This window comes from Mesorhizobium sp. B1-1-1, from assembly GCF_006442955.1.
Lineage (GTDB): Bacteria > Pseudomonadota > Alphaproteobacteria > Rhizobiales > Rhizobiaceae > Mesorhizobium.
Window position 1 is genome coordinate 343,050 of the sequence record NZ_VFWW01000007.1, and the last position, 55,097, is coordinate 398,146.

Consider the following 55,097-nt stretch of genomic DNA (forward strand, 5'->3'; position numbering starts at 1 on the left):
GGTGTCGAAATAGACGATCGGGATGTCTTTGCCCATCCGTTCGAAGACGCCCGGCTCGGAGACCGATCCCAGCGGGGCCACGATGGCGCCGGCCACCTTGAGCGAGGTGAGCGTCTTGACCGATTCCGACTCAAGCCTGGGCGAACCGTGCGAGGAGATGACGATCGGCCAAAAACCCTCGTCGCGGCAGCGCAGTTCAATGCGGCTGACCATCTCGGCATAGAACGGATCGGTAATCGCCGGCACGACGATGCCGACATTGCGGGTGCGCTTGCGGTTGAGATTGCGGGCGAAGAGGTTCGGCTGATAATCCGAGGAGCGAAGCGCGGCCTCGATGCGGGCGCGCGTCGCCGGCTTGACGCTCGTCGGATCATCGAAATATTTCGACAGGGTCGGCCGTGACACGCCGCACGCCCGGGCGAAGTCATCCATCGTGCGGTGCGTCTTTTCCGCCATCGATATTCAGGGTCCCTTGCCCTCGCCCGCCGCCCCGGCCGACACCAGTCACGCGGCCGTTGCCTGGAAGCAGCAATGCTCGACCGAACTTGTCCAGTCAAGTTTTAACGGTTCCCAATAGATCGCAGAGTCATTACGCGCGTCAAATTATTTATTTACGCTTTCAAAGCAACACTGGAGCTTCGGAAGGAAGCCAAGGGGATAGGCCCGGGTCTTGCATCGACGATGATAAGTTCGCATTGGGCGCATCCATGGGCGGGAGGCGTCCGCGACGCCTCCCGCCCCCGAACATCATTCGCCCCGCATCGTCGCCTGGAAGGCCGGCAGGTGCTTTTTCTGCGCTTCCAGCATGCGTTCGCGGTAGACGCCGTAGATGACATCGGTGTCGTGCAGGGTCACGCCCGCGATCGTCGGCGAGGCGAAGACCGGCAGTTCGATGCCGCGCTTGGCGAGCTGCTCGGCGGTACGCGCGACCAGCTCATGCGCCAGGATCATGGCGAGCACGGTCGACGAGCCCGACACCGGACGGCTCCAGCCCTCGACCGGCACGATCGCATCCTCGATCGGAGAGCAGGTGTCGATGACGAGATCGGCCGCGTCGGCCAGTCGCTTGCCGGAGGAGTGCGTCGCGGGCTTGTCGAGATTGTTCTTGCTGGTGACCGCAACGACGAAGATGCCGCGCTTCCTGGCATAGAGCGCCGTATCGATGCCGGAAGAGTTGCGGCCGCTGTGGCCGAAGATGATGATGGAGTCACCCTTGTTGAGCGGCTGATGATCCAGGAATTTTTCGGCGTATTTCTCGGTGCGCTCCAGCCACAGCAGCTCACGCACGCCGCCGGCGCCGAGCACATTGTGCCACATCACGCGCGGGTCCGTCAGCGGGTTGAAACCGACATAGCTGCCGTAACGCGGAAACACTTCCTGCACCGGCAGCACCGAATGGCCTGAACCGTAGAGATGGATCAGACCGCCGCCTTCAAGCGAGTCGGCAAAGCGGCTGGCTGCCTGGCCAAAGGCCGCTTCATTGGTTTTCGCTGCCTGGTCGATGAGGGCGGCGAGACGGTGAATGTAGAGGTCGGACACGTGGGTACTCCTGTTAAGTGTCTGCTTGGGTGATGATGGATCAGCTTCGCGGATTTGACGGGACGCGCCCGGCGCGCAGCGTCGAGCGTATCTCGTAGCGGTCGCCGCGCATGATGGAGACGGTGAACTCGAACGGACCGCGCTCGTCGGTGGCGATACGCTCGACCACGAAAGCCGGACTGCCGACCGGCAGATCGAGCAGCTCGGCATCCGCCGCGCCAACCGCGCCGACGCGATAATTCTCGCGCGCCGCCACCGGCACGATGCCGTAGTGGCGCTCCAGCGCCTCGTACAGCGATCCCTGCAGCAGGCCGGCGTCGAGGAAGCCCGGCACACGTGCGGCTGAGAGCTGCGCCGTCTGGATGCCGATCGGTTCGTTGTTGCCGAGCCGCAGCCGCCGGATGCGCACCACCGGGTCACCCTCCTCAATCTCCAGCGCGCCGGCCGCCGCCGCATTGGCGATGGTGAGGCTGCAATCGAGCAGGCGCGAGCCGGCAACGACGCCGATATTGCCCATCTCCTGGGTGAAGCTCGTCAGTTCGCGGGTGCCGGCGACGAGCGTGGTGGAGCGCACGAAGGTGCCGCGTCCGTGTTCGCGGCGCAGCAATCCGCTTTCCTCCAGATTGCGCAAAGCGTGGCGCAGCGTGATGCGGCTGACCCCGAAAAGCGCGCCCAGCCGGTCTTCGGCCGGGATCTGGTCGCCCGTCGCCCATTCGCCGCTCTTGACGATGGCGCGGATGGCCTCCTCGACCTGATACCAGAGCGGCTCGGGCCTTCTGCGATCCGGCTGCTGAAAACTGGCTTCACTCATCGGATCTGTCTCCACCCGCTTCCGGCCTGTCCGGCCACTGCCGCACCGACCAGGCCGGCGCCGGGGCCGAACGCGCCAGCCTTGAGAGAAATGCCGCGGAGATGCGGCGGCAGTTGGCGCCGCAGCGCGGCAAGCAGCGGCGGTCCGATGACGTCAAGCGCATCGGCAAGGCCGCCGGAAACCAGGATCACCTGGGGGTCGAGCAGCGCGACGGCGCCGGCAAGCGCGGTGCCCAGCCGGCGCGCCGGCAACTCGAGCAGGGTCTGTGCCGCGAGTTCGCCCGCCTGGGCAGCCGCGATCAGCTGGCGGCCGCTGGCAAGGCCGACCTGGCCGGCAAGCGCATCAAGCGCGCGGCCCGATGCAACGCGCTCCAGCCAGCCGCTGCGCTCCTCGCCATGGTCCTTGATGTCGGCGCAGGCCCAGCCGAACGAGCAGGCGCCGCCATGCGTGCCGGCGACGATGCGGTGGTTGGCGAGCACCGCCGAGCCTATGCCCGTGCCGATTGCCAGCAGGATCGCATCCGACATGCCTTTCGCGCTGCCTTCAACGGCTTCCGCCAGCAGGGCGATCTGCGCGTCGTTGCCAACGGCGACGCGCAACCGCGGGAACAGCGCCGCGATGTCGACACCGTCGAGCCAAGGGAGATTCGGGATCCAGCGGCAGACTGACCCCTCGACGAGACCTGGCACCGCCAGGCCCAACGCCTTGACCGCGCCAGCCTCGGCGCAAAGCGCCGTGATACGGGCGACGAAGGCATCAAGGCTTGCCGGCGCCGGTTCGCGGCTCGGCCTCTCCAGCGCGCTGACATTGCCGGACTGGACGGCGGCGCGCAGATTGGTGCCGCCGAGATCGATGGCCAGAACCCGCGTCATCGGCGCCCTCCGGCAGCCGGTGGCGCGAACAGACCGCTGCCGGCGTTCCAGGAATGCGAGGCCGCCGCGAAGGCCTGCGCATGGCGCGTGCCGCGCAGGCAGCCGCGCAGACGGTAGAGCGCGCTGTAGTAATCGACATAGGGGAAGCTGCTCAGGCCCCGCGCCAGCTCGTATTCATGCACCGCCTCGCTCCACGCCTCGAAGCCGTCGCTGACGTCGACCAGGTGCTCGGGGCGGAAACCGTCATCGTCCTCCCAGTTCTCGCCGAACAGCAGCAAGCCCGGCGTAAAGGCGGCATGGTCGCGCGCAACAGTCGGAAGGGCGGCGAAGAAGATGCCGGTCTGCGTCAGCTTGGCTGCGGCGCGATGGTCCTTGTGCCAGCTGCCGTGCCAATGGGTTATGACCACTTCCGGCTTCAGCTCGCGAATGACATCGCACAGTTTCAGCGCCGTCTCGTCGTCGGAAGGCAGGAAGGCGTCATGCAGGCCAAGATTGCGTATGGCGACGCCGAGGCGAGCGGCGGCCCTGCCCGCTTCCTCTTCCTTCTGGGCGCAATAATGCTCGGGGATCAGGCACGGATGGCCCTGCTCGCCCATGCTCAGGTGCAGGAACGTCACCGTGGCGCCCCTCATTACGGCGGCCGCCGCCAGCGGTCCGGCGATCACCTCGGCATCGAAGGCATGCGCACCGACGACGAGGATGGATTTGGCGTCATAGATCCTGTCCTCGATCATTTCATGCCTCCCCCGGCGCCTACGCCCTCTCGAATCTGGCGGGCGAGCAGACAATACATGATCAGGATCGGCGCCATGGAGATCGCCAGCGAGGCGAACACCAGGCCCCAATCGGTGCGGTACTGGCCGACGAAGACGCTGATGGCCAGCGGCACGGTCTTGTAGCGGTCGTCGAAGATGAAGATCAGCGGGAAGAAGAAGTCGTTCCACACGGCGATCGCCGTGAAGATGGCGACGATCGACACCGCCGGCTTCACCATCGGCAGGATGATCTGGAACAGGATGCGGACCTCGCCGGCGCCGTCCATGCGTGCCGCCTCGTCGAGTTCGGAGGGCAGGACGCGCATGAAATTGGCGAAGATGAAGACGGCGAAGGGAATGCGGATCGCCGAATAGACGAGGATCAGTCCGGTCAGGGAATCCAGCAGGCCGAGATTGCGCATCAGCGTGAACAGCTCGACCGAGGCGAGCCTTATCGGCAGCATGATGCCGGACAGGAACAGGCCGAGCATGATGGCGTTCCAGCTCAGCCGGTAACGGCTGAGCGGATAGGCGGCCATGGCCGAGACGACGATGGTGAGGATGACCGCCCCGGCGGTGACGATCAGGCTGTTGATGAAATTGTGGCCGAGGTCGGCACGTGTCCACGCGTTGACGAAATTGTCGAAGGCCCAGCTTGTCGGCAGGCCGAGCCGGTTGTCGTAGATTTCGGCCGTCGACTTGAAGCAGGAGACGACGAGGATGTAGAGCGGCAGCAGCACGGCCGCCGTCCATACGGCAAGCACCGTCCAACCGGGCAGCCGCGAAAGCCGGCGCGAGATCAGGGGACTGCCTGAGATGGCCAGCGTGCTCATAGCTGCACCGTGCGGCGGTCGAAGAAGCGCAGCATCAACAGCGTGCCGACGCTGAGGATGAGGAACAGCATGGTGCCCAACGCCAAAGCAAGCCCGATATCGGTGATGCCGACGGCGCCCTCCGCGCCGAACGCCAGCCTGTAGAAATAGGTCACCAGCGTGTCGGTCGAATAGCTCGGATTGCCCTGTACGCCTTGCATCACATAGACGATGTCGAACTGGTTGAAGGTGTTGATGAAGGACAAAGTCGTCAGCGTGCCCAGCGCCGGCATCAGCAAGGGCAGCGCGACGGAGAACAGCATGCGCGCATTGCCGGCGCCGTCGAGTTTCGCCGCCTCAAAGATCTGGCCCGAAATCTGCCGCAGGCCCGCCGTGTAGATCAGCACCGGCAGGCCCATCCAGTTCCAGGCGTCGACGGCGACCAGCATGGCCAGCGCGGTGTGGCTGTTGCCAAGCACGGTCAGGCTGCCCTGGTGCAGGCCAAGCCCGTTCAGCGCCCATTCGACCACGCCGCCCGGCGCCAGGAGCAGGCGCCACAGCGCACCGACGATGACCGGGCTCAGCACCGCGGGGAAGAAAAAAACCGACTGGAAGAAGGCCGCACCTCGATCACGCAGGAACAGCAGCCAGGCGAACAGCAGTCCGATGCCGTTCTGGAAGACCATGATGCCGAAGAACCAGGCGGTGTTGTGCCAGAGCGCGCCGTAGAGCCTGGCGCTACTGGGGAAAACGAACAGGCGCGAAAAATTCGACAGGCCGGCGAACTCGGTGATGCGCAGCCCCTTCCAGATGAAGAAGCTGCCCCACAGCGACATCGCCAAGGGATAGAGGACGAACAGGGCGTAGACGGCCAGCGCCGGCAGGATGAAAAGCACGGCCATGCGCTGCTGCGTTCGCTTCAGGCTGCTTTTGCGGCGACGATCGATCATGCGTGGCTTGCCCGGTGGGAGGCCGGCCGCATTGCGGCCGGCCCGGCTCCTTACTGCTTCGGCTTGAACCAGGTGGCGACGGCGGCCTGCATGTCGGCCGCCAGCTTCTCCGGTGCGATGTTGCCTTCGACCATATCGATGATCTCCGCTTGCAGGACGGAAGAGGCGGTCGGCGACTGCCAGCGGAACCCGACCAGCGTCAGGTAAGGCGTCGAGTTCTTCGACATCTCCATCATTTCGGCCAATACCGGGTCCTTCACCGTGACATCCGTGCGGGCCGGCGGCCAGCCGAGTTCGTCGGCGAACATCTGCGCGAATTCGGCCGAAGCCATGAAGTCCAGCACCTTGATCGCGGCTTCCTTGTTGGCGCTTTCGGAGACCAGGCCGTAGGAGCCGTCCGAGAAGGCCGAGGTGTAGAGCTTTGCTCCCGCATCGTCAGCGGGGAACGGGAAGATCGAGAATTTCAGCTTCGGGTTCTGCGATTTGAAGCTGCCATTCTCGAACGAACCGCCAAGGAACATCGCGGCCTTGCCACCAATGAACTGCTGGGTGGCGGTGGTGTAGTCGATCCCGGCGAAGCCGTCGGGGAAATAAGGCTTCAGCTCGGCGAAGCGCTTCAGCGCCGCGACATAGCGCGGATCCTCGAAGGTCGCCTTGCCGGTCATCATCTCGTCGTAAAAGCCGGGGCCGTAGACGGTCGGGCCGATGACGCCGACGCCGATCTCCAGTTCCCACGCCGAGCCGTTGGCGCCGCCGGTGGCGATCGGCGTGATGCCGGCCGCCTTCAGCTTGTCGCAGGCGGCGACGAAATCCTTGTAGGTCTTGGGGACCTCGATGCCCTGCGCGGCAAAGATATCCTTGTTGTAGAAGACGCCCATCATCGGCACCGAATAGGGCACGCCGTAGAGCTTGCCGTCGGAGCGCCCACGCGCGCCGCCAAGGGCTGCGTCCGGCATGCTCTTCAGTTCCGGCACGCTCTCGTCGAGCGCGTCGAGATAGCCCGCCTCGACGAAAGGCTGCAATTCGCCATAGGCCTTGAGCTGGGCGATGTCGGGCCCGCGCCCGCCACGCAACGCCGTGCTCAGGCGGTTCTGGTAGTCGGCATCCGGCGTGAACTGGATGTTGACCTTGATGCCTGGGTTCTTGGCCTCGAAGGCATCGAAGATGCGGCGCATCGCGGCTTCGTCCTCGGTGCGCCAGCTCCACAGCGTCACCGTGCTGTCGGCCCGCGCCGGCAGGCTGGTGAACAGGCCAGCGCAGGCGGCAAGGCCGCCGATCAGGCCAAGGGCTGCGCGTCGGTGAATTGAAAGCATGCTCATTGCCAGTCTCCCATTTTTATCTGTCCTTGGCGTCCCGCGGCCCTATCGACGCCGCGGAGAGTCATTCCTCAGGAAAGTCATTATAACGACATAGCAGCCTCCGCAAGAGGTCTGACACTCCCTCCGGGAACGGCTGGGCTAAGCCAATCAACCATGATTCCTTCACAGCTAACTGTATTTCCACCGTAAATTTCGTATGTGAACGGACAGCAGAGAAATCAGGGACAGCGCCATGCGCAGCTTTTTCGCAATCGGGCCCTTGCGCCAATGCTTCATGTTGTCATAACGTCATCGTGATCGCTAGCCTGAGGGAGGATGAGGATGTCTCTTGCCTGGACTTCGAAACTGGCTCTGGCCGCGAGCCTGGCCATCCTGCCCGCCAGCGGCTGGGCGCAGTCGGTCAACATCTCCTATCTCACCCATTGGTCGCCGGAGACGGTCGCATTGCTGGAAGCGGCGGCCAAGGACTATGCGAAGACAAATCCAGATGTCAGCGTCACCGTGCGCGCCGTTCCCTTCGGCGATCTCCTGACCACGCTGCGCTCCCAGGGCGGCGGCGCGGACGGTCCCACGATCGGCGGCATCTACGATCTCTGGTTGCCTGAGTTCGCCCGCGACAAGCTCGTCGCGCCCGCCCCCGACCCTGTCGCCGAAGAGGTCAAGGGAGCATGGCCCGCTGGCGTGGTGAGCGCCGCGTCGGTCGGCGGCAAGCTCTACGGCATTCCCAACGAGATCGACGTCTACGCGCTGAACTACAACAAGGCACTGTTCAAGCAGGCCGGCATTACTGCTGCGCCGAAGACCTGGGACGCGTTCAAGGATGCGGCGAAGAAGCTGACCAACAAGGATGCCGGCCAGCAGGGTTTCGGCATGATCAATTCCTGGGCGGCGGGCGTCGTCCACCCCTTCGCCTCGCTGCTGGTCTCCAATGGCGGCGACCTGGTCAAGGACGGCAAGCCGGCGCTGGACACTCCGCAGGCCGCGCAGACCTTCCAGCTCTATGAGGAGCTCATCAAATCGGGCGCCAGCGTGCCGGCCATGGCGACGGCAGACGCCAACACCACCGGCCCCTTCCTCGACAATTTCGTCTCCGGCAAGACCGGCATGATCATCATGGCCAATTGGTGGGAAAGCGCGCTGAAGGCAGGCATGGGCGACAGGTTCGCGGATATCGCCACCGCACCAATCCCCGTCGGCCCGAGCGGCGACAAGCCGCATTCGATCTCCTATTCCTGGATGACGGTGGTCAACGGCAATGCCGGCCAGGCCGAGCAGAAGGCCGCATGGGAATTCCTGGCCTGGCTCAACAATCCGAAATCCGGCAAGAACGGCGCCTCGGCGATGTCCGACATATTGATGTCGATGGGCATCCTGCCCTCGCGCAGCTCCGATATCGAGGCCCACAAGGACAAGCTCGGCTCGGAATTCCTGTCGGGCTATGTCAGCGTGCTGGCCGACGCCAAGCCCTTCCCGGTCGTGCCGGGCGGACAGGAGTTCTCGGAATCTCTGCAGCAGACGCTGGAGGCGTTGCAGTATGGCCAGGTCTCGGCCAAGGATGCGCAGGCGACGGCGCAAGCGGACGCCGCCTCGATCCTGGAGCGCGCCGCCAAGTAGACTGAACCATGATCAACAGGTACCGTGCCTCGGCGGGCATCATGCTGGCGCCCGCCGTGACGCTGATCGGCATCTTCATCCTGTTGCCGATGCTGCTCACGCTCTGGCTGTCCTTCCAGGACTGGTCGACGCAGACGCCCTTTTCCAGCGCCAGCTTCATCGGCCTCGACAATTTTCGCGAGATTTTCGGGCCGACCTCGGTCGGACGCGACTTCAAGGGCGCGTTGATCAACACCTCCATCTACACCGCGCTTTCCGTCATCCTCATCCTGCCGCTCTCGGTCGCCTTCGGGCTGATGGTCCACCAGCACGATGTTGGCGGCGGCACGGCGCTGCGGACCGTGCTGTTTTCCACCTATATGGTACCGATGATCGCGGTGGCGCTGGTGTGGTCGAAACTCTATTCGCCTGGTGAAGGGCCGCTGAATCAGATGCTCGGCCTGATCGGCGTCGGCCCGCAGCCCTTTCTGTCGTCCCCGCGCTCGGCGCTGATCTCGATCGTCCTGCTCAATGTGTGGCAGCAGGTCGGCTATTTCACGGTGCTGGCGATTGCGGGGCTGACCCAGATTTCCGGCAGCCTCTACGAGGCGGCAAAACTCGACGGCGCCAACCGGTTCGAGCAGTTCCGCTTCATCACCTTGCCGTTGCTGCGGCGCACACTCCTGTTCAGCGCGGTGATCGCCATCATCAACGCCGTGCAGGTGTTCGAGCCGGTGGCGCTGATCACGCAGGGCGGGCCGGTCGGCTCGACCAATGTCTTGACCTATCACATACGCCGCGTCGGCATCGAGCGCGCGCAGGGCGGACTGGGTTCGGCCATGGCCGTCATGCTGATGCTGTCGCTGATCGTCGTGGTCTGCGCTCTGTTCGCCTTTGCCAACCGGAAGGATCAGGAATGAGCGCGGGATCGTCGAGCCGGTTGCCGCGCAGACGCCCCGCCGGCCGCAAGGCGCTGCTGGCCACGCTCATGCTGCTCGTGGCCGTGGCGTCGGCCTTTCCGCTGGTTTGGATGGTTCTGTCCAGTCTCAAGACTCCGGCCGAGAGCATGCAGGTGCCGCCGGTGTGGATCCCGCACACGCCGAGCCTCGACGCCTACGGGAAAGTTTCGGGCGTGGTCAATGTCGGCCGTTCTATGTGGAATTCCCTGGTCATCGCCTCGATCACCACAGCCGGTATCCTCATCACCAGCATGATGGCCGGCTACGCCTTCGCCAAATACCACTTCCCCGGCCGCTCGCTTTTGTTCTCGGTGCTGATCGCGACCATGTTCCTGCCGCCGATCGTGACGCTGATCCCGCTCTATCGCCTCGTCGGCTCGATCGGCCTTAATGCCAGCCTCGCCGGCATCATCGTGCCCAACCTCGCCAATGCCTTCGGTATCTTCCTGATGCGCCAGTTCATTGCAAGCGTGCCTGACGATCTGATCGACGCTGCGCGCATGGACGGCGCCTCCGAACTGCTGATCCTGTTCAAGATCGTGGCGCCCAGCGTGGCGCCGGCGATCGCGGCATTGGCGCTGTTTGCCTTCGTCTATCACTGGAACAGCTATCTGTGGCCGCTGACCGTGCTGCAAGGCAACGCCGACGCCTATCCGATCGTCATCAGCCTCAGCCGGCTGTTGAGTTACAACAGAGGCGCCGTCAACACCGGGTTGGTGATGGCCGGCGCGACGCTTGCCGTGCTGCCGCCGCTCATCCTCTTCGTCCTGCTGCAGCGCTTTTTCGTCGATTCCATCGTCGGCTCGGCGATCAAGGGGTAGCCGCGCTCAAAGGTTTCTGCCCCGGAGGAGGCGACGCGACAAAATCGCGGATCAGCGCGACCACCGCCTCCGGCTGTTCGATGCAGGGAATATGGCCGGCATTAGGAATGATTTCAAAGCGGGCGCCGGGGATCAGCGCTGCCAGCGAGCGGACGAGATCGGGCGGTGTCGAGCCGTCCTGGTCGCCGACCATGCAAAGTGTCGGCACCGCGATACGCCGCGCGGCCTCGGTGAGGTCGGCGTCGCGGACCGCCATGCATGTCCCGATGTAACCCGGCAGCGCCTGCCTGGTCAGCATATTGCGGCAACCGGCAAGGTCGGCCGCACGCGCGGCATGGAAGCCGGGCGTGAACCATGCTTCCATCACACCGTCGGCTATCGCCTCGATCCCGTCGCGCTCGACGGTGGCGATACGCTTATTCCAGCTCTCGTCCGTGCCGATCTTGTGCGCCGTGTCGGACAGGATCAGAGCCTCAACGCAGCTGGGATGACGGGTATAGAGCCGCTGCGCGATCAAGCCACCGACCGACAGGCCGAACAGCACGACCCTGCCGAGATCGAAATGATCGATGAGGCCCAGGAGATCGTCGACATGATCATCGATCGACCGGATGCCGCTGCCGATATCGGAAAGTCCGTGGCCGCGCTTGTCGTAGACCAGCAGAGGCATGTCACCGCTTAATTGCGAGATGACATCGTCCCAGATGCGCAAATCGGTACCCAGCGAATTGATGAAGATCACCGGCCGCGCGGTGCCGGTCGCCTCGACATAGCGGTGGTGCAGCGCAAGGCCGCCAATGGTGACGAACGGCACGATTTCGACCCTCCCGGCTCCCACAGTGCATGAGGCATCTGGTTGGGTAAAATGATATTTTGAGGCATCGTTGTAGGACATCGGCCGTTCTGGCACACCGGTCTTGCGCGAACCACAATGACGGACGACCAATGACAGACCGCCGCAACGTCCTTTTCATCATGTGCGACCAGCTGCGCTTCGACTATTTGAGCTGCGCCGGACACCAGACCCTGCACACGCCGAATATCGACCGGCTGGCCAGCCGCGGCGTGCGCTTCACCAACGCCTATGTGCAATCGACCGTGTGCGGGCCCTCGCGCATGAGTGCCTATACAGGCCGCTATGTCCGCTCGCACGGATCGACGCTTAACGGCGTGCCGCTCAGGGTCGGCGAGCCTACGCTCGGCGAGCATCTGCGCGAGATCGGCGTGCGCTGCGCGCTGATCGGCAAGACGCATATGAGGGCCGACGAGGAAGGCATGGAGCGCCTCGGCATCGACAAGACGTCCATCATAGGCGTGCGCGTCGCCGAATGCGGCTTCGAACCGTTCGAGCGCGACGACGGGTTGCATCCGTCGTCCGCCTACGATCCCGACCCGGCCTACGACCAATATCTGCGCGAGCACGGCTTCGACGCCGCCAATCCGTGGGAGCACTGGGCCAATTCCGGTGAAGGCGAGAACGGCGAGAATTTCAACGGCTGGCTGCTCGTCCATGCCGACAAGCCGGCGCGCATTCCCGAGGAGTATTCGGAAACGCCCTACATGACGCGCCGCGCCATGCGCTTCATCGAGGAGGCCGAGGCAAAGGGCGAAGGCTGGTGCGCGCATCTCTCCTACATCAAGCCGCACTGGCCCTACATCGTGCCGGCGCCCTATCACGACATGTACGGCAAGGCCGACATAAAGCCGGTCGTGCGCAGCGAAGCAGAACGCGTCTCGCCCCACCCGATCTTCGAAGCCTTCCAGCAGGAGCGCTATTCCAGGAACTTCTCCCGCGACGAGGTCCGCGAAACGGTCGTTCCCTGCTATATGGGTTTGATCAGACAGATCGACGATCAGTTGGGCGGATTGTTCGGGTTCATGGAACAGCGCGGCCTGTTCGACAACACGATGATCGTGTTCACCTCCGACCACGGCGACTATCTCGGCGACCATTGGCTGGGCGAAAAATACCTGTTCCACGACGTCGCGGCCAAGGTGCCGATGATCGTCTGCGATCCGCGCCGGCAGGCCGACGCGACGCGCGGCACGACGTCGGAGGCGCTGGTGGAGATGATCGACCTCGCGCCCACCTTCCTCGACTTCTTCGGCGGCAAGGCGAAGCCGCACGTTCTCGAGGGCCGGTCGCTGGCGCCGCTGCTGGCCGGCCAGGACGTGAACTGGCGGCGCCACGCGGTGAGCGAGTACGACTATGGCGGCGATGCCGCGCGGCTGAAGCTCGTTATGCCGGTCGCCGACTGCAAGCTCTACATGATCACCGACGGCCGCTTCAAACTGGTCCATGGCGAGGGCCTGGCGCCGATGTTCTTCGATCTGAACGGCGATCCGGACGAACTGCGCGATCTCGGCACCGAAGCATCGGCGGCGGCCGACATCGAACGACTACGGCAGGCGCTGTTCCGCTGGCTGGCGCTGCCCAACAACCGCATCACCGCCGCCGAGGAATGGCTGACGGGAAACGACGACAAGCTGCGGCACTTCGATCCGTTGATCGAGCCCGGCGTGCTGATCGGCTACTGGGACGAGGCCGAGCTCGCCGAACAGCGCGAAAGACGCAGGCGCTGGCTGTCACGCGGGTCGGGAGAATGAAGCCCGCAGCCCTTGTTGTGGACGACATGAATTTCAGAGCGCAAGGCCAAGGCAGGTTGCGAGCAGTCCGGCATCGAGCGATCGGTGCCGGACTGCCTGATGTGGCGGCCTATTGGAGCTTCGCCTGCAGGGCGTTGACGTCGTCCGTGGTCATTTCACCGTCGGTCGTTACCTTGCCGTCGACGATCTTCCATAAGCGGAACGGACCGGTGATGTCGCCATATTTGTCGAAGGCGACCGGGCCGATTACACCTTCGTAGCGGATCGGCTTGCCGTCCTTGATCAATCCGAGCGCCTTGGCGAATTCTTCCTTGCCAGCAAAGATGGGCGCGCCGGCCGGATCGACCGCCTTGTACATGGCGTCCTTGATCTTGGCCGGATCCTCTGAGCCGGCGATGGCGATTGCCAGGCCGACGATGGCGCCGGCATCATAGGAACGGTCGGCCGCGGGATTGGACGGTTCGATGCCCGAAAACGCCTTGTAGTTCTTGGTGAAGTAGTCGGTGGAGGCGGTCGGGCTGGTGCCGGACGAGGTGCCATAGGCCTCCTTGAGATAGTCGGCGCCGACGGACTCGATGAAGTCCGGGCTGTTCATGCCGTCATTGAGCAGGAATTTCTGCACGCCCCCTTGCGAAATCCAGGTGCGGGCGACGGTGGCGCCGTCAACCGGCGTGCTGACGAGATAAAGCCCGTCAGGCTCGCCGGCCATGGCCGCCGTGACTTCCGAGGCATAGCTCGACTGCTTCTCATTGTAGGGCGTGTCGGAGACGACGGTGCCGCCGAGCGCTTTGTAGGCGCGGGAGAATTCGGCCACCATGTTGACCCCGAAATCATTGTTGACATGGATGATCGACAGCTTCTTGAAGCCCTTGTCGATGGCGTATTTCGCGGCGGCCACGCCTTGCAGCGCATCGGAGGTGATGGTGCGGAAGAAGATGCCGTTGGTCTTGCCGTCGCGCCCGAGTGCGGTCAGCGTCGGCGAGGACGAAGCCGGCGAGACCTGCACGATCTTGGCCGGGGCGGTGACCGAGGTCAGGATCGGGATCGACACCGAGGAGATGATGCCGCCGATGATCACCGGCACCTTCTTGACCTGAACCAACTGGGTCGCCGCATCGACGGCGATATTGCCCTGGCTCTGACTATCACGCGTGTCGGTCACCAGATCGCAGCCGCGAACGCCGCCGGCGTCGTTGATGTCGCGGAAGGCCATCTCGACCGATTTCGCGCCGGCCTGGCCGTATTCACCGGCCGGTCCGGTCAATTCCATGACGAGGCCGACCGTGATCTTGCAGTCGGCGGCATGGGCCGCGCTGGCAATCATCACGAGAGCGAGCGCGGTGGTGAGTTGGAGTATCGTCTTTCTCATTGTTGTTCCCCTTGAGCTACACGAATCGAGTTACACGAACCAAATTTCACGCCTGGAGCCTGTTCAGCTTTCCGGCATCTGCAGCCAGGTTTCATGCAGATGTCGCCATTCGACGCCGTTGGGCGCCGATGGATTGGTGGTGAAGAGCGCACTCGACTGACGGCGGCTATGCTTGCCGCCTCGCAACTGCGCCTCGACATAGAGCACGACGATCGCGCCGCCGGTTTGCCAGCCCGGCCGGATGTCCTCGATCGAGATGGCGAAGGCTTCGTCGCAGGAAGCGCAGCTTGCGCGGACATGGTCGACCACCGCATCGCGATCGAGGACCGTGCCGTCAGGCGTGACCATGGCCAGGCCTTCGCCCATGACGCGTTCGAAGCGGCTGAAATCGGCCTTGCCGGCGCGCGATGCGACGAACCAGTCGACGAAGAAGCGATGCAACTCGACGATTTCGGTGCTGGCCCGCGAAAACAGGCTTTCGGTGGTGGCGCTCATGGCCGGGCCGCGTTGAGATTGTAGTGCATGATCGAGCCGTGGCGGCCGTGACGGTCGCGCTCCAGCGTGTAGACGTCGCCGAGGGGACCCCGGCTCTGGGCGATCACGGCGCCGATCTCCGCCCGGTCCTCGGCCCCGAGCGCGACATCCATGATCTTCGCATTGGCCAGCGCATGCGCCTGGTTGCGGGCGCCGACGATGACGGCCGCCACTTGCGGCTGCTCGAGCACCCAGGCGCTGGCGACAGTGGCGATGTCGACGCCGTGGCGGTCGCCGATCCGCTTCAGCACCCTGAGCAGGGCCTGGAAGAGCTCCCAGCCGCCGAAATCGTCTATGATCAGCTTGTATTTGACCAGCGAGCGGTTTTCGAGCGGCATGTCCGGCTCGGCGACGCCGAGCCATCTGTCGCCGAGAAAGCCGCCGGCCACCGAACCGTAGCAGAGAAAGCTGACGCCGTTGCGTGCCGCGAGCGCGGCGAGGCTCGCCGCCGGACGCTGGTCGAGGACGGAGTATTGCAGTTGCTGGCTGACGACTGGCACGCCGGCCGACAGGATCTCGCCAAGGCGCTGCGTATCGAAATTGGTGGTGCCGACATTGCGCACCTTGCCTTCCAGCCGTAGCTCGTCGAGCCAACCCATCGCGTCGACATAGCGAGGCACTGAATAGTCCCACCAGTGGAACTGCACGAGGTCGAGCCGTTCGGTCTTCAGCCGGCGCAGAGACTGGTCGACGATGCCTCTGATGTAGTCGCGGCTGATGCCGGCGAGCCGCTCGAGGTCCGGCACCAGCTTGGTGTGCACCCTCATCCTGGCGGCGGCATCGAGACCACGTTCGTTGGCCAGACGCAGCCGCGCCGCTCCGATCAGTTCCTCGACGCCGGTGTAGATATCGGCGCAGTCATAGGTCCAGATGCCGGCGTTGAACGTGGCGATCAGGTCAGATACTGCCTGCTGACGGTCGACCGCGCCGTGGCCGCCGGCCAACTGCCAGCCACCGCGAATGACGCGCGAGATTGTGTAGCCGGGGCTGAGTTCGAAAGTCTTGGCGGTCATCTCTGCTCACTCTCCTTCGGCAGCGGCACCGCCGTGGTCTCGGCGTGGCTGAACCGCCGTTTGCCGGTCCTGACGATCCTGAGCCTGCTGGCGCAATTGGGATCGGGACAGGCGATCTCGGCATCCGAGGTCATCCAGTCATTGGCATGGGTGGGGCGCTGCTTCGCCGCCAGCAGCGGCAGCACGGCCGCTATGGAATAGATCGAAAATCCCTGGCCCACCGGCATCGACAGCATCTCGCCTTTCAGCTCGAAATAGTCGCCGGGCCTGGCGCCGCAATACACCGGCTTGCCCTCGGGGACGACAGCCTCGACGCGGAGGTCGAAGAGTTCGAAGCTGTCGTCGCGTTCAGCCATTTCAGCTCTCCAGCCGCGTGAAGGTGACATCGCAGGCGCCGTTGCGGCGAATGATGCCGCAGGCAGAAGCGAACTGATCGCGTTGCTCGGGCAGCACCTGCGCAACGACGCTTCCCGCCAGCCAGCCGATCGGAAACAGCAGGCGCGCGCCTTGCCCGTAGAACAGGCCGATGTCGAAGATCGCATGCGGGTTGCCGCCCCACATGCGCGGCGGCACATAGGAAAGCACGATGTCGCCGGGCTGCGGCGTCAGCGTCGCGTTCTCCGCCGGCAAGGCCTGGGCAAAGGCCTCGCCGTCCAGATGCGCCGCGGGGATCGGACAGGAGATTTCCGGGCCGGTCCACATGGCATGAATGCCCGCGACGACGCGCGGCTCGGCCAGGTAAGACCACAGGAACGTTGCGTTCTCTGGCGCTTTTTCCGGCAGCAACTGCGCCGTCACCGACAGCTCGGAATGCGGCTCGGTGATCCTGATGATGCGTCTGCTCATATCAGGCATTCACTCCGCCTTTGCCGTCAACTTCAGCTTGTCGCGCAGGAAAGCGAAAGGGCGGCTGATGTCGGCCACCAGCGCCTCGCGTGCGGCCTGGGCATCCTGCGCCGCAAGCGCGGCGACGATGCTGCGATGATAATGGGCGGTGTCGACCTCGCCGGCCTCGGAAAAGGCATAGATTGCAACGCGGATGCATGGTCCCGACTGCAGCCAGAGGCTCTCGATCATCGGGATCAGCACGGCGGAACCGCAGGCGCGATAGATTTCGAAATGAAAGCTCTGATTGAGCGTCACCTCGCGGTCGACATCCTTCTTGTGCTTCAGCGCCCGCATCTCATCCCATTCACCGAGAATGGTTTCGATGGTGGCGATCTGACGCGGATCCATGCGCGCGGCGGCAAGCGCGATTGCCTCGCCTTCGATCAGGGCACGGGCGCGCAGGAGGTCGTCGATGCGTTCCAGCGTGATCGGCGGCACCCGCACCGAGCGGTTTGGAAGCGCTTCCAGCGCCTTTTCCGTGATCAGCCGCCCAAGCGCCTCGCGCACCGGCATGGTGGACGTGACCAGCGCATCGGCAAGGCCGCGTATGGTCAGAACCTGGCTCGGCTCGAAGAGACCGCCAATCAGCGCCCGGCGCAATTCGGAATAGACGCGGTCCTGCACCGTCTCGCGGCCGACCGGCGCGAGTTGCGCGGCGATGACCTCGTTGGTGCGCTCGACAGCAGCCCTTTGCATGGCGTTCCCGATCTTGGCCTTTTCGACGGCCTGGCCTGTTTTCGGCTTGCGGAGAAAATTAAAGCTGATTAGCGTGATCAAAGCAAGTGTGATCACAAATCAAAAAATCAGAAAGCGGCAAAGATCGCTTCGGCCAGAGGGCTTGATGAACGACACGGCGAAACGGCATGGGACGGAGACCCAGGCGCCGGTTCTGGCAGCAAAGAACGTCGTGCGGCGTTTCGGCGGCCTTGTCGCCGTCAACGATGTTTCGTTCGAGGTCCGCCCGGGCGAGATCCTCGGCCTGATCGGCCCCAACGGCGCCGGCAAGACGACGATGTTCGACCTGCTCGCCGGCAGCATCCTGCCTACAAGCGGCGAGATACGTCTCAACGGGGCGCTCGTCTCCGGCGAAGCAGCGCACCTGCGCATTGGCCGCGGTCTTGGGCGCACCTTTCAGATTCCCCGGCCCTTGCCCAATCTCACGCTGATCGAAAACGTCATGCTCGCCGCGCAACGTCAGGCAGGGGAGCGGCTGCTCGCCAATTTCCTGATTCCGTGGCGGGTCGCCGCCGAAGAGAAGGCAGCCGCCGAGAAGGCTGCCGAACTGCTTGAACTCGTCTCGCTCACCCGGCTGGCGCACGAACCGGCGCGGGTGCTTTCGGGCGGCCAGCGCAAACTGCTCGAACTTGCCCGTGTGATGATGGCCGACCCGGCGATCATCCTGCTCGACGAGCCCGCGGCCGGCGTCAACGCCACGCTGCTCGAAGTCATCATCGACCGCATCCGCGACATCAACAGAAGCGGCATCACCTTTCTTCTGATCGAGCACAACATCGACATGGTGACGCGGCTTTGCCATCGCGTCCTGGTGATGGCGGGCGGCGAGCTTCTGTGCGAAGGCACGGCCGACGAGGTGGCGCGCGATCCGCGCGTGATAGAGGCTTATCTCGGGGGCGCGGCGTGACCGGCACCGTGCTTGACGTCCGCAACCTCGAAGCCGGCTACGAACCCGGCGTGCCGATCGTGCGCGGTGCCTCGATCACGGTGAGGAAGGGCGAAATCGTCGTCGTTCTCGGCCCCAACGGTGCCGGCAAGTCGAGCCTGATCAAGGCAATTGCCGGTCTCGTCCCGGTCACCGGCGGCACCGTTCTCCTCGACGGCAAGGATATCACCACCGCACCGGCCCACACCATGGTGCGGCTTGGGCTCGCCTTCGTGCCTCAGACCGAGAACGTGTTTCCACTGATGTCGGTCGACGACAATCTCAGGGTTGCCTGCGGCATCATCGAGCGCCGCGGGGTTCCCGCCCGCATCGACGAGATGTACGCGACCTTCCCCGACCTGGCGCGCCAGCGCCGCATCGCCGCCGGCAATCTGTCGGGCGGGCAACGCCAGATGCTGGCCGTGGCGCGGGCGCTGATCGTCCACCCCAAGGTGCTGGTGCTGGACGAGCCGTCGGCCGGCCTGTCGCCGAAATTCGTCTCGATGGTGTTCGAGATGCTGGCCGGCATCCGCAAGTCCGGCGTCACCATCCTTCTCGTCGAACAGAACGCCAAGGCGGCGCTCGCCATCGGCGACCGCGCCTATGTGCTGGTCGAAGGCAAGGACCGGCACGAGGGCATCGCCGCTGAATTGTGGAGCGATCCGGTGGTCGCCGAGCTCTATCTTGGCCAGCGCCCGGACAGTGCCGGCAAGGCCGCGCCTTCAGGCAAGGGAAGTGCGGCATGAACCTGCAATTCATCGTCGACGGATTGCTGACCGGCTCGATGATAGGCCTCGGCGCCATCGGCGTGACGCTGACCTATTCGATCCTGCGCTTCTCGAACTTCGCCCATGGCGACTTCATGGCCTGGGGCACCTATGCGACGCTGGCCGTCGTAGGCGCCATCGGCGCCACGATCGGCAAGGTGGCGCCGATCGCCCCGCTTTCCTTCGGCTGGCCGCTCATCGTCGCATTGGTCATTGGCATGGCATTCACCGCCCTGCTGGCGCTGCTGCTCGACAAGGTGCTGTTCGCGCGGCTGCGCTCCCAGGGCCAGGCCATCATCGTGGTGATGGCAAGCTTCGGCGCCTCGATGGCGCTGCGAAGCCTGCTCGAGTTCACCTTCACCTCACGCCCGACCTATTTCAGCCGCGCCATCCAGATCGCCATGCCGGTCGGCTTCGGCATCCGCATCACGCCCGACCAGATCGCGCTTTTGCTGCTGACGGCGATTCTGGTGTTGGGCGTACACCTGTTGATGACGCGCACGCAGACCGGCCGGTCCATGCAGGCCCTGAGCCAGAATGCGGCCCTTGCCCGCGTCGTCGGCATCGACGTCGCCAAGGTGGTGCGTGTCACCTGGATCCTCGGCGCAGCGCTTGCCTGCGTCGCCGGCGTGATGATCGGCATCCTGGTGCAGATCCGCCCATTCATGGGCTTCGACATGCTGCTGCCGATGTTCGCGGCCGCCATTCTGGGCGGCATCGGCAGCATCCCGGGCGCCGTGCTCGGCGGGTTGATCATCGGGCTCGCCGAAGCGGGCGCCGTGCAACTGATCGGCGCCGAATGGCGCGCCGCGGTCTCCTTCATCATCTTGATGGCGGTGCTGTTCGTGCGGCCGATCGGCCTTTTTGGTGTGAAGGAACGCTGATGGACCTGCTCGGCTATGGCGCTTTCTTCCTGACCACGGCGCTGATCTTTTCGTTGGTCACGCTGGGGCTCAATCTGCAATGGGGGCTGACTGGGCTCTTCAATGTCGGGCTCGCCGGCTTCGTCGCCATCGGCGCCTATACATCGGCGCTGCTGACGACGCCGGACGATGCCGCGCGTCTGGGCGGTTTTGGGCTACCGATCCTGGCCGGCTGGGTCGGCGCCATGGTCGTCGGCGGCATCGCCGCGGCCCTGACGGGCATCGCCACGTTGCGGCTCAGATCCGACTACCTTGCCATCACCACCTTCGGCGTCGCCGTGGTCGTGCAACTGGTCGCGCTTAATGCGCAGAAACTGACCGGCGGTCCGTTCGGCATCGGCTTCATCCCGCGCCCCTTCGGCAGCCTCGCCGAGACGCCGCTGCTGTTCAACCTGTCGAACCTTGCCGTCGTCTCGGCGGTCACGTTGGTTGCCTATCTGGCGCTGGAGCACCTGTCTCGCAGCCCGTGGGGCCGGGTGCTGAAGGCGCTGCGGGAGGACGAGCGGGCGGCGATCTCGCTCGGCAAGAGCGCGCGCTTCTACCGTGTCCAGGCCTTCGCGGTCGGCGGTGCCATCATGGCCCTAGCGGGCGCCTTGCAGGCGCATTTCACCGGCTTCATTGCGCCGGACAATTACCTGCCGATCCTGACCTTCCAGGTCTGGGTGATGCTGATCGTCGGCGGCTCGGGCAGCAATGCCGGTGCCGTCATCGGCAGCATCCTGGTCTGGGGGATATGGGCCGGGTCGGGCACGCTCACCAGCGCGCTGTTCCCGCCGGAGCAACAGGCCCGCGCCGCATCCCTGCAGATCGTGGCAATCGGCGTCATGCTGTGCATCATCCTCCTGGTCCGCCCCAACGGACTGTTCGGGGAACGGCCGCGGCGGGCACGGCTCGGCAAGCGGGCGAAGGTGGCCGCCAGCGAGAGCGGCTCGTGACCGCAATGGCCCGGCAGGAAGCGCTTTCGCTTTGGCACGCGGTCAGCCGTGAGACCCGCCTCCGCCCGGCGCTGGAAGGCGAGCTCGATGTCGACCTTGCCATCGTCGGCGGCGGCTTCACCGGCCTTTCGACGGCCTTGCATGCCGCGGCCAGAGGTCTTTCGGTCGCCGTTCTCGAGGCCGAAACCATCGCCTGGGGCGCTACCGGCAGGAATGCCGGCTTCATCGTACCGAACTTCGCCAAAATGGATCCGGATGCGATAAAGGCCCATCTAGGCCCCGCGCGCGGCGAGAGGCTGATCGACTTCGCCGCTGGCAGCGCCGACCTGGTCTTTGGCCTGATCAGGCGGCACGACATCAAGTGCGACGCGGTGCAGAACGGTTGGATCCAGCCGGCACATTCCCCTGTCGCGCTCGAAAAGGTCAAATCACGCGCGGGGCAATGGGCGGAGCGCGGCCGACCGGCCGTCGTGTTGGACCGGCAAGAAATCGAGGCGCTGACCGGCGCCCGCGGTTATGTCGGCGGTTGGATGGATCGTTCCGGAGGCGTACTCAATCCGGTCGCCTATGCGCGCGGCCTGGCCGACGTGGCGGAAAAAACCGGCGCGCGCCTGTTCGAGCACACGCGCGTCGTCGCAATCGACCCCATCGCGGACGGCTGGTCGCTGAAGACGCAAACGGGTTCGGTGCGCACCGGAAAGGTGCTGATCGCCACCAATGCCTATGGCGGACAGCTCAATCCGGGGCTTCGGAAAAGCTTTTTCCCGCTGAAAATCTTCCAGATCGCGACGGCGCCGCTGCCGCGCAAGGTGCGCAGCCGCCTGTTGCCCGGCGGGCAAGGCGTCGGCGACACGAGACGCAATCTCTTCACCTACCGCTTCGATGCCGAAAACCGGCTGATCAGCGGCGGCATGCATGTCTTCGGCGCGGGTGCGGACCGACGCCTGCCGCAGACGATCCGGCGGCGGCTGGCCCGGCATCTCGAACTCCCGGACCTGCCGCCGCTCGCCTATGGCTGGTCGGGCATGGCTGCGGTCGAACCCGATTTCCTGCCCCACCTCATCGATCTCGGACCGGGGCTGATCGCGGGTCGCGCCTGCAACGGCCGCGGCATCGCCATGACCACGGCCATGGGCAAGGTGCTTGCGGACTGGGCTAGCGGAACCGACGCCCGCGATCTGCCGCTGCCCTTTGCGCCGCCGTCGCGGATGCCGTTCCACAGCCTGCTGCGCTTCGCGCCGAACGCGCTGCTGCCGTGGAGCATGCTTCGCGACCGGCTGGACAAGACCGGATAGGCCGATCGCCAGGGCGCGACGGCATCGGATCGTCATTCGGCCGCGCGAAGGTTCCCCGCCAGCACCGCCGCCGCCATGGCGATGTCCTGTTCTATGAAGGTCCTGACGTCGGCGCCGTTGCGCTGCGCCAATGCCGCGACGATCTTGCGATGCGCCTCGTTCGACTGGGGTTTGTAGCGATCGGCCTGCATCAGGAGCTTGAGATAGGGCCCAACCCGCCCCCAGAGATCACGGATCATGTTGAGGAGGATCGGGGCCCCGGCATGCCGGTAGATGGCGAAGTGGAAGGCCTCGTTGAGCGCGAGATAGGCCCCGGCGTCGCCCGCCTCAATCGCGCGCTGCATGCCCGCCAGCGTGGCCTGTATGTCGACCAGCCCGTCTTCGGTGATGCGCGACGCGGCCATCTCACCCGCCAACCCCTCCACAGCGACGCGGATGCGCGTCAGTTCCTCGAAGGCGGGGGCAGACAGCAAGGGCACGATGATCGAGCGGTTGTTCTGCAACTCCAGAAGCCGCTCGGCGACGAGCCGTTGCAGCGCCTCGCGGATCGGCGTCGTCGAAATGCCGAATGTCTCGGCAAGCTTGCGGATGACCAATGTCTGGCCCGGGCTGAAGCCGCCCGAAATCAGCTCCTGCTTGAGCGCGCCATAGGCGCGGTCGTTCAGGGTCTGATGTTCGAGCTTCAGCATGTCGATCGCCGCCCCCTTTCCTATCCCCTCACCAGCGCGACAGGGTGCGATCGAGCGTTTCGGCAAGTTGCTCGGCATTGTCCCTGGCGAACGGCAATGGCGGCCTGATCTTCAGCACGTTCCCGCGCGGACCGCATGACGAGATCAGCACGCCGTCCTCGCGCATGGCTTCGACGACCGCCGACGTCCTGGTGGCGGCCAGCGCCTCGTCCTCCTCCGCCGTCAACTCGATGCCGAAATAAAGGCCGTTATGCCTGACATCGGCGACCATGGCATGCCGGTTCTGCAGAGCCCGCAGCAGCTCGCCCGTATAGGCCCCAACCGTGCGCGCATTCTCGACCAGTCCCTCGCCTTCGATGACATCGAGCACCGCGATGCCGACGGCGGCGGCGACGGGGTTGCCGCCGAATGTGTTGAAGTAGCCGGTGTTGGAACCGAAGGAGGCAACAAGCTGCGGCCGCACGATGACCGCGGCCATCGGATGCCCGTCGCCGATCGGCTTGCCCATGGTGACGATGTCAGGTTCGAGGCCGTAATTGGCGAAACCCCACATGCCCTGGCCGAGCCTGCCGAAGCCGGACTGGACTTCGTCGGCAATGACGATGCCGCCCGCCTTCCTGACGTGATCGGCGGCCTCGCGCATCGCCGACGCATCGGGGAAGAAAATTCCGTCGCTGGAAAATGCCGAGTCGATCAGCAGCGCCGCCGGGCGCACGTTCTGTGCGCGCATGTCCTCAATGGCGGCGGCGACATTCCTGGCGAAATCGCGTGCGGCCCGGCCCTGATCGCGAAACGTATCCGGGGCGGCCACGGTCCTGTGCTGCGCGGGCACGCCCTTCGCCCCGACCGCGGCCGGCGACAGCTGCGCGGTGGCGATGGTGGCGCCATGATAGGCGAAATCGGTGATGATCACGCCGGTATTGCCGCTCGAATGCTGGGCGATGCGGATGGCGAGATCGTTGGCCTCGCTGCCGGTGCAGGTGAACATGGCATGGCCGAGATGGGGCGGAAGCGTGCCGAGAAGTCTTTCCGCGTAGTCGAGGATGATTTCGCTGAGGTAACGCGTGTGGGTGTTGAGCGTGGCCGCCTGCCCCGACAGCGCCTCGACGACACGTGGATGGCAATGCCCGACCGAAGCGACGTTGTTGTAGGCATCGAGATACTTGCGACCTTGGGCATCGTAGAGCCAGACGCCGCTGCCACGCACGAGATGGATCGGGTTGCGGTAGAAGGCGCGATAGGTCGGGCCGAGCAGCCTGGCACGGCGCTCGAGCAGCGCGGATGCTGATGCACCGGCATCGGCGGAGGCATTTGCGGGCGAGGATTGGGACACGAGCGTCTACTCCGGATTGGAATGATCGAGGAAATAACGGCGGGCATCGCTGTGTGACAGTCCGTCCAGCCGCTCGAGCGAGGCCCAGACCTCGGTGATGAGGCGCAGCACATAATCGCGCTTGGCCGGGAAGCGCTCCGCCTGCCAGGTGGCAATGTTGGCGATGAGAGCAAGGCGGGCACGGATCAGGTCGAACAGGATGCCGATCTCCTCGGCCTCGAGCGGCTGCACCGACTGGTAGCCAGCAACGAAGCGCGCGGCGGGCGCCAGCGGGTGACCGTCGGCTGGCCAGCGGTAGACGGCGCCGATGGCGAGATCGCAGATCAGCGGCGAATGGATCATGTCGCCGAAATCGAGGATGCCGCTGACGATCTCCGGCCGCGATGCGTCCATCACCACATTGTACGAGTTCATGTCGTTGTGGACGATCTGGGCGCGCAGGCTGGGGATGACGGGTGCGGCGTGCTCCTCGAAGGCATCGATGACGCGCTCGACCATGGCCCGGCGCCCGGCATCGGCAATATGCGCCAGCATGGGCCGCGTCTTGGCGACCTTGCGGATATCCCACAAAAGGTCGCTGCCGGCGGCCGGGTGGAAAAAGCCGCGCAATGCCCGGCCAAGCCGAGCGAGGAAGATGCCGAGATTGCGATCTTGCGCAGGCGATACAGGCGAGCGCGAAAGCAACTGGCCGGGCAGATAGGTGACCAGCCGGATGATACGCGGCTGCGAACCGCCGATGCTGACGGCGAACTGCGCATCTCCATCGAGGCTTTTGCGCACCGAGGGAACCGGCAAGGCGGGATCGACCGCAAGGATGTGGTCCAGCGCCTTGTTCTGGAAATCGGTGAAGCCGGCCTCTTCCGCCGGATGCGAGATTTTCAGGACAAACTCGCCCTCGCCATCGGTGCGGATGTGAAAATTGTGGTCGCGCTCCCCGGGCAAGGGCTGAGCGGTGCCGGCAAGGCCGTAGTGCTGGCGCAGGATGGCAAGCGCATCGGCGATCGAGACATCGGGCGCGTCCTCGGCCAGCGTCTCGCCGAATGCATCGGTCACGGCGCCGGTCATGGCCTTGCCTCGGGGTCGACAGGCTCCAGCCCACACCAGTCGGCGATGAACAGTGCGATTGTCTGGGTGACCTTGCGTACGGAATCAAGGTCCACCGCTTCGTCATAGCCATGCGGCATGCGGCAGATCGGACCGTAGACGATGGCCGGCGTGTCGGCGTAGAGGCCGAAGAAGCGCGCATCGGTGGTGGCAGAGGTGACGTGTTCCTGCAGCGGCTCGCCCCAGACGGCGGTATGGCTACGACGCAGCACGGTTTCCATCTCGTCGGCGCCCTCCAGCACATAGCCCTCGGCCATGAAGCCATTGTAGGTGATCCTGGGCGGGCGGTTGGCCATGAACGGATCGGCGCGGGCCGCGTCGGCGATGCAGGCCTCGAGCTCGGCTCTGGCATCCTCCAGCTTCTGGCCGGGATAGGTGGCGACACGCATCTCGAACACGCAGCGCGCGGGGACGCTCGATGTCCATTCGCCGCCTTCGATCTTGCCCAGATTGAAACGGATCGGATGCGGGTGATCGCAGAAATGCCTGTCGTCGACCTTGCGCGCGTTCCAGACGATTTCGAGCTGCTTCAACGCCTGGATGATGAGGAAAGCCTTTTCGATGGCGTTGGCGCCGGCCGAGAAAGCGCCCGACGCATGCTGGGGATCGCCGTCGACCTCGACCCTAAACCAGATCGGGCCGACCTGCGCCCGCATCAGCTTCGGCTCCAGCGGTTCGGGGATGAAGGCTGCGTCGGCGCGGTAACCGCGCTGCAGGCAAGCGAGCGCGCCATTGCCGGTGCACTCTTCCTCGACCACCGATTGCAGGAAGACCTTCGCGGCCGGCTGATAGCCGAGGCAACGCAGTGCGGCCAGCGCGTAGAGGCAGGCCGAGAGCCCAGCCTTCATGTCGCCGGCGCCGCGACCATGCATCCAGCCGTCCTCGATGACCGGATCATAGGGATCGCGCAGCCAGCGATCGAGCGGGCCCGTCGGCACGACGTCGATGTGGCCGTTGAGGATCAGCGAGCGGCCGGTCGCGTTTCGCGGCATGTGGGTGGCGACGACGTTGAAGGCGTCGTCATAGGAGACGGCCACGGGCGAAAAGCCCGGCAGGTCGCGAATCGCATCGACATCGACACGCCACATGTCCACCGTATAGCCATCTGCTTCATACGCGGCTGCCATGAAGGATTGGGCCGCGTGTTCTTCGCCGCGTTGCGAGGGGAAGCGCACGAGGTTCGCGAGGAATTCCACCTGCCGCGCGAAGCCTTCGTCGACCGCGTTCAAAATGGCCTCGTCGGCAATTCGCTCAGGCATGATATTCCGCTTTCCGTTCGATGGTGTATCATATCTCATATGCCATCTCTGTGAAACGCAAGGGACAGGTGGGCCAAAAATCTTGACCCACCTCGGGAGCCTCTTGGCAAGCGAGCGCAGAGTTGGCATCAGCTTCTTGCGCGCCGGTGGGGAAGGTCGAGGACAGATGTTGGTCACCGAAGGCAGATTGCCTGATGAAATCACCAATCTAACGGTCGGCTATCGGCGGGTCCCGGCCGGCAAGATCGTCAATGCGGTGACATGGATGGAAGCGCGCGCGCCGGTGCCGGGTCTCGCCCGGCCGTTGACCATGACAAGGATCACGAAACCCGACAGTGCTTCCTACCGTGCAATCTTCCTGGAGATCGGCGCTCCCTGGCTCTGGGATCGCGCTGCCGAAATGTCGGATGCCGAGATCGCCACGCATTTCGCCGATCCGCGCCAGCATCTCTATCACGGCCATGATGAAAGCGGCGCCCATGTCGGCATGGTCGAGTTCTCGGCGGCTGAGGACAACGAGATCGAGATCACCTATTTCGGCCTGTTCCCTTCCCTGACCGGCCGCGGCTTCGGCAAGCGGCTGATGGCCGGCGCGCTCGACCAGGCATGGCGTCTCCGGCCCAGCCGCATTTGGCTCCATACCAGCAGCTTCGACCATCACAGTGTCATCGGTTTCTACAGGGCCTGCGGATTTGAGCCCTTTGCGACCGGCTTCGAAATCGCCGACGATCCCAGGATCAAGGGAACACTGCCGCGTGACGCCGCGCCGCAGATTCCCCTGATCGAGACGGAATGGTCCCCCGACGCCAGATGAAAACGCCTTCGCAACCAGCCAGCCAGGCATCGCGGCATCGACGGCCTTGGCGCCGGCCGCCGTCAGGTCGCCTGCACCGCTGGCAGCCGCTCACGCAATTCGTCGACGAGCACCCTGATGTTTTCGGAATAGTCGATGGGCACGACGACGAGATGCACGCCGCCGCCGGCAAAAGCCTGTTCCAGCGCCGGCCGGAATTCGGCGATCGCGCCGACCCTGGTTCCCTTGGCGCCATAAGCCTCGGCGTATTTGACGAAATCGGGATTGCCGAAGGTCATGCCGAAATCCGGAAAGTCGTCGACCGCCTGTTTCCAGCGGATCATGCCATAGGCGTGGTCCTCGAGCAGCAGGACGACAAGATTGAGCTTGAGCCGGACGGCGGTCTCCAGTTCCTGGCTGTTCATCATGAAGCCGCCATCGCCGCAGATGGCCATGACGCGGCGCTGCGGATGGAGCAGTGCCGCCATCATCGCCGACGGCAGCCCCGCGCCCATGGTGGCCAGCGCATTGTCGAGCAGCAGCGTGTTGGCCATGCGCGTGCGGTAGTTGCGCGCGAACCAGATCTTGTACATGCCGTTGTCGAGGGCAAGGATCCCGTCGGCGGGCATCACGGCGCGCACGTCATGCACGATGCGTTGCGGCGTGAAGCGGTCTTCCGTGGCGCGCGCGGCGATGCGGCTCAGAATGCCTTCGCGCAACGGCAACAGGGCCTGCGCGTTGGGGATCTTGCCCTCGATGCGATCCGCCAGCAGCGCCAGCGAAGGGCCGAGGTCGCCGACGATCTCGGTCTGTGGGAAATAGACCTGCTCGACATCGGCGGTTTGATAGCCGACATGAATGACCTTCGGCCCGTTGACGCCCATGATGAAGGGCGGCTTCTCGACCGTGTCGTGACCGATGGTGATGATCAGGTCGGCCTGTTCGATGGCCTCGTGCACGTAGTCGCGTTCCGAAAGGGCCGCCGTTCCCATGTAGAGTTCGGTGCCGCCGGGCACGGTGCCCTTGCCCATCTGCGTGGTGAAATAGGGAATTTGGGTGCGCAGCACGAACTGGGCGACATCGGGCGTGACGCGCGGCCGCGACGCCGCGGCGCCGAACATCAGCAGCGGACGTTTGGCCTCGATGATCATGCGGGCGGCGCGGTCGAGCGCGCCCGCACCGGCCAGCGGCAGTTCGACCGGATGCGTCGGCACCAGCGGGACATCCTCACACTCAGCCGCCGCAATGTCTTCCGGCAGTTCCAGATGCACGGGACCCGGCCGCTCTTCCTGCGCGACGCGGAAGGCTTCGCGCACCAGCGAGGGGATCATTTTGGGCGAGACGATCTGGCGCGACAGCTTGGTCAGCGGTTTCATCGCCGCGACGATGTCGACGATCTGGAACCGCGCCTGCCTGGACGACAGGATTCCCTTCTGGCCGGTGATCATGATCATCGGCATGGCGCCGAGCAGCGCATAGGCCGAGCCGGTCGTCAGATTGAGCGCGCCGGGGCCGAGTGTGGTGATGCACACACCTGGCTTGCCGGTGAGCCGGCCATACGTGGCGGCCATGAAGGCGGCCGCCTGCTCGTGACGGGTCAGGATGAGCTGTATCGAGGAGCGGCGGATGGATTCGACGATGTCGAGATTCTCCTCGCCCGGAATGCCGAATATCCGGTCGACCCCTTCGTTCTCGAGGGCCGCCACGAACAGATCCGAACCTTTGGTCATCAACCGTCTCTCCTGCAATGCGCCTGCATGCCGCCAGCTTTGCCTCATATGGCACTGGAAAGCGATGCCTCAAAGAGCCGAGGCGCCTCTCCACGGAATGTCCGCGCGATCCCAAACGAGAGTGGCCGCGAGCGCTAGCGATCAAGCCATCCGTTTCGGCAAGGCGGCCGCCAGCGCATCGACGGCCAGCCGAACTTTCAGCGGCAAATGGGGCGTCTGCAGCCAAAGGGCGTGGCAGTCATAGAGATATCGCGGCTGGTCCGGCAAGAGCTCGACCAGCGCCCCGGCCTGGATACGCTCGCGAACCAGCCACCAAGGCAACCAGGCGAGCCCCATGCCCTCGGCCGAAGCATCCGCGATGGCATCGAGATCGTCGAGCCGCAGCCGGCCGCCGGGCATGATCTCCCTGTGCTGGTTGTCCTTCGCGCGGGAACAGCCAAGGCTGAACGGCTTGGCCGAGCCGGCGATATACGATGGCATGATGATTGGCGAGATCTTCGATCCGCCGTGGCTCGCCCTGAATTTTCAGGTAGGACGGCGCCGCACAGACAATCATGTCCTGGCTCGCGACGCGGCGCGCGATCACGCCTGCCCTGTCCTCCAGATCGCCGGTTCGGATGGCAAGATCGTAGCCGTCCTCGGCAAGATCGGCGAAGCGGTCGCTGAGCGACAGGTCAAGTTCCAGCATCGGATATTGCCGCGCCAGTTTCAGCAGCACGGGTGTTACGCAGTGCCGGCCGAAATGCGCCGGCATGGTGACGCGCAGCTTGCCACGCGGTTGCGAGAGCTGGTCGGCGGCGAGTTGATCGGCCGCTTCGGCCTCGGCCAGCACCAGCCGACAGCGGTCGTAATAGGCGCGTCCGAACTCGGTGAGGTTCTGCCGGCGCGTGGTGCGGTTGAGCAGGCGCATGCCGAGACGCTCCTCCAGAAACCGGACGTGTTTGCCGACCATCGGTCCGGACAGATCGAGTGCGGCCGCGGCCGCCGCGAACGAGCCGAGGTCGACCGCCCTGACGAACACGGCCATGCTCTCAAGGCGATCCATATTCGAAACTCCTGGTTTCTACTGTTCTGCTCCCATTGCTATTTATCCAACTTCGCCTTGGCGACATAGCTCCTTTCGGTTCAAACAATTTGGAGTAGACCCAATGGCGCGCGTCGTTCGCTTTCATCGGCATGGTGGCCCCGAGGTCCTGCGGATCGAAAATGTGGATCTTCCCCTACCCGGCCCGGGCGAGGTTCAGATCCGCGTCAAGGCGCTCGGCCTCAATCGCGCCGAGGCGCTGCTGCGCGCGGGCACCTATATCGAGACGCCCACCCTGCCCTCCGGGCTTGGCCTGGAGGCCGCAGGCCTCATCGAAACGGTCGGCGGAGCCGTGACGGCTCTGGCGTCGGGTGATGCCGTCAGCGTCATCCCGCCGCAATCGATGATCCGCTGGCCGGCTTATGGAGAGCTTGTTACCTATCCCGCCGGGCTCGTCGTCAAAAACCCGATATCACTCGATTGGCAGACCGCGGCCGCGATGTGGATGCCGTACCTCACCGCCTATGGCGCGCTGATCGACATCGCCAGGCTGCGCAACGAGGACTTCGTCGTCATCACGGCAGCCTCGAGCAGCGTCGGGCTTGCCGCGATCCAGATCGCCAACAGCGTCGGCGCGACGGCGATCGCGGTGACACGGACCTCGACGAAGAAGCAGGCCCTGCTCGACGCCGGCGCGGCTGAAGTCGTGGTCCTGGCCGAGGAGGATCTGGAGGCGCGGCTAGGCCGGATCGCCGGGCCGCGAGGCGTGCGCATCGTGTTTGACGCGATCGGCGGCCCGATTTTCGAGCCGCTCGCGGCGGCGATGTCCCGGGGCGGCATTCTCATTGAATATGGCGGGTTGAGCCCCGAGCCGACGCCGTTTCCCTTGCCCGCCGTGCTTGGCAAGACATTGACGCTGCGCGGCTACCTCGTCCACGAGATCACCGGCGACCCGGCGAAGCTGGAAGCCGCCAAGGCGTTCATCCTCGAAGGGCTGGAGGCCGGCACGCTGAGGCCGATCATCGACAGAACCTTCCCGTTCGAGCAGATCGTCGAGGCGCATCGCTATCTCGAGTCGAACGAGCAGTTCGGCAAGATCGTGGTGACGGTCTGAGCAGGGACGCCGGGGTCGTTGGCGCAGGCGCGGTACCCAGCGCTCGAAGCGCAATGACGTCAGCGATGGGGAACAAATTCGATCCTCGCGGACAATGTCGCTCTTGAAGGCGCCGCTCTGTGTTCCTAACTCTCGCATGCGGGCCGGGCCCCTCTGACTGTCGCACCTCGCGACCGTGATGTCGGACCGCTTTAACGGGCCCGTTTCCATCCTTTCGGTCAAGCGGGCTCATCTCTTTTGGTTTGGAGCCCCATATGACATCGTCTTCCCTTCTTGGATTGGTTTGCCCCTCCTGCCGCGTCGCGCTCGTGATGAGCGAACGCCAGGGTATCGAGATCGATTATTGCCCGCAGTGCCGTGGCGTGTGGCTTGACCGAGGCGAACTCGACAAGATCATCGAGCGATCGGCCAAGGAGGCCTCGCCCGCGCCACAGCCGGCAGCGTTCTCCCAGCCCCAGCATGGCCGGGACCGCGATGACGACTATGCGCGCTCGCAGGGCCACCGCTATCCGAAACGGAAGAAATCGTTCTTCGAAGAGCTGTTCGATTGACCGCACGCCGGTAGCCGGCCCGACGTCTGTCGAAAATTTCCGAAACCCATCGATAAAGGTCCGTCCAGATGATTTCCCGCACAAGCCGATTTGCCGCCCTGTTTGCCGGACTGTTCCTGGCATTCTCCATGGTCGCGGTAGACCATGCCGAGGCCCGTCGCGGCGGCAGTTTCGGCAGCCGCGGCATGCGCACGTTCCAATCAGCGCCGCCGACCAGGACCGCTCCGGCGCCGACCGCTCCGGTCGAGCGTTCGATGACGCCCAATACCGGCGTGAACACCGCGGCCCGGCAGCCGCAGGCCGGCCCGCAGAGGCCCGGCTTCATGAGCGGCTTCGGTGGAACGATGATGCGCGGCCTGCTGATCGGCGGCCTGATCGGGCTGCTCCTGGGCCAGGGCTTCGGCGGGCTGGCAGGCATGTTCGGTTTCCTGCTGCAGGCCGTGCTGATCGGTGGCGCCATCATGCTGGCAATCAGGTTCTTCCGGTCGCAATCCGCGCGTGGCCCCGCCCCTGCGCTCGCGGGCGCTGGCAATGCCTCGCGATTTGAAAACCGCGCAGCCGGACAGAGCGATGCCAACAATGCGCGTTCTTTCGCCATTCCCGGCTTTGGCGGCGGTTCAGGCGGAGGCTCCGCGGCGGCCACCGGTTCCGATGAAATCCGGCTCGCCCAGACCGACCTCGACGCATTCCAGCAGCTGTTGAGCGATGTCCAGGAAGCGTTCGGGCGTGAGGATCATGCCGCGTTGCGCAAGACGACGACTCCCGAAATGGTGTCCTATCTCTCTGAAGAGCTGGCCGACAATGCGAAGAAGGGCCTCAGGAACGAGGTATCCGACGTCACCCTCCTGCAGGCCGACATCGCGGAAAGCTGGCGCGAGGATGACCGCGACTATGCCACGGCGGCCCTGCGTTATGAATCGCGCGACGTGATGCGCGAACGGGCCAGCGGCAAGGTCGTCGAGGGCGACGAGGATCATCCCACGGAGACGACGGAGCTGTGGACCTTCACGCGTCAGAATGGCTCGAGCTGGAAGCTCTCGGCAATCCAACAGGCCTGAGCTCCAGCGTGCGAACTCGCGTTGACAAAGGCGGCCTGACGACGGCCGGTCCGGCTGTGTCAGCAGCCTCCATGGCCGGCAGCTCTCAAAATAGGAATTTTTTCTTGACTGGGTGAAGGCAGCTATGGTAGATATTTATCTATGGTGCTGAGTTGCGCCAGGAACCCGCCGCGCAGGCGGGTTTTTTCGTTCAATGCTCCGTCAACAGCTCCGGCGAAGCCACCCGTCAACCCGGATCGCCCGGCCTGAGCTCCGGCCCGTTTCAGTCCGAAGCTTCGATGCCGATGTCGCGCACGGTTCACCGCACGATCTTGACGCACATCGGCGTGCCGATCTCGATGGCACGGCCGGTGTCGGTCAGCCGGCCGCTCTCGGCGTCGCGCGCGAAGATCGATATGCGGTCGGCATTCTGGTTGGCCGAGAACAGGTGGTCGCCCGACGGCGTCAGCGCCAGGTTGCGCGGCGTGGCGCCGCCGCAAGGGACATGGCCGACAAGGCTCAGCGCGCCACTTTGCTGGTCGACGGCCATAACGACCACACTGTCATGGCCTCGGTTGGAGCCGTAGAGGAAGCGGCCGTCGGGCGAGATCTGGATATCGGCGCAGTGGTTGGCATGGCGCGCCTCGGCCGGCACGGCCGGCCTGGTGTCGATGATCGAGAGCTTGCCGCTCGCCTCGTCCAGCGCCATCGACACGATGGTCGAATCCAGCTCGTTCATGACGAAGACGAAACGGCCGTTCGGATGCAAGGCGAGATGGCGCGGACCGGCGCCCGGCGGCAAAGCGGATTCGGCCAGTTTGGTCAGATTGCCATCATGCTCGATCCGGTAGGACACCAACCGGTCGATGCCGAGATCGGCGACGATGGCCGTTCCGCCGGCGATGGTTTCGGTGACGCTATGGGCATGCGAGCGCTCTTGCCGGGCTGCGTTCGGGCCAGTGCCCTTGTGCGAAACGCTGGCCAGAAGAGCCGACAAGGCGCCATCGCTGTCGAAGCCATAGACCGCGACTGCGCGATCCGGACCGCCCTCGCCCATGCCGTAGTTGGCGACCAGCAGCTTCGTGCCATCATGGGTGATGGTGTTATGCGCGGTGATGCTGCCGAGTGACGGCTGCTTGTTCAGGTAAGTGAGCGTGCCCGAGGCGCGGTCGAAGCCGTAGGCCGAAACCGTTCCTTCGCGCCAGGCGAACACTTCCGAATTGGCGTAGAGGCGCGAACCATCCGGCGTCACCGACAGGAAGGTCGGATTGTCGATGTCACTGGCCTCGGACAGTTTGCGTGTTTCCAGCGTCTCCTCGTCGAAGCTGTAGACGCCGAGGCCGACGCCGCGTGCGCCCTGAAAATAGGGCGCCTCCCGGTTCAGGCTGCCGACAAAGACCAGACAGGCATCGCGCATGTTTTTCTCCCTGTTTCGCCGGCGCTCGAGCGCAGCGGAAACAGCCAAAATTTCGCCCGTCCTCGCTTGCAACGCAACCCCATATGTGAAAATAGTATTTACAAAAGAAGATTGACGGGAGGAGACGTCGTGCAATCTGGCGCCTTGATGCGTGTTCCGAAACTTGTGCCGTGCCTCGCGCAGAGCTTCCGGAGCCAGCTATGAACGAGTTCTCATCGACCGTCGGCGTCGCCTCGACGCACCCGGCCAACATGCCCGAGGCGCATGCCGCCCTGCCGGTTTGGAACGCCGAGAACTGGTTCTACGAGGACTGGCCGGTCGGCCAGAAGATCCGCTCGTTGCGCCGCACCATGGCGGAAGGCGACAGCCACCTTTTCAACACGCTGGTGCTCGACATCCATCCTTACGTGCAGGACCAGATGTTTGCCGAGACAGAGGGCATTTTCGGCAAGCGGCTGGTGGCGGGCGCCTTCGTCTTCTCGGCTGGCTTGGGGCTCGTCGCCACCAACTGCGTCAATGCGTTTTCCTATGGTTACGACAAGCTCCGCTTCATAAAGCCCGTCTTCATCGGCGATACGATCTATTCGATCCGCTCCAACCTCGACAAGACGCCGCGCTACAAGGACATGGGGCTGATCCGCGCCAGCTACGAGGTGTTCAAGGGCGAAGGCGAACTCGTTCTCTATTGCGAGCATCTGCAGACGGTGAAGTACCGCAACCCTGCCGATTTCGTCGGCAAGACGGAGAAGTAGAAATGCCGGCAGCAGCCGAATTGCCGCTTGCCGGTCTCGTCGTCGTCGATATGAGCCAGTTCCTGTCCGGGCCTTACTGCTCGCTCAGGCTGCTGGATCTCGGCGCCCGCGTCATCAAGATCGAGCGTCCGGACGGCGGCGACCTGTCGCGCCGGCTCTATCTCAGCGACACCGAGATCGGCGGCGATTCCACCATCTTCCATGCCATCAACCGGGCCAAGGAAAGCCTCGCCATCGACCTGAAGGACGAGGCGGATCTCAAGGCGCTGCGCGGCCTGCTGGCCAAGGCCGACGTGCTGATCCAGAATTTCAGGCCGGGTGTCATCGAACGGCTCGGCCTCGACTACGAGGCGGTCCGCAAGATCAACCCGCGCCTGGTCTATGCTTCGATCAGCGGCTATGGCGAGGAAGGCCCATGGGTCAAGCGGCCCGGCCAGGACCTCCTGGCGCAGGCGCGCTCCGGGGTGATGTGGCTGAACGGCGACGAGGACCAGGGGCCGGTGCCGTTCGGGCTTGCCATCGGCGACATGCTGGCGGGCGCGGCATGCGCGCAAGGCATACTGGCCGCCCTTGTGCGGCGCGGCATCACCGGCCAGGGCAGCCATATCGAAACCAGCCTGCTGGAAGCGCTGGTCGACTTCCAGTTCGAGGTACTGACCACGCATCTCAATGACGGCCGCCGTTTGCCGCGCCGCTCCAGCTTCCGCAGCGCGCATGCCTATCTGTCGGCACCTTACGGCGTCTATCCCGCCAAGGATGGTTACCTCGCCATCGCCATGACACCGATCCCGAAACTCGCCGACCTGCTGTCGCTGGAGGAACTGGCGCCCTACCGCGACAAGCCGGCATCCTGGTTCACCGCGCGCGACGACATCAAGGCGATCGTCGCGCAGCGGATCGCGACCAGGACGGTCGACGAGTGGCTTGGCATTCTGGAACCCGCCGACATCTGGTGCGCCAAGGTGCTGACCTGGCCGGAAATGCTGGCAAGCGGGGGCTTCCAGTCGCTCGACATGCTGCAGACGGTGACGCGCGAGGACGATGTCTCGATCCTTACCACCAGTTCGCCGCTTAGGGTCGACGGCATCAGGGCCAAGGTCGACCGGGCAGCACCGCGCATCGGCGAGCATAGCGCCGCGATCCGCGAGGAGTTCGGCCTGTGACCACGCGCTTCCTCAAGCCCACGCTCAGGGGCATGACCTGGAACCATCCGCGCGGCTATGATCCGATGGTCGCCTGCTCGTCGCTGTGGAAGCAGAAAACCGGCATTGCCGTCGAATGGGACAAGCGTTCGCTGCAGGACTTCGAGTCCTTCCCGGTCGAGGAACTGGCGCGCGCCTATGATCTGATCGTCATCGACCATCCGCATGTCGGCCAGATCACCGCCGAACGCTGCCTGGAGCCGCTCGATGTCGCCGGCCGCGAGGCGGAGCGCGCGGCACTTTCCTCCGGCAGCGTCGGCCAGTCCTATCCGAGTTACACATGGCAGGGGCGGCAGTGGGCGTTTCCCATCGATGCCGCGACGCAGGTCCAGGCATGGCGGCCCGATGCGCTTGGCGCACCGCCATCGCGATGGAGCGAAGTGCTCGATCTCGCCCGGCAGGGGCGCGTGCTGCTGGCGTTGCGGCCACCGCATTCGATGATGGTGTTCTTCACGCTCGCAGGCAATCTCGGGCATGCTTGCGCGACCGACCCATCCAACGATCTCATCGACGGCGAGGCCGGCAGCGAAGTCTTCGAGACAATGCGCGAGATTGCCGCGCTGGTCGACCCGGCCTGCTTCGAGATGGATCCGATCGCCGTTTCGGAGCGGATGGCGCAGGCCGGATCCCCGATCGTCTGCGCACCGCTGATCTACGGCTATGTTTCCTACGCGATGGCCGGGTTTCGCCCACATCGCCTGGCATTTGGCGACATCCCTGTTGTCGGATCCAGCGGCCCGATTGGCACGGCGCTTGGCGGCACAGGCATAGCGGTGTCGGCCTTCTCGAAGGCGAAAGAGGCGGCAACCGATTTCGCCTACTGGCTCGCCAGCGGCGAGGTCCAGCGTGGCCCCTATGCCGCGGCCGGCGGACAGCCCGGCCATGCCGCGGCCTGGGAGGATCAGGCCGTCAATGCGGCGACCGGCAATTTCTATCGCGATACGCGCGCGACCCTGGAGGGCGCATGGGTGCGGCCTCGCCATGATGGTTACATGGCGTTCCAGCAGGCCGCGTCCGACCGCGTCAATTCCGGCATGACCTCAGGGCATCGTTCCAGCCAGGTCATTGCCGATCTCAATCGCCTGTTTCGGCAGAGCGCCCCGGCGCAGGCGACCGGCACTGCCGGTGGAGGAGCCTGAAAAAATTGAACGGAGGAGACAAATGAAAAGCCTGATCCGCGGCCTTGTGGCCGCAACCGCCTTCGCCTCACTCGCAACGACAGCTTTTGCCGAAGACGTACAAGGCGTCATCAGCGGGCTGCCCGATGAACTCAAGGCGCAATATGACGGCGCGCCGCAGACGGTGCTGCCATCGGCCTGGGACAATTTCAACCCGCCGTCCAAGCCATGGAAATGGTGCCATTCGGAATCCTACCAGGGCAACCCCTGGCGGGTCACCGTCACCAAGGAGCTGAAGCGCCTGGTCGACGGGCTGATCGCCGACGGCACCGTCTCCAGCTTCGAAGTGTCGGATTCCAACAACGACGCCAGCCAGCAGATCAACCAGATCCGCGCCTTCATCGACAAGAAGTGCTCGATCATCACCTCGATCCCGGGCTCGGCAACAGCGCTCGATGACGCCATCGATGCGGCCGCCAAGGCAGGCATCCCGTTCATCACCGCCGCCGGTTCGGTGACCAGCCCGAACGCGATCAATGTCGATTCCAACTATGCGCGCTGGGGCTACGACATGATGACGGCGATCGGCAAGGCCAAGCCTGATGGCGCCAGCATCCTGCTGGTCGAGGGCATCGCCGGCCATCCGATCGTGGTTCAGGAGCGCCAGGGCGCCGACAAGGCGCTGGCGGAAAACCCCAAGCTGAAGATCTCGCGCACGGTCAACGGCAATTGGACGGCCAATGTCACCAAGACGGTGGTGCTGCAGGCGATCGCCACCAACCCGGCGCCGATCGATGCGGTGTGGACGACAGGCAGCGAAAGCCGCGTCGTCGCGGAGGCGTTCGCCGAAGCCGGCCGGCCGGCGCCGCTGATCACCGGTTCGATCACCGGCGATGCCCTGGGCTACTGGAAGGCCAATCCCGACAAGTACCGCTTCGAGGGCCATGCCGTGCTGCCGCACTGGACCGCCGAAACGCTGTTTCGCGTCGGCGAACGCATGCTCGACGGCCAGAAGCCGAAGCTGAACACGCTGCTCATTCCGATTCCGCCGGTCCACAATGCCGATCTCGGCGCCTGGTACAAGGACTGCATGACGACGGATGCCGTATCGATCTTCCCGGTGCCGCCCAAGGATCCGATGCCGGAAGAATGGCTCGACGCCTATTTCTCCAACCCGGCGCCGACCAAGGGATGGGACTATTCGAAGGTGCCAGACGCCTGCGCGAAGTGACGCCTGGGCCAGATAAGACCTCGACAAGCCGGCTCCTTTCGGAGGGCCGGCTTGCCAGCTTCGAAACGCGACATGCTTGAAATCAGAAACATATCCAAACGCTATGGCGAGACGGTCGCGCTTGCGGACGCCTCGATCGCGTTCCGGGCAGGAACCATCCACACCATCCTGGGCGAGAATGGTTCGGGCAAGAGCACCATGGTCAAGCTGCTGTCCGGCATCGTTCAGCCCGACAGCGGCACGGTCCTGCTGCAAGGCAGGCCGTTTTCGGGCGGAACCCCCTCGGCCTTCCAGGCGCAAGGCTTCGCCGCGGTCTTCCAGGAAGTGCTGATCGCGCCGGACCGCAGCGTGACCGACAATATCCTGCTTGGCCTCGACGGCCTGGTCCGGCGCGCGGTTCCCCGCAACGAGCGGCGCGACAGGGCAGCCGCCGCCCTCAAACGTTTCGCCGTCACCAACGTTCCGCTCGACATGCCCGCCGGGCAGTTGCCGCTCGCAGCACAGCAACTCGTCGTTCTTGCTCGTGCGGTCGTGCGCGATCCAAAGATCCTGATCCTCGACGAAGTGACCGCAGCACTCGACTTCGCCGACCGCGAGTCCGTTTTTTCGCTGATGCGCACGCTTGCCGGCGAAGGCTGCCTGATCCTGTTCATCACCCACCGCATGGATGAGGTGACGTCGCTTTCGGATCGCATCTCGATCCTGCGCGGCGGCAGCGTGGTGCGCACCGAGGAGCGCGGCGCTTCGACGCCGGCGGAGCTTCTCAAGGCGATGGCGCCACGCACCGCCGCGGAGCTGGCGCATGGCTGATCGCGCCGCCCTCACTATCCGCGACCTCGTCATCGCACCGGACGCCAGCCCGATCATGCAGGCGGTCGCCGCCGGCGAGATCGTTGGGCTCGCCGGCCTGGATGGCCACGGCCAGGAGCTTTTCCTCGAGATGCTCGCCGGCCTAGTCGCGCCGCTTGGCGGTTCGATAACCCTCGATCTGCCCGGCGCATCCCGCGCCATCACCGGCTTCCGCAAGGCCGTATCGAGCGGCATCGCCTATCTTCCGCGCGGGCGTGCCAAAGGCATTTTCCCGACGCAATCGGTGCTCGACAATTTCGCCGTCTCGACGCTGTCTCGCGATACCCGCCTCGGCCTGATCAGCCCGGCGGCGCGCAAGGCGCGCTACGAGGCCTATCGCGAAAGGCTGTCGATATCGGCGCCTCGGCCCGACGCGCCGATCACCACCCTGTCCGGCGGCAACCAGCAGAAGGTGCTGTTGGCGCGGGCCCTGGCGCTGGACCCCGCAATGTTGCTTCTCAACGACCCGACGCGCGGCGTCGACGTAGCGACCCGGCATGTTCTCTACGACGTCTTTCGCGGGCTGGCTTCCGACGGCATGGGGCTCGTCATCCTGTCCAGCGAGATCGAGGAGATCCTTCTTCTCTGCCATCGCGTGCTGGTGTTCCGCGAAAATGAAGTCGTGGCGGAAATCGCCGGCCAGGCGATGACCACCGGGAACGTGATCGCAGCCATGTTCGGACGCGCGGCATGAGACCCTTCGCACGCATCCTGTCCCTCGGCCGAAGCGTCGGCTTCGCCGTCGTACTGCTGATCGCCCTGCTGGCGATCAATCTGATGCTGAGCCCGGCACGGTTCCAGCCGGGCTCCTGGGGTGCGCTGGTTGGTCTGGCGGCGCCGCTGATCGGTGCGGCCATCGCCTCGACGCCGGTGATCCTCGCCGGGCGCGGCGGCATCGATATTTCGGTCGGGCCGCTGATGGGCTTCGTCAACGCCATCGTGATCCAGGTGCTTTTCCTGCGCGCCGGAATATCCTCGCCGCTGGCGCTTGTTCCGGCGGCGCTGCTCATCGGTGCGCTGGTCGGGGCGGCGAACGGTTTCCTGGCGACCATCGTGCGCATCCAGCCGATCGTGGCCACGCTCGGCACCTATCTGATCCTGACGGGGGTGACGCTGACCATCCTGCCGGCGCCGATCGGCCCGGCGCCGGCCTGGCTGAAAGCCCTGGCGGGCCCACTCTCGCTTCTGCCGCTGGCCTTGATGTTCCTTTTTTGGTGGCTGGTGCGGCGCAGCCCTTATTACGACCAGCTGATGGCGGTCGGCAGCGACGATCGCGCCGCCTATACGGCCGGCGTCGACGTCACGCTCGTGCGCTTCATCGCCTATGTCATGACCGGCATCCTGGGCGGCTGCGCCGGACTGATGCTGACTGCGCTGATCGGGTCGGCCGATCCCAACATCGGCCCGACCTACACGCTGATCGCCATCGCCGCCGTGGCGCTCGGCGGTGTCAGTCTTGCCGGCGGCCGTGGTGGCGTCGCGGGTGCCGCGATCGGCGCTGTCGACATCTTCCTGCTGCAAAGCGTGCTGACGACGTTCAACGTCTCGACCTTCGTGCTGCAGATCGCCTACGGCGCCATACTGGTGCTGGCGGTGATGCTGACCGCGCTGCAGGAACGCTTTGCCATCGGGAGGCGCTGACATGGCTGGCCGAAATCTATTCGCGACAACCAATGCCCGTGTCGTCGGCGCCTTCTGTGTTGCCGCCCTTCTGCATCTTGCCGGCATCATCCTCATTCCGGGCTACTCCAGCCCGTTTGCGGTGCGCGCCATGCTGGTGCTTGCCTCGCTGCTCGCCGTCGCCTCGATCGGGCAGACGCTGGTCGTCATCATGGGCGGCATCGACCTGTCGATCCCGTTCGTCATCGGCTTTGCCAATGTCGTGGCCGCGCAACTCTACGGCGATGGCTGGAATTTTGTCCTGGTCTGCGGCCTCGTCGGCGTGCTGGCGATCCTTATCGGTGGCCTGAACGGGCTCATCGCGCGCAGCCTCGACATCCAGCCGCTTATCGTCACGCTCGGCATCGGCATGGTCGTGCAAGGGCTGGTGCTTTTATGGACCGCGGGCTTCCCTTCAGGCTCCGCGCCGCAAGCGGTTTCGAGCTTCGTGTCGATCGGCGGATCGGCCGGGCCACTGCCGGTTCCATGGCTGGTGCCCTGTCTTGTCGTGCTGGCGGCGCTCGTCGTCCTGGTGCTGGAGCGGACGCCCTATGGGCGCCGGCTCTACGCACTCGGCAGCAATCCGGGTGCCGCGCCTCTGGCGCTGATCGATCCCGTCCGCATGTGGGTGATCACCTATGCGGCAAGCGCCTTCTTCGCCGCGGTGGCGGGCGTTCTGCTGCTCGGCTTCACCGGCTCGGCCTATGGCGATGTCGGGCAGCCCTACCTGTTCCAGACCATCGCGGCCGTGGTCGTCGGCGGCGCGGCGCTGGTCGGCGGGCGCGGCAGCTATCTCGGGACCATTGCCGGCGTGCTGGTGCTGACCGAGATCAACACGCTGCTCATCGGGCTGGGCTTCCAGCCCTCGGCGGTGCAGGCAGCACTCGGCTTCATCATCGTGCTGTTGGTGTCGCTCTACGGCCGCGAACGGCACGTTTCGGCGACGATCTGAAGAGCCCCAAGCAGAGCCGGTTAAAGCCGCCAGAGCTTGCGGGCGTTCACCGAGAGCAGCCTGTCGCGTTCCGCAACACTGCAACCGGCAAGCAGCGCATGGGTCGCCGCCACCCAGGTCGAGAGACCGCCACCCAGCGTGCAGACCGGCCAATCGCTGCCCCAGACAACACGATCCCATCCGAACGAACCGATCGTGTGTTCGACATAGGGCCGCAGCGTCTCGACCGTCCAACTGCCGGGATCCGCATAGGCGACGACGCCGGAAATCTTGGCCACGACGTTGGGACGCCGCGCGATTTCGCTCATGTGTTCGCGCCACGGATGCTCGCCATTGCCCTTGATGTCGGGGACGCCGCAATGGTCGAGCACGAACTGGACGTCGGGCGCCAGATCGGCGAGCGCGATCGCCTTGGGAATCTGATGCGGTAGCACGACGAGATCGAAGGTGAGCCCGGTGCCGCCAAGCCGCCGGATGCTGTCCCGGAATAGCGCGCCTTCCGAGAGTTCATCGGGCATGACGTGGAGGACGCGGCGAAAACCCTTGACGAACGGCTTTGCTCGCTGGCGCTCGAGATAGGCCGCAAAATTGGCCTCTTCCGGACGGCAGGCGGCGATCGCCCCGGCCAGCATGCTGCCGGCCTGTCTCGACAGGCCTTCGACACGTTCGGTCTCGGCCTCGATATCGGCAGGGTCGACATCGACCTCCATATGCAGCACACGCTCGACGCCGACACGTTGAGCTTCCACGCCGTACTCCTCATAGGAGAAGTCGCGGTTGAGAGCGGGCACGCCGGCAAGCCACGGGTAGCGCAAGGCCGAGCGGTCGATGAGGTGCAGGTGGGTGTCGATGATCATGGCAGGGCTCCTCCCGTATCTTTCACATCATCTCACGGAGGAATTCTTCATTCAAATAAGAATTACACCGATGAACCGACGGCCGACCCGGCCAGACGCGACAGCTTTTCACATGTGGCCAGCAGCAGTTCGATGGTGCGGGTCATGTCCGGCGCGGACGGTGCGTTGACGACGGTGATGTAAGGAATCGAAAGCGCCGCGATCGCCTTGCCGTCGGAGCCGCGCACCGGTGCCGACAGATTGTAGACGCCGGCAGTCTGCATCGAGGCCATCATCTCATATCCCCGTTCCCTGATCTGGTCGAGACGGGCAAAGAACTCGGGCGGCTGCGCCGTATTGTCGGTGCTGCGGACATGTTCGGAGATCATCATCTGGCGCTCCTCCTGCGAACGGAAAGCGAGCAGCACATGTCCCGAACCGGTGTCGAACAGGCTGATGTGGGCGCCGACCCGGATCGAGATGCCCCAGTAGTTCGGCGCCTCCTGCTGGCCGATGACCACGGCGGAACCGCGATCAAAAACAACGAGTTGGTTGGCCTGCTGCGACGTCTCCGCCAGCTCCCGCATCAACGGCGTCGCATAGGAAACCAGCCGCCGCACCGGCGCGTGCAGTTGCGCCAGGCCGAACAGCTTGAGCGTCAGTGAATAGCGGTCACCGTCGAGCCGCGTGACATAACCGCGTCGCACCAGCCGGTCCAGCATGCGGTAGAACTCGTTGGGGCTGCGGTCGAGCTTCTTGGCGATTTCCGCCTGCGTCAGGCCGCCGTCGACGCCGGCCAGCAGTTCCAGGATGTCGAGCCCCTTGTCGAGCGCAGGCGCGCGATACCGCTCGTCTTCGCTATCATCCATGGGCTTTCCCTCCAGTGAAATCGATTCTTCATATACGCAGGAATGCTGCCGGCGGAAACAAATTTCGCCTTGACGTATCCATGAATGTTTTGTTTGTATATGAATGTAACACTTCTTGTCATCAGACGAGTTGCGGTCGCCGCCAAGGCGCACCCAGGGAGGATACCAATGAACAGACTGCTTTCCGGCGTGTGCGCCGGCGCATTGTTGCTTGCGTCAGGCGCAGGCGCGGCCCTTGCCGGCGACCTGCCCGGCAAGTTCGAAGGCGTTACCGTCGACGTGAAGCTGATCGGCGGCCAGCAATATGAAAAGCTCTACGAGCGCATCCCCGAATGGGAGAAGGCGACCGGCGCCAAGGTCAACATCCTGACCAAGAAGAACGGCTTCGACATCGACAAGGAGTTGAAGTCCGACATCGCCTCGGGCAGCACCAACTGGTGCGTCGGCTGGAACCATTCCTCCTTCGCGCCGCAGTATACCGGCCTCTATACCGACCTCAGCAAATTGCTGCCCAAGGAAGAGATCGACGCCTTCGTGCCATCGACGATCAAGGCGGCGACCATAGATGGCAAGCTGGAGATGCTGCCGCGCGCGCAGTTCGACGTCTCTGCCCTCTACTACCAGAAGAGCCTCTACGAGAACGCCGACAACAAGGCCAAGTTCAAGGCGAAATACGGCTATGATCTGGTGCCGCCGGACACCTGGAAGGAAGTCACCGACCAGGCCGAGTTCTTCGCCAACCCGCCCAACTTCTACGGCACGCAGTTCGCCGGTAAAGAAGAGGCGATCAACGGCCGCTTCTACGAGATGGTGGTGGCCGAGGGCGGCGAGTATCTCGACAAGGACGGCAAGCCGGTCTTCAACTCCGAAGCCGGCGTGCGGGCGCTCGACTGGTTCGTCAACCTCTACAAGGCCAAGGCCGTGCCGGCCGGAACCACCAACTATCTCTGGGACGATCTGGGCCAGGGTTTTGCCTCGGGCACCGTCGCCATCAACTTGGACTGGCCGGGCTGGGCCGGCTTCTTCAACGATCCGAAGTCGTCGAAGGTCGCCGGCAATGTCGGCGTCAAGGTCGCGCCGAAAGGCTCGTCCGGCAAGCGCACCGGCTGGTCCGGTTTCCATGGCTTCTCGGTGACCGAGAACTGCCCGAACAAGGAGGCCGCGGCATCGCTGGTGTGGTGGCTCACCAATGAGGACAGCCAGAAGCTGGAAGCCGCCGCGGGCCCGCTGCCGACCCGCACCGCGGTCTGGGACTGGGACCTGAAGCAGGCCGAAAACGATCCTTACAAGAAGGAGGTCCTCTCCGCCTTCCAGGAAGAAGCCAAGCACGCCTTCGCGGTGCCGCAGACGCCTGAATGGATCGAGATCTCGAACGCCGTCTATCCCGAATTGCAGGCGGCGATCCTCGGCGACAAGACGTCCAAGCAGGCGCTCGACGAAGCCGCCGCCAAGGCGACGCAAATCCTCGAAGACGCCGGCAAGCTGTAGAACCGCTCCCAAGGCCGCCTCCCCCATCAGTCATGGGGGAGGCGCTCGCGTTTTAGGGCGCGCACTGCCTCGGGTGTTCCACGATGACGATGCCTGCCCCGCCCGGCTCGACAGGCGGCAATCGAATGCAACTCACAGGGTCCCAATGAAGGGCTTCAAGCCATCCGCGCCATTCCTGCTGCTGCTTCCGGCGATGATCGTGCTGGCGGCGGTCGTCGTGGTGCCGTTGCTTTTGTCGCTCTATTCCAGCTTCACGCCGTTCCGCCTGACCAAGCCCGAAACGTTCTTCGTCTTTGTCGGCTTCCGCAATTATCTCTCGATCCTGGCGAACGCCGATTTCTGGTGGGCGTTCGGCCGCACGGTTCTGTTGCTGACCATCGCGCTCAATCTCGAAATGCTGCTGGGCCTCGGCCTCGCCATGCTGGTCGAAAAGGCGACGCGCGGCCAGCGCATCCTGCGCACGCTGATGATGTTTCCGATGATGTTCTCGCCGATCCTCGTCGGCTTCCAGTTCAAGTTCATGTTCAACGACAATATCGGCCTGGTGAACAACGCCCTGCAATCGCTCGGCATCACCAGGGATGCCATTGCGTGGCTGATCGAAGGCCATCTCGCCTTCATCGCCATCTCGATCGCCGAGATCTGGTCGTCGACGGCGATCTTCGCCATCCTGATCCTCGCCGGGCTGCTCGCCATGCCCAAGGAGCCGATCGAGGCGGCGCGCGTCGACGGCTGCACGCCGTGGCAGACATTCCGCTATGTGACCTGGCCGTTCGTCATGCCTTTCGCCTACATCGCCATGACCATCCGTTCGCTCGACGTCGCGCGCGCCTATGACATCGTCAAGATCATGACCGATGGCGGGCCGGCGGGCCGCACCGAGCTTTTATGGACGCTGGTGGCGCGCACCGCCTACAGCGACGGGCGCATGGGCATGGCCAACGCCATGGCCTATTTCTCGATCCTGCTGTCGATCGCCTTCACCGTCTATTTCTTCAACAAGCTCGCCGCGGCGCGCACGCAGATCGGTGCGGAGTGGTGATGGACGAGAATTCTTCCGCCCGCCTCAAGCGCCGGCTGCTGGGCATCGCCTATCGCATCGGCCTGTTCCTGGCGATGCTGACCATCTGCCTGCCCGGCCTGTGGATCGTGCTTTCGTCGCTGCGGCCGACGGTGGAGATCATGGCCAAGCCGCCGGTGTGGATCCCGCAGCAGATCTCGTTCGACGCCTATGTTGCGATGTTCTCAGGGATCGGCAAGGGCGGCATCCCGGTCATAGAATATTTCCGCAACTCGCTGATCATCTCGGTGACCTCGACGATGATCGCGGTGGCCATCGGCATGGCCGGCGGCTATGCCTTCGCGCGCTACCGTTTCCGCGGCAAGTCGGGCGTCTTCCTCGGCCTGATGCTGACGCGCACGGTGCCGGGTATCGCGCTCTCGCTGCCGCTGTTCTTCCTTTATGTCAGGCTCGGCATCATCGACACGCATTTCGGACTGATCCTGGCCTATGTCGCGCTCAACGTGCCGTTCACCATTTGGCTGATCGACGGCTTCTTCCGCCAGGTGCCGAAGGACCTCGCGGAAGCCGCCCAGATCGACGGCTGCACCCGCTGGCAGGCCTTCTGGCAGGTCGAGTTCCCGCTTGCCGGGCCCGGCATCGCCTCCGCCGCGATCTTTGCTTTCCTGACCTGCTGGAACGAGTTCGCGCTGGCCTCGCAGCTTACCCGCTCGGTCAGCGCCAAGACCCTGCCGGTCGGCCTGCTCGACTACACGGCCGAATTCACCATCGACTGGCGCGGCATGTGCGCGCTCGCCGTGGTGATGATCATCCCGGCGCTCACCCTCACCTACATCGTCCAGAAACACCTTGTCGGCGGCTTGACCTCCGGCGCGGTGAAAGGCTGATCCCATGGCAACGGTTTCCCTCCAAAAGCTGACCAAGCGCTACGGCAATGTCGGGATCGTGCACGGCATCGACCTCGACATCGCGGACCGCGAATTCATCGCGCTGGTCGGCCCCTCCGGCTGCGGCAAGTCGACGACGCTCAGGATGATCGCAGGGCTGGAAGAGATCAGTGCCGGCTCGATCGAGATCGGCGGCCGCGTCGTCAACGATTTGCCGCCGCGTTCGCGCAACATCTCGATGGTGTTCCAGTCCTACGCGCTTTATCCCCACATGACGGTGCGCGAGAACCTCGGCTTCTCCCTGAAGATTGCCGGGGCCGCCAAGGAGGATATGGAGCGCCGCGTCGCCGAAGCCTCGGCCATCCTCGGCCTCGACACGCTGCTCGACCGTCGCCCGTCGCAACTTTCCGGCGGCCAGCGCCAGCGCGTCGCCATGGGCCGCGCCATCGTACGCGATCCCGACGTGTTCCTGTTCGACGAGCCGCTTTCAAATCTCGACGCCAAACTGCGCACGCAGATGCGGACCGAAATCAAGAAGCTGCACGCCAAGGTGCGGTCGACGGTGATCTATGTCACCCATGACCAGGTCGAGGCGATGACGCTTGCCGACCGCATCGTCATCATGCGCGACGGCCATATCGAACAGGTCGGCACCCCAGACGAGGTGTTCCGACGGCCGGCGACGCGGTTCGTCGCGGGCTTCATCGGCTCGCCGCCGATGAATCTGCACGAGGCGACGATCGATGACGGCCACTTGGTTTTCGCCAGCGGCGAAAAGCTGCCATTGCCTAGCCAATTCAAAGCCAATGTCGCCAGGGGTAACAAGGTGGTGTTCGGGTTGCGGCCCGACGACATCTACCCGACCGGCCATGGTATCAGTTCCGGTGGTGCGGCCGACGTCCACCAGATCGAATTGCCGATCACGGTCACCGAACCACTCGGCAACGAGACGCTGGTGTTCGTCGAGTTCAATGGCGCAGACTGGGTTTCGCGCATGCTGAACCCAAGAGCTTTGAGATCGGGCGAGCGGGTGGCCATGAGCCTCGACCTGTCGCAGGCGCATCTGTTTGCCGCCGACACGGGAAAGTCATTGCGGAGCTGACGACATGGCCACGATCGAAAAGATAGAACTGCGGATGGTGGACCTTGTGCCCAAGGTCAAGCGCACGGACGCGATCCAGAGTTTCGTCAGCCAGGAAACGCCTCTCGTCACGATCACCGATTCCGACGGCGCCGTCGGCACCGGCTACAGCTATACGATCGGCACCGGCGGCTCGTCCGTGATGCGGCTCCTGTCCGACCATCTGGCGCCGCGCCTGATCGGCCGCGACCCCGACATGATCGAGGCGATCTGGCACGATCTCGAATTCGCCACGCACGCCACCACGATCGGCGCGATCACGGCCATCGCGATCGCGGCGATCGACACCGCGCTTTGGGACCTGCGGGCGAAGAAGCAAGGTCTGCCGCTGTGGAAGCTGGCGGGCGGCGCCAAGGACCGCTGCCCGCTCTACACGACGGAGGGCGGCTGGCTGCACATCGAGACACAGGCGCTGGTGGATGACGCGCTGGCCGCCAAGGCCAAGGGCTTTCGCGGCTCGAAGGTGAAGATCGGCAAACCGCACGGATCGGAAGATCTGGCGCGGCTGGCGGCGGTGCGCAAGGCGGTGGGCGACGGCTACGAGATCATGACCGACGCCAATCAGGGATTCTCCGTCGACGAAGCGATCCGCCGCGCAGCGAGGCTGCGTGAACTCGATCTCGCCTGGATCGAGGAGCCGCTGCCGGCCGACGACATCGATGGCCATGTGCGACTGTCGAATTCGACGCAGACGCCGATTGCCATCGGCGAGTCGCTCTATTCCATCAGGCATTTCCGCGAATACATGCAGAAAGGCGCCTCTTCGATCGTGCAAGTCGATGTCGGTCGCATTGGCGGTATCACGCCCTGGCTAAAGGTGGCGCATGCGGCGGAGGCCTTCGACATCCCGGTCTGTCCGCATTTCCTGATGGAATTGCATGTCAGCCTCACCTGCGCTGTTCAGAACGGCCGGTATGTCGAGTACATTCCGCAGCTTGACCAGTTGACCGGCAAGCGCATGCGCATCGAGGATGGACAGGCGCTGGCACCCGACGAGCCCGGCATCGGCATCGATTGGGACTGGGACGCGGTCAAGGCCATGAGCATCGCCGAATTCACCACGGCGATCACGAAATAGGGGAACGAACATGCAGCGGATGGGAATGGTTCTGGGACTGAAGCCGGAAAAGGTCGAGGAGTATGTGCGCCTCCATGCCGCCGTCTGGCCCGACGTGCTGACCATGATCTCGGCTTGCAACATCGAGAACTATTCGATCTACCTGAAGCGGCCGGAGAACCTGCTGTTTGCCTACTTCGAATACCACGGCACCGACTATGCCGCCGACATGGCCAAGATGGCGGCAGACCCGAAAACACAGGAATGGTGGGCCCTCTGCATGCCTTGCCAGGAGCCGCTGGCGACCCGCAAGGAGGGCGAATGGTGGGCTTCGATGGACGAGGTCTTCCATCATGACTGAAGGCGGTTTCGACCCTGCCTCACTCATCCAGTCCTGGCCTAAGCCTACAAAGCCCCGGCCGATCGTCACCTTCGGCGCAGGTTCGATTGTCGGCGATGCCCATTTTCCCGCCTACCGGAAGGCCGAGTTTCCGGTTGCCGGCCTCTATGATCCGGACCAGGCCAAGGCGCGGACGTTGGCCGAGAAATGGGGTGTCACCGCATTCCGCTCCGTGGAAGAAGCCGCCGGAATCAACGATGCGATCTTTGATCTCGCGACACCGCCCGGTCGGCATGCCGAGATCCTGAAGGCGCTTCCCGAGGGGGCGGTCGCACTGATCCAGAAGCCGATGGGCAACTATCTCGGCGAGGCAACCGAAATCCTCGAAATCTGCCGCGCCAGGAAGCTCAAGGCTGCGGTGAATTTCCAATTGCGTTTCGCGCCGATGATGCTGGCGCTCAAGGATGCCATCGCCAAGGGATGGCTCGGCGAGGTCGTCGACTTCGACGCCTGGCTGGCGCTGGCCACACCTTGGGAACTGTGGGAATTCCTGCTCAAGGCGCCGCGTGTCGAGATCGCCATGCATTCGATCCACTATCTGGACCTCGTCAGGCAATTGCTTGGCGACCCAAGAGGGGTGCACGCCAAGACGCTCGGCCATCCCAACCATACGGTGGCACAGACGCGCACCAGCGCCATCCTCGACTATGGCGACACTGTGCGCTGCGCGCTGTCGATCAACCATGACCACAAGTTCGGGCGCCGGCACCAGGCCTGCGAATTCCGCATCTGCGGCACCGAGGGCGCGGCCTATCTCAAACTCGGCCTCAACCTCGACTATCCCCGCGGCGAACCGGACGTCCTGGAAATATACCCGAAAGGCGGGACGGATTGGATTGCCGTGCCACTCGCCGGCGAATGGTTCCCCGATGCCTTTGTCGGGCGTATGGCCAATGTCCAGCGCTTTGCTTGCGGAGAAGACGACGAGCTGGTCAGCTCGGTCGAGGACGCCTGGAACACGATGGCGCTGGTGGAAGCCGCCTATAAATCGAGCGCGGCGCCGGCGACGCCGCTGGCCGAAAAGCCGTAAGGCAGGACATGGAACAGACCATTTATTTCGAAGACTACGAGATCGGCTCCTCGCGGCTGACCAGCGGCCGGACCATTACCGAGACCGACTTCATCGTCCATGCCGGACACACCGGCGATTTCTTCCCACACCACATGGACGCCGAGTTCATGAAGACGACGCCGTTCGGCCAGCGCATCGCGCACGGCACGCTGGTGTTCTCGGTCGGCATCGGACTGACGGCAAGCGTCGTCAATCCCGTTGCCTTCTCCTATGGCTATGATCGGCTGCGTTTTACCAAGCCGGTGTTCATCGGCGACACGATCCGCACGCGCACCACTATCGCGGCCAAGCAGGACGATCCGAAGCGGCCGGCCGCGGGCCGGGTGATCGAACGCTGCGAGGTGATCAACCAGCGCGACGAAGTTGTGTTGGCCGCGGATCACATCTACATCGTCGAACGCAAACCCGGCTGAGGCAGCGCTACGATCCGGTGGCGCGGGCGGTGATGCGCTCCAAACCGAGCAGCAGCGCCAGGGTCGCCACCACCAGGATCATGGTGAGCGCTGCTCCCGCAAAGATGTCGCCTCGGTCGGTGAGGCTGAAGATCGACACCGGCAGCGTCACCCAACCCGGCGGATAGACCATCACGGTGGCGCCGAGTTCACCCATCGACAGTGCGAAGCTGAGCCCGAACGCTGCGACCAGATAGGGTGCGAGCAGAGGCAAGGTGACGTGCCAGAGGCGGTAGGCCGGCCGCGCGCCGAGGCTCGATGCCACCTGCTCGAAGTCGGGCGAGAGCCGCGCCAGTCCGGCCGACACATTGCCGAAGGTGAAGGCCGATATCAGCACGAAATGCGCGATCATGACGATCGCGATCGTACCGTTGAGCAGCAGCGGCGGATGGCTGAAGGCGACCAGCAGGCCAAGGCCGACGGAGACCGAAGGCACGGCGCTGGGGATGAAGAACAACAGGCCGAGCAGGCGCTGCAGCGCATGCCCCTGGACCCGCAGCGACAGCGCCGCCCAGGTGCCGCTGACCAGCGCCAGCGCGCTGGCTGCAAACCCGGTGAGAAGGCTCGCCTTGACCGCATCGCCGGCCGCGCCATGCAAGACGTCGCTGTAGTGTTCCGTCGTCAGGCTGCTCGGCAGCACGCCGTTCCACTGGCCGGCAAGGCTGGACAGGAGAATGACCGCAAGCGGCGCCAGGAACAGCACACCGAAGATCAGTGCGAAGAGGAGCCACAGAACGAGGCGACCGGAGCGGGACCAGACCAGCATGGCTAGACCCCCAGCCGGCCGGCTGCGAAACGATAAAGCCCGAACAGGCCGAGCGAGAGCGCGATGTTGATCAGGGCGATGATGCAGGCGACCTGATAGGCCGATTCCTGGATCGCCTTGCCATAGATCAGCAGCGGCAGCGTAATGACCCCTTTGGCGCCGATGAACAGCACGATGCCGAACTCGTTGACGGTGAGCAGCAGGCAGAGGCTCCCGCCGGCAATGAGCGCCGGGATGGCGGCCGGCAGGATGATTTGGCGCACGATGCGGAACGACCGCGCGCCGAGCACGCTTGCCGCTTCGATCTGGCCGCGGTCCACCAGCGAGAAGGCGGCAAGCAGCGGCCGTAGGATGAACGGCGTGTAGACAGTGACCTCGGCCAGCACCACGCCCCAGCTCGAATAGAGGAAATCGACGGGCGGCGACGGCAGTGAAAAGGTCTCCATCAGCCCTGCGTTGAGCATGCCTGCGGAACCGTAGAGGAAGGTGAAGGCGAGCGTCACCAGGAAGGTCGGCAATGCGATGAAGGTGTCGATCAGCCTGGCGATGAAGCCGCTGCCGGGGAACGGAACGAAGGCCAGGATCAGTGCCAGCACGAGACCGACGATCAGGCACCCGGCAGTCGCGGTAACCGAAATCGTCACCGTGTTGATCAGCGCGTTGAGGAAGAAGCGCGAATGCAGGACGCGGATCACTTCGGCGACATTGGCAACGCCGCTGTCGTCCAGGAAGGCCTGCCGGGCGATGAGCGCCAGCGGATAGAAGAACAGCAGGGCCAGGAGTGCGGCCGGCGGCACGATCCAGAATCTGCCAGGCTCTCTCCTGACCGCTGGCGAGGCCATAGCGACAGCCTCAGACACCGGCGTCTTCCGGAACGAGCGAGGTGTCGGTGGGCGCGAAGAACAGCGGCACCTTGGCGCCGGGTTCCGGCAGGGCCATCGGCAGTCTTGTCGCCGAGACGCGCACCGTCGTACCGTCCACGTCGAGCACGAGATGGGTGAGTTCGCCTTGCCAGTGCACCTCCAGGAGCGTGCCGACAATGCGATTGGTATGGTCGCCATCGGCCGTCAGGCTGAGGTGCTGGGGCCTGATACAAAGCAGGCTCTTGTCGCCGGCCTTCTCGTCACGGCCGGTGCCCATCAGCACCGCGTCGCCATGCCTTGCCGCGGCAAAACCCTTGGAGCCGGCAGCCTCGGCAATGGTGACCGGCAGGAGATTGGCGCGGCCGAGGAACTCGGCGGTGAAGCGGTTGGGCGGGCGGCGATAGAGCTCGGTCGTCGGTCCATGCGAACAGACCGAGCCGTCGCGCATGATGGCGATCTTGTCGGCGAGGGTGAGCGCCTCTGTCTGGTCGTGAGTGACATAGAGGATCGTCAGGCCCGGCAGGCTGCGGTGCAGCCTGGCGATCTCCTCGACCATATTGCGGCGGATCTGTGCGTCCAGCGCCGAAAGCGGCTCGTCAAGCAGCAGCACGCGGGGCCGCACGGCAAGAGCGCGCGCAATCGCGACACGCTGCTGCTGGCCGCCGGAAAGCTCGCGCGGATAACGTGCTGCATAGGCAGCCATGCCGACGGTGCCGAGCGCATCCTTGACCCGCTCGGCGATCAGCGCCTTGTCGGCGCCCTGAGCCCTGAGGCCGAAGGCGACGTTGTCCTCGACCCGCATATGCGGAAACAGCGCGTAGTTCTGGACCACCATGCCGAGCCCACGCTCATAAGGCGGCAGATCGGTCACATCCGTCGCGCCAATGCGGATTCGTCCGCTTCTCGGCCGCACGAAGCCGGCCACCGCCCGCAAGGCGGTGGTCTTGCCGGAGCCGGACGGGCCGATCATCGCCAGGATCTCGCCGGGAGCAATATCCAGGGTCAGCGGATGCAGAACGACATGCGCGCCATAGGCGACAACGACCTTGTCGAAATGGACGTTGGAGCCGGCGCCGCGAACCTTCGCGGCGTCGATGTCCATGACACTGGTCCCAGTAAAAGCGGCGGCCGACATGGCATGGTCCTCCGGATTGGCAGGGATCAACTTCCGGTCGCTTCGTTCCACCGCTTGACGTAGTCGGGCAGCTTGGCCAGAGCGTCATCCCAGTTCGGCGACCAGATGGTCAGGCCCTTCATCGCCTCTTGCGCCTTCGCGAAATTGGCGTCGTTCGGCGTCACATCCTTGCGGGCCGGCAGGCCAAGAGCCACGGAACTGACCTTCGACTGAGCTTCCTTTGAGAGCAGGAAGTCGATCAGCTTCTTGCCGTTGTCGGCATTGGGCGCGCCGGTTACCAGGCCGATCTCATAGGGCAGCGCAAAGGTGGAGCGCACGCCGTCAGGCCCCGCCGGCCAGAACACCTTGATGTTGGGATTGTCGGCCATTTGCGACATGTTCATCTGCAAATCGCCGTTGGCGACATGCAGCTCGCCCTTGTTGACCAGCGCCGTCAGCTTGCCGGTCGAAGCGGAGGGGCCGACATTGTTGTCCTGCAATTTCCTCATGAACTCGAAACCTGCATCCTCGCCGCCGAAGGCATGGATGATCTGCAGCATGACAGCGGTGCCGTCGCCGGCCTGGCCGGGCGTCGAGTATTGGATCTTGCCCTTGAATTTCGGGTCCAGCAGATCGTCGTAGCTCTTCGGCGCTTCCGAAAGCACGGCGCTGTTGTAGATGAAGTTCATGTAGTTGTTGACCAGCGGCCGGTATTTGTCGGTGCCGCCGTCGATCTGGTCCGCCCCTTCGGGCTTGTAATCCTGCAGCAGGCCGCCGGCGGCGGCGCGCTGCACGAAGGGCGGCAATGTCACCAGCACGTCCGCTTGCGGGTTCGACTTCTCCTTGGCGACACGCTCAACGACACCGCCCGAACCAGCCTCGATATACTGCACTT

Annotated in this window: 56 protein-coding genes and 1 pseudogene (2 of these 57 cut by a window edge); 29 read left to right on the forward strand and 28 right to left on the reverse strand. The window is 64.5% G+C overall.

Translation table 11 applies throughout. From position 1 onward, the window contains the following. The 8 genes from FJ986_RS16930 to FJ986_RS16965 form a co-directional block, all read right to left on the reverse strand. Nucleotides 1-456, reverse strand: partial view of a LacI family DNA-binding transcriptional regulator gene (locus FJ986_RS16930; RefSeq protein WP_140497700.1) — the 5' end (the start) only. It extends 579 nt beyond the left edge of the window; the window shows 456 of its 1,035 coding nt (coding positions 1-456); it begins with the start codon at nt 454-456; the stop codon falls past the left edge of the window. A gap of 291 nt (nt 457-747) precedes the next feature. After that, nucleotides 748-1,539: an SIS domain-containing protein gene (locus tag FJ986_RS16935; protein ID WP_140497698.1), complete on the reverse strand. Its 792-nt coding sequence runs from the start codon at nt 1,537-1,539 to the stop codon at nt 748-750. A gap of 40 nt (nt 1,540-1,579) precedes the next feature. Continuing rightward, complete coding sequence (locus FJ986_RS16940) at nt 1,580-2,350, reverse strand: GntR family transcriptional regulator (protein WP_140520922.1); 771 nt, start codon at nt 2,348-2,350, stop codon at nt 1,580-1,582. Continuing rightward, nucleotides 2,347-3,222: an ROK family protein gene (locus FJ986_RS16945; RefSeq protein WP_140520923.1), complete on the reverse strand. Its 876-nt coding sequence runs from the start codon at nt 3,220-3,222 to the stop codon at nt 2,347-2,349. Before FJ986_RS16945 ends, FJ986_RS16940 begins: the two co-directional genes overlap by 4 nt. After that, nucleotides 3,219-3,956: a PIG-L family deacetylase gene (locus tag FJ986_RS16950; RefSeq protein WP_140555546.1), complete on the reverse strand. Its 738-nt coding sequence runs from the start codon at nt 3,954-3,956 to the stop codon at nt 3,219-3,221. Before FJ986_RS16950 ends, FJ986_RS16945 begins: the two co-directional genes overlap by 4 nt. Continuing rightward, entirely contained in the window at nt 3,953-4,810 is an 858-nt protein-coding gene (locus FJ986_RS16955) for a carbohydrate ABC transporter permease (protein ID WP_140675132.1), read from the reverse strand. The genes FJ986_RS16950 and FJ986_RS16955 overlap by 4 nt, the downstream gene beginning before the upstream one ends. Next, nucleotides 4,807-5,739 (reverse strand): sugar ABC transporter permease, encoded by a 933-nt coding sequence (locus FJ986_RS16960; protein WP_140514575.1) that lies wholly within the window; start codon nt 5,737-5,739, stop codon nt 4,807-4,809. The genes FJ986_RS16955 and FJ986_RS16960 overlap by 4 nt, the downstream gene beginning before the upstream one ends. A gap of 50 nt (nt 5,740-5,789) precedes the next feature. Further along, complete coding sequence (locus FJ986_RS16965; RefSeq protein WP_140514572.1) at nt 5,790-7,058, reverse strand: extracellular solute-binding protein; 1,269 nt, start codon at nt 7,056-7,058, stop codon at nt 5,790-5,792. 321 nt (nt 7,059-7,379) lie between these two features. Here FJ986_RS16965 and FJ986_RS16970 point away from each other — a divergent pair, with 321 nt between their 5' ends. From FJ986_RS16970 to FJ986_RS16980, 3 genes are read left to right on the forward strand one after another with little or no spacing between them, the layout of a single operon-like run. Beyond that, the gene (locus FJ986_RS16970) at nt 7,380-8,672 is read left to right on the forward strand and encodes a sugar ABC transporter substrate-binding protein (RefSeq protein WP_140675135.1); all 1,293 of its coding nucleotides are present in this window, start codon (nt 7,380-7,382) and stop codon (nt 8,670-8,672) included. Between the two features lie 8 nt (nt 8,673-8,680). Then, nucleotides 8,681-9,571, forward strand: coding sequence for a sugar ABC transporter permease (locus tag FJ986_RS16975; protein WP_140675138.1), 891 nt, complete (start codon nt 8,681-8,683; stop codon nt 9,569-9,571). Further along, nucleotides 9,568-10,431 carry a carbohydrate ABC transporter permease gene (locus FJ986_RS16980; RefSeq protein WP_140497680.1) on the forward strand — a complete coding sequence of 288 codons (864 nt, stop codon included), beginning with the start codon at nt 9,568-9,570 and terminating at the stop codon, nt 10,429-10,431. The genes FJ986_RS16975 and FJ986_RS16980 overlap by 4 nt, the downstream gene beginning before the upstream one ends. Here FJ986_RS16980 and pcaD read toward each other — a convergent pair. After that, nucleotides 10,421-11,245, reverse strand: coding sequence for a 3-oxoadipate enol-lactonase (pcaD, locus tag FJ986_RS16985; protein WP_140520927.1), 825 nt, complete (start codon nt 11,243-11,245; stop codon nt 10,421-10,423). The two genes, FJ986_RS16980 and pcaD, sit on opposite strands and share 11 nt — an antisense overlap. Before the next feature lie 131 nt (nt 11,246-11,376). Here pcaD and FJ986_RS16990 point away from each other — a divergent pair, with 131 nt between their 5' ends. Beyond that, nucleotides 11,377-13,038 (forward strand): sulfatase-like hydrolase/transferase, encoded by a 1,662-nt coding sequence (locus FJ986_RS16990; protein ID WP_140675141.1) that lies wholly within the window; start codon nt 11,377-11,379, stop codon nt 13,036-13,038. 109 nt (nt 13,039-13,147) lie between these two features. On the opposite strand, the gene FJ986_RS16995 is transcribed toward FJ986_RS16990, so the two are convergent. The 6 genes from FJ986_RS16995 to FJ986_RS17020 all read right to left on the reverse strand — a co-directional run bounded on the left by FJ986_RS16995 (nt 13,148) and on the right by FJ986_RS17020 (nt 17,538). After that, on the reverse strand, nt 13,148-14,407 hold the full coding sequence (locus tag FJ986_RS16995; RefSeq protein WP_140497674.1) for an ABC transporter substrate-binding protein: 1,260 nt from the start codon (nt 14,405-14,407) through the stop codon (nt 13,148-13,150). A 63-nt stretch (nt 14,408-14,470) separates the two neighbouring features. Beyond that, nucleotides 14,471-14,902, reverse strand: coding sequence for a DUF4440 domain-containing protein (locus FJ986_RS17000; RefSeq protein WP_140497672.1), 432 nt, complete (start codon nt 14,900-14,902; stop codon nt 14,471-14,473). Next, complete coding sequence (locus FJ986_RS17005; RefSeq protein WP_140675144.1) at nt 14,899-15,954, reverse strand: aldo/keto reductase; 1,056 nt, start codon at nt 15,952-15,954, stop codon at nt 14,899-14,901. Before FJ986_RS17005 ends, FJ986_RS17000 begins: the two co-directional genes overlap by 4 nt. Next, entirely contained in the window at nt 15,951-16,310 is a 360-nt protein-coding gene (locus tag FJ986_RS17010; RefSeq protein ID WP_140497668.1) for a TIGR04076 family protein, read from the reverse strand. The genes FJ986_RS17005 and FJ986_RS17010 overlap by 4 nt, the downstream gene beginning before the upstream one ends. Before the next feature lies 1 nt (nt 16,311). Then, complete coding sequence (locus tag FJ986_RS17015) at nt 16,312-16,800, reverse strand: DUF3830 family protein (protein WP_140675147.1); 489 nt, start codon at nt 16,798-16,800, stop codon at nt 16,312-16,314. Nucleotides 16,801-16,809: 9 nt separating this feature from the next. Further along, the gene (locus FJ986_RS17020; RefSeq protein ID WP_140497664.1) at nt 16,810-17,538 is read right to left on the reverse strand and encodes a GntR family transcriptional regulator; all 729 of its coding nucleotides are present in this window, start codon (nt 17,536-17,538) and stop codon (nt 16,810-16,812) included. Nucleotides 17,539-17,683: 145 nt separating this feature from the next. Here FJ986_RS17020 and FJ986_RS17025 point away from each other — a divergent pair, with 145 nt between their 5' ends. The 5 genes from FJ986_RS17025 to FJ986_RS17045 are packed head-to-tail and all read left to right on the forward strand — an operon-like array spanning nt 17,684 to nt 22,422. Further along, on the forward strand, nt 17,684-18,484 hold the full coding sequence (locus FJ986_RS17025) for an ABC transporter ATP-binding protein (RefSeq protein ID WP_140520932.1): 801 nt from the start codon (nt 17,684-17,686) through the stop codon (nt 18,482-18,484). Further along, on the forward strand, nt 18,481-19,248 hold the full coding sequence (locus FJ986_RS17030; protein WP_140562033.1) for an ABC transporter ATP-binding protein: 768 nt from the start codon (nt 18,481-18,483) through the stop codon (nt 19,246-19,248). The genes FJ986_RS17025 and FJ986_RS17030 overlap by 4 nt, the downstream gene beginning before the upstream one ends. Then, a complete protein-coding gene (locus FJ986_RS17035) occupies nt 19,245-20,153 on the forward strand; it encodes a branched-chain amino acid ABC transporter permease (protein ID WP_140675150.1) in 909 nt (302 codons plus the stop codon). Before FJ986_RS17030 ends, FJ986_RS17035 begins: the two co-directional genes overlap by 4 nt. After that, entirely contained in the window at nt 20,150-21,127 is a 978-nt protein-coding gene (locus FJ986_RS17040; RefSeq protein WP_181167662.1) for a branched-chain amino acid ABC transporter permease, read from the forward strand. Before FJ986_RS17035 ends, FJ986_RS17040 begins: the two co-directional genes overlap by 4 nt. Next, nucleotides 21,124-22,422: an FAD-dependent oxidoreductase gene (locus tag FJ986_RS17045; protein ID WP_140623701.1), complete on the forward strand. Its 1,299-nt coding sequence runs from the start codon at nt 21,124-21,126 to the stop codon at nt 22,420-22,422. Before FJ986_RS17040 ends, FJ986_RS17045 begins: the two co-directional genes overlap by 4 nt. 32 nt (nt 22,423-22,454) lie before the next feature. Here the strand turns inward: FJ986_RS17045 and FJ986_RS17050 are convergent, their stop codons facing one another. From FJ986_RS17050 to FJ986_RS17065, 4 genes are read right to left on the reverse strand one after another with little or no spacing between them, the layout of a single operon-like run. Then, entirely contained in the window at nt 22,455-23,111 is a 657-nt protein-coding gene (locus FJ986_RS17050; RefSeq protein ID WP_140623703.1) for a GntR family transcriptional regulator, read from the reverse strand. 28 nt (nt 23,112-23,139) lie between these two features. Continuing rightward, entirely contained in the window at nt 23,140-24,444 is a 1,305-nt protein-coding gene (locus tag FJ986_RS17055) for an aspartate aminotransferase family protein (protein WP_140671882.1), read from the reverse strand. Nucleotides 24,445-24,450: 6 nt separating this feature from the next. Next, nucleotides 24,451-25,509 (reverse strand): phosphotransferase, encoded by a 1,059-nt coding sequence (locus FJ986_RS17060; RefSeq protein ID WP_140671884.1) that lies wholly within the window; start codon nt 25,507-25,509, stop codon nt 24,451-24,453. After that, a complete protein-coding gene (locus FJ986_RS17065; protein ID WP_181169764.1) occupies nt 25,506-26,807 on the reverse strand; it encodes an ArgE/DapE family deacylase in 1,302 nt (433 codons plus the stop codon). Before FJ986_RS17065 ends, FJ986_RS17060 begins: the two co-directional genes overlap by 4 nt. Nucleotides 26,808-26,973: 166 nt before the next feature. On the opposite strand from FJ986_RS17065, the gene FJ986_RS17070 reads away from it, so the two are divergent. Further along, the gene (locus FJ986_RS17070; RefSeq protein ID WP_181168572.1) at nt 26,974-27,621 is read left to right on the forward strand and encodes a GNAT family N-acetyltransferase; all 648 of its coding nucleotides are present in this window, start codon (nt 26,974-26,976) and stop codon (nt 27,619-27,621) included. Between the two features lie 62 nt (nt 27,622-27,683). Here FJ986_RS17070 and FJ986_RS17075 read toward each other — a convergent pair whose 3' ends face one another. Together FJ986_RS17075 and FJ986_RS17080 are read right to left on the reverse strand one after the other, a co-directional pair. After that, on the reverse strand, nt 27,684-29,330 hold the full coding sequence (locus FJ986_RS17075) for an acetolactate synthase large subunit (RefSeq protein WP_140520939.1): 1,647 nt from the start codon (nt 29,328-29,330) through the stop codon (nt 27,684-27,686). A 141-nt stretch (nt 29,331-29,471) separates the two neighbouring features. Next, a pseudogene (locus FJ986_RS17080) lies at nt 29,472-30,375 on the reverse strand (LysR substrate-binding domain-containing protein). 103 nt (nt 30,376-30,478) lie between these two features. On the opposite strand from FJ986_RS17080, the gene FJ986_RS17085 reads away from it, so the two are divergent. The 3 genes from FJ986_RS17085 to FJ986_RS17095 all read left to right on the forward strand — a co-directional run bounded on the left by FJ986_RS17085 (nt 30,479) and on the right by FJ986_RS17095 (nt 33,077). After that, nucleotides 30,479-31,468, forward strand: coding sequence for a zinc-dependent alcohol dehydrogenase family protein (locus tag FJ986_RS17085; protein WP_140497642.1), 990 nt, complete (start codon nt 30,479-30,481; stop codon nt 31,466-31,468). A 254-nt stretch (nt 31,469-31,722) separates the two neighbouring features. Beyond that, nucleotides 31,723-32,019 (forward strand): zf-TFIIB domain-containing protein, encoded by a 297-nt coding sequence (locus FJ986_RS17090; protein ID WP_140497640.1) that lies wholly within the window; start codon nt 31,723-31,725, stop codon nt 32,017-32,019. Between the two features lie 68 nt (nt 32,020-32,087). Then, the gene (locus FJ986_RS17095; protein ID WP_140497638.1) at nt 32,088-33,077 is read left to right on the forward strand and encodes a Tim44 domain-containing protein; all 990 of its coding nucleotides are present in this window, start codon (nt 32,088-32,090) and stop codon (nt 33,075-33,077) included. A 298-nt stretch (nt 33,078-33,375) separates the two neighbouring features. Here FJ986_RS17095 and FJ986_RS17100 read toward each other — a convergent pair whose 3' ends face one another. Beyond that, on the reverse strand, nt 33,376-34,473 hold the full coding sequence (locus tag FJ986_RS17100; RefSeq protein ID WP_140671886.1) for a lactonase family protein: 1,098 nt from the start codon (nt 34,471-34,473) through the stop codon (nt 33,376-33,378). A gap of 200 nt (nt 34,474-34,673) precedes the next feature. Here FJ986_RS17100 and FJ986_RS17105 point away from each other — a divergent pair, with 200 nt between their 5' ends. From FJ986_RS17105 to FJ986_RS17140, 8 genes are all read left to right on the forward strand, one after another. Next, entirely contained in the window at nt 34,674-35,225 is a 552-nt protein-coding gene (locus FJ986_RS17105; protein ID WP_140497634.1) for a MaoC family dehydratase, read from the forward strand. Nucleotides 35,226-35,227: 2 nt separating this feature from the next. Further along, a complete protein-coding gene (locus FJ986_RS17110; protein WP_140671888.1) occupies nt 35,228-36,388 on the forward strand; it encodes a CaiB/BaiF CoA-transferase family protein in 1,161 nt (386 codons plus the stop codon). A 32-nt stretch (nt 36,389-36,420) separates the two neighbouring features. Continuing rightward, nucleotides 36,421-37,566 (forward strand): extracellular solute-binding protein, encoded by a 1,146-nt coding sequence (locus FJ986_RS17115; protein ID WP_140671981.1) that lies wholly within the window; start codon nt 36,421-36,423, stop codon nt 37,564-37,566. Nucleotides 37,567-37,588: 22 nt separating this feature from the next. Further along, the gene (locus FJ986_RS17120; protein WP_140562013.1) at nt 37,589-38,776 is read left to right on the forward strand and encodes an ABC transporter substrate-binding protein; all 1,188 of its coding nucleotides are present in this window, start codon (nt 37,589-37,591) and stop codon (nt 38,774-38,776) included. A 72-nt stretch (nt 38,777-38,848) separates the two neighbouring features. Continuing rightward, nucleotides 38,849-39,586, forward strand: a complete 738-nt coding sequence (locus FJ986_RS17125) for an ATP-binding cassette domain-containing protein (protein ID WP_140671892.1) — start codon at nt 38,849-38,851, stop codon at nt 39,584-39,586. Then, nucleotides 39,579-40,319 carry an ATP-binding cassette domain-containing protein gene (locus FJ986_RS17130; RefSeq protein WP_140497625.1) on the forward strand — a complete coding sequence of 247 codons (741 nt, stop codon included), beginning with the start codon at nt 39,579-39,581 and terminating at the stop codon, nt 40,317-40,319. The genes FJ986_RS17125 and FJ986_RS17130 overlap by 8 nt, the downstream gene beginning before the upstream one ends. Continuing rightward, nucleotides 40,316-41,266, forward strand: a complete 951-nt coding sequence (locus tag FJ986_RS17135; RefSeq protein ID WP_140497623.1) for an ABC transporter permease — start codon at nt 40,316-40,318, stop codon at nt 41,264-41,266. Before FJ986_RS17130 ends, FJ986_RS17135 begins: the two co-directional genes overlap by 4 nt. A gap of 1 nt (nt 41,267) precedes the next feature. After that, a complete protein-coding gene (locus FJ986_RS17140) occupies nt 41,268-42,236 on the forward strand; it encodes an ABC transporter permease (protein WP_140562010.1) in 969 nt (322 codons plus the stop codon). A 20-nt stretch (nt 42,237-42,256) separates the two neighbouring features. Here the strand turns inward: FJ986_RS17140 and FJ986_RS17145 are convergent, their stop codons facing one another. Continuing rightward, nucleotides 42,257-43,093: an amidohydrolase gene (locus FJ986_RS17145; RefSeq protein ID WP_140514526.1), complete on the reverse strand. Its 837-nt coding sequence runs from the start codon at nt 43,091-43,093 to the stop codon at nt 42,257-42,259. Nucleotides 43,094-43,155: 62 nt separating this feature from the next. Next, a complete protein-coding gene (locus FJ986_RS17150) occupies nt 43,156-43,941 on the reverse strand; it encodes an IclR family transcriptional regulator (protein ID WP_140514524.1) in 786 nt (261 codons plus the stop codon). A 168-nt stretch (nt 43,942-44,109) separates the two neighbouring features. Between FJ986_RS17150 and FJ986_RS17155 the strand changes: the two genes are divergently transcribed. The 8 genes from FJ986_RS17155 (at nt 44,110) to FJ986_RS17190 (ending at nt 51,420) form a co-directional block, all read left to right on the forward strand. Beyond that, nucleotides 44,110-45,429 carry a sugar ABC transporter substrate-binding protein gene (locus FJ986_RS17155; RefSeq protein ID WP_140655549.1) on the forward strand — a complete coding sequence of 440 codons (1,320 nt, stop codon included), beginning with the start codon at nt 44,110-44,112 and terminating at the stop codon, nt 45,427-45,429. A 145-nt stretch (nt 45,430-45,574) separates the two neighbouring features. Next, nucleotides 45,575-46,471, forward strand: a complete 897-nt coding sequence (locus tag FJ986_RS17160; RefSeq protein ID WP_140514521.1) for a sugar ABC transporter permease — start codon at nt 45,575-45,577, stop codon at nt 46,469-46,471. Further along, nucleotides 46,471-47,337: a carbohydrate ABC transporter permease gene (locus tag FJ986_RS17165; RefSeq protein ID WP_140497611.1), complete on the forward strand. Its 867-nt coding sequence runs from the start codon at nt 46,471-46,473 to the stop codon at nt 47,335-47,337. The genes FJ986_RS17160 and FJ986_RS17165 overlap by 1 nt, the downstream gene beginning before the upstream one ends. A gap of 4 nt (nt 47,338-47,341) precedes the next feature. Further along, nucleotides 47,342-48,439, forward strand: coding sequence for a sn-glycerol-3-phosphate ABC transporter ATP-binding protein UgpC (gene ugpC, locus FJ986_RS17170; protein WP_140520949.1), 1,098 nt, complete (start codon nt 47,342-47,344; stop codon nt 48,437-48,439). A 4-nt stretch (nt 48,440-48,443) separates the two neighbouring features. Next, on the forward strand, nt 48,444-49,556 hold the full coding sequence (locus FJ986_RS17175) for a mandelate racemase/muconate lactonizing enzyme family protein (RefSeq protein WP_140663292.1): 1,113 nt from the start codon (nt 48,444-48,446) through the stop codon (nt 49,554-49,556). A gap of 10 nt (nt 49,557-49,566) precedes the next feature. Then, nucleotides 49,567-49,896: an L-rhamnose mutarotase gene (locus FJ986_RS17180; protein WP_140497605.1), complete on the forward strand. Its 330-nt coding sequence runs from the start codon at nt 49,567-49,569 to the stop codon at nt 49,894-49,896. After that, entirely contained in the window at nt 49,889-50,965 is a 1,077-nt protein-coding gene (locus FJ986_RS17185) for a Gfo/Idh/MocA family oxidoreductase (protein ID WP_140564377.1), read from the forward strand. Before FJ986_RS17180 ends, FJ986_RS17185 begins: the two co-directional genes overlap by 8 nt. Nucleotides 50,966-50,973: 8 nt before the next feature. Further along, complete coding sequence (locus FJ986_RS17190) at nt 50,974-51,420, forward strand: MaoC/PaaZ C-terminal domain-containing protein (RefSeq protein WP_140663294.1); 447 nt, start codon at nt 50,974-50,976, stop codon at nt 51,418-51,420. 7 nt (nt 51,421-51,427) lie between these two features. Here FJ986_RS17190 and FJ986_RS17195 read toward each other — a convergent pair whose 3' ends face one another. The 4 genes in view from FJ986_RS17195 to FJ986_RS17210 are tightly spaced (at most 59 nt apart) and all read right to left on the reverse strand, a layout consistent with a single transcriptional unit that may run on beyond the window. Then, nucleotides 51,428-52,225, reverse strand: coding sequence for an ABC transporter permease subunit (locus FJ986_RS17195; RefSeq protein ID WP_140675152.1), 798 nt, complete (start codon nt 52,223-52,225; stop codon nt 51,428-51,430). 2 nt (nt 52,226-52,227) lie between these two features. Next, entirely contained in the window at nt 52,228-53,085 is an 858-nt protein-coding gene (locus tag FJ986_RS17200) for a 2-aminoethylphosphonate ABC transporter permease subunit (protein WP_140514510.1), read from the reverse strand. Continuing rightward, nucleotides 53,078-54,190 carry an ATP-binding cassette domain-containing protein gene (locus FJ986_RS17205; RefSeq protein WP_246670978.1) on the reverse strand — a complete coding sequence of 371 codons (1,113 nt, stop codon included), beginning with the start codon at nt 54,188-54,190 and terminating at the stop codon, nt 53,078-53,080. Before FJ986_RS17205 ends, FJ986_RS17200 begins: the two co-directional genes overlap by 8 nt. Before the next feature lie 59 nt (nt 54,191-54,249). Next, on the reverse strand, nt 54,250-55,097 hold the 3' portion of the coding sequence (locus FJ986_RS17210) for a 2-aminoethylphosphonate ABC transporter substrate-binding protein (protein WP_140497593.1). 181 nt of this gene lie beyond the right edge of the window; 848 of the gene's 1,029 nt are visible here — the last part of the coding sequence; the start codon falls outside the window, past its right edge; the stop codon is at nt 54,250-54,252.

What these genes read in the sequence shown, in the direction of transcription:
- FJ986_RS16940 (WP_140520922.1), bottom strand. Translation starts at nt 2,350, where the DNA reads ATGAGTGAAGCCAGTTTTCAGCAGCCGGATCGCAGAAGGCCCGAGCCG.
- FJ986_RS16945 (WP_140520923.1), bottom strand. Translation starts at nt 3,222, where the DNA reads ATGACGCGGGTTCTGGCCATCGATCTCGGCGGCACCAATCTGCGCGCC.
- FJ986_RS16950 (WP_140555546.1), bottom strand. Translation starts at nt 3,956, where the DNA reads ATGATCGAGGACAGGATCTATGACGCCAAATCCATCCTCGTCGTCGGT.
- FJ986_RS16955 (WP_140675132.1), bottom strand. Translation starts at nt 4,810, where the DNA reads ATGAGCACGCTGGCCATCTCAGGCAGTCCCCTGATCTCGCGCCGGCTT.
- FJ986_RS16960 (WP_140514575.1), bottom strand. Translation starts at nt 5,739, where the DNA reads ATGATCGATCGTCGCCGCAAAAGCAGCCTGAAGCGAACGCAGCAGCGC.
- FJ986_RS16965 (WP_140514572.1), bottom strand. Translation starts at nt 7,058, where the DNA reads ATGAGCATGCTTTCAATTCACCGACGCGCAGCCCTTGGCCTGATCGGC.
- FJ986_RS16970 (WP_140675135.1), top strand. Translation starts at nt 7,380, where the DNA reads ATGTCTCTTGCCTGGACTTCGAAACTGGCTCTGGCCGCGAGCCTGGCC.
- FJ986_RS16975 (WP_140675138.1), top strand. Translation starts at nt 8,681, where the DNA reads ATGATCAACAGGTACCGTGCCTCGGCGGGCATCATGCTGGCGCCCGCC.
- FJ986_RS16980 (WP_140497680.1), top strand. Translation starts at nt 9,568, where the DNA reads ATGAGCGCGGGATCGTCGAGCCGGTTGCCGCGCAGACGCCCCGCCGGC.
- FJ986_RS16990 (WP_140675141.1), top strand. Translation starts at nt 11,377, where the DNA reads ATGACAGACCGCCGCAACGTCCTTTTCATCATGTGCGACCAGCTGCGC.
- FJ986_RS16995 (WP_140497674.1), bottom strand. Translation starts at nt 14,407, where the DNA reads ATGAGAAAGACGATACTCCAACTCACCACCGCGCTCGCTCTCGTGATG.
- FJ986_RS17000 (WP_140497672.1), bottom strand. Translation starts at nt 14,902, where the DNA reads ATGAGCGCCACCACCGAAAGCCTGTTTTCGCGGGCCAGCACCGAAATC.
- FJ986_RS17005 (WP_140675144.1), bottom strand. Translation starts at nt 15,954, where the DNA reads ATGACCGCCAAGACTTTCGAACTCAGCCCCGGCTACACAATCTCGCGC.
- FJ986_RS17010 (WP_140497668.1), bottom strand. Translation starts at nt 16,310, where the DNA reads ATGGCTGAACGCGACGACAGCTTCGAACTCTTCGACCTCCGCGTCGAG.
- FJ986_RS17015 (WP_140675147.1), bottom strand. Translation starts at nt 16,800, where the DNA reads ATGAGCAGACGCATCATCAGGATCACCGAGCCGCATTCCGAGCTGTCG.
- FJ986_RS17020 (WP_140497664.1), bottom strand. Translation starts at nt 17,538, where the DNA reads ATGCAAAGGGCTGCTGTCGAGCGCACCAACGAGGTCATCGCCGCGCAA.
- FJ986_RS17025 (WP_140520932.1), top strand. Translation starts at nt 17,684, where the DNA reads ATGAACGACACGGCGAAACGGCATGGGACGGAGACCCAGGCGCCGGTT.
- FJ986_RS17035 (WP_140675150.1), top strand. Translation starts at nt 19,245, where the DNA reads ATGAACCTGCAATTCATCGTCGACGGATTGCTGACCGGCTCGATGATA.
- FJ986_RS17050 (WP_140623703.1), bottom strand. Translation starts at nt 23,111, where the DNA reads ATGCTGAAGCTCGAACATCAGACCCTGAACGACCGCGCCTATGGCGCG.
- FJ986_RS17060 (WP_140671884.1), bottom strand. Translation starts at nt 25,509, where the DNA reads ATGACCGGCGCCGTGACCGATGCATTCGGCGAGACGCTGGCCGAGGAC.
- FJ986_RS17065 (WP_181169764.1), bottom strand. Translation starts at nt 26,807, where the DNA reads ATGCCTGAGCGAATTGCCGACGAGGCCATTTTGAACGCGGTCGACGAA.
- FJ986_RS17070 (WP_181168572.1), top strand. Translation starts at nt 26,974, where the DNA reads ATGTTGGTCACCGAAGGCAGATTGCCTGATGAAATCACCAATCTAACG.
- FJ986_RS17075 (WP_140520939.1), bottom strand. Translation starts at nt 29,330, where the DNA reads ATGACCAAAGGTTCGGATCTGTTCGTGGCGGCCCTCGAGAACGAAGGG.
- FJ986_RS17085 (WP_140497642.1), top strand. Translation starts at nt 30,479, where the DNA reads ATGGCGCGCGTCGTTCGCTTTCATCGGCATGGTGGCCCCGAGGTCCTG.
- FJ986_RS17090 (WP_140497640.1), top strand. Translation starts at nt 31,723, where the DNA reads ATGACATCGTCTTCCCTTCTTGGATTGGTTTGCCCCTCCTGCCGCGTC.
- FJ986_RS17095 (WP_140497638.1), top strand. Translation starts at nt 32,088, where the DNA reads ATGATTTCCCGCACAAGCCGATTTGCCGCCCTGTTTGCCGGACTGTTC.
- FJ986_RS17100 (WP_140671886.1), bottom strand. Translation starts at nt 34,473, where the DNA reads ATGCGCGATGCCTGTCTGGTCTTTGTCGGCAGCCTGAACCGGGAGGCG.
- FJ986_RS17105 (WP_140497634.1), top strand. Translation starts at nt 34,674, where the DNA reads ATGAACGAGTTCTCATCGACCGTCGGCGTCGCCTCGACGCACCCGGCC.
- FJ986_RS17110 (WP_140671888.1), top strand. Translation starts at nt 35,228, where the DNA reads ATGCCGGCAGCAGCCGAATTGCCGCTTGCCGGTCTCGTCGTCGTCGAT.
- FJ986_RS17115 (WP_140671981.1), top strand. Translation starts at nt 36,421, where the DNA reads ATGACCTGGAACCATCCGCGCGGCTATGATCCGATGGTCGCCTGCTCG.
- FJ986_RS17120 (WP_140562013.1), top strand. Translation starts at nt 37,589, where the DNA reads ATGAAAAGCCTGATCCGCGGCCTTGTGGCCGCAACCGCCTTCGCCTCA.
- FJ986_RS17125 (WP_140671892.1), top strand. Translation starts at nt 38,849, where the DNA reads ATGCTTGAAATCAGAAACATATCCAAACGCTATGGCGAGACGGTCGCG.
- FJ986_RS17130 (WP_140497625.1), top strand. Translation starts at nt 39,579, where the DNA reads ATGGCTGATCGCGCCGCCCTCACTATCCGCGACCTCGTCATCGCACCG.
- FJ986_RS17135 (WP_140497623.1), top strand. Translation starts at nt 40,316, where the DNA reads ATGAGACCCTTCGCACGCATCCTGTCCCTCGGCCGAAGCGTCGGCTTC.
- FJ986_RS17140 (WP_140562010.1), top strand. Translation starts at nt 41,268, where the DNA reads ATGGCTGGCCGAAATCTATTCGCGACAACCAATGCCCGTGTCGTCGGC.
- FJ986_RS17145 (WP_140514526.1), bottom strand. Translation starts at nt 43,093, where the DNA reads ATGATCATCGACACCCACCTGCACCTCATCGACCGCTCGGCCTTGCGC.
- FJ986_RS17150 (WP_140514524.1), bottom strand. Translation starts at nt 43,941, where the DNA reads ATGGATGATAGCGAAGACGAGCGGTATCGCGCGCCTGCGCTCGACAAG.
- FJ986_RS17155 (WP_140655549.1), top strand. Translation starts at nt 44,110, where the DNA reads ATGAACAGACTGCTTTCCGGCGTGTGCGCCGGCGCATTGTTGCTTGCG.
- FJ986_RS17160 (WP_140514521.1), top strand. Translation starts at nt 45,575, where the DNA reads ATGAAGGGCTTCAAGCCATCCGCGCCATTCCTGCTGCTGCTTCCGGCG.
- FJ986_RS17165 (WP_140497611.1), top strand. Translation starts at nt 46,471, where the DNA reads ATGGACGAGAATTCTTCCGCCCGCCTCAAGCGCCGGCTGCTGGGCATC.
- ugpC (WP_140520949.1), top strand. Translation starts at nt 47,342, where the DNA reads ATGGCAACGGTTTCCCTCCAAAAGCTGACCAAGCGCTACGGCAATGTC.
- FJ986_RS17175 (WP_140663292.1), top strand. Translation starts at nt 48,444, where the DNA reads ATGGCCACGATCGAAAAGATAGAACTGCGGATGGTGGACCTTGTGCCC.
- FJ986_RS17180 (WP_140497605.1), top strand. Translation starts at nt 49,567, where the DNA reads ATGCAGCGGATGGGAATGGTTCTGGGACTGAAGCCGGAAAAGGTCGAG.
- FJ986_RS17185 (WP_140564377.1), top strand. Translation starts at nt 49,889, where the DNA reads ATGACTGAAGGCGGTTTCGACCCTGCCTCACTCATCCAGTCCTGGCCT.
- FJ986_RS17190 (WP_140663294.1), top strand. Translation starts at nt 50,974, where the DNA reads ATGGAACAGACCATTTATTTCGAAGACTACGAGATCGGCTCCTCGCGG.
- FJ986_RS17195 (WP_140675152.1), bottom strand. Translation starts at nt 52,225, where the DNA reads ATGCTGGTCTGGTCCCGCTCCGGTCGCCTCGTTCTGTGGCTCCTCTTC.
- FJ986_RS17205 (WP_246670978.1), bottom strand. Translation starts at nt 54,190, where the DNA reads ATGGACATCGACGCCGCGAAGGTTCGCGGCGCCGGCTCCAACGTCCAT.